58 protein-coding genes and 1 other annotated feature (1 of these 59 running past the window's edge) are annotated in these 57,671 nt (G+C 44.5%); of the genes, 12 read left to right on the top strand and 46 right to left on the bottom strand.

The window, feature by feature from the left end:
• From EWH91_RS04875 to EWH91_RS04855, 5 genes are all read right to left on the bottom strand, one after another.
• Positions 1-404, bottom strand: the start of a protein-coding gene (locus EWH91_RS04875; protein ID WP_129928907.1) for a tyrosine-type recombinase/integrase. 487 nt of this gene lie to the left of the window's left edge; 404 of the gene's 891 nt are visible here — the first part of the coding sequence; its start codon is at positions 402-404; the stop codon falls past the left edge of the window.
• 4 nt (positions 405-408) lie between these two features.
• Positions 409-663: a DUF4227 family protein gene (locus tag EWH91_RS04870; protein ID WP_165364244.1), complete on the bottom strand. Its 255-nt coding sequence runs from the start codon at positions 661-663 to the stop codon at positions 409-411.
• 418 nt (positions 664-1,081) lie between these two features.
• Positions 1,082-1,582, bottom strand: a complete 501-nt coding sequence (gene fur, locus EWH91_RS04865) for a ferric iron uptake transcriptional regulator (RefSeq protein ID WP_129928905.1) — start codon at positions 1,580-1,582, stop codon at positions 1,082-1,084.
• A gap of 193 nt (positions 1,583-1,775) precedes the next feature.
• Positions 1,776-2,420, bottom strand: a complete 645-nt coding sequence (gene spoIIM, locus EWH91_RS04860; RefSeq protein ID WP_129928904.1) for a stage II sporulation protein M — start codon at positions 2,418-2,420, stop codon at positions 1,776-1,778.
• 112 nt (positions 2,421-2,532) lie between these two features.
• Positions 2,533-3,129, bottom strand: coding sequence for an NUDIX hydrolase (locus EWH91_RS04855; protein ID WP_483315821.1), 597 nt, complete (start codon positions 3,127-3,129; stop codon positions 2,533-2,535).
• Between the two features lie 122 nt (positions 3,130-3,251).
• Here EWH91_RS04855 and EWH91_RS04850 point away from each other — a divergent pair, with 122 nt between their 5' ends.
• Positions 3,252-4,511, top strand: coding sequence for an MFS transporter (locus tag EWH91_RS04850; protein WP_129928903.1), 1,260 nt, complete (start codon positions 3,252-3,254; stop codon positions 4,509-4,511).
• Here EWH91_RS04850 and EWH91_RS04845 read toward each other — a convergent pair.
• Entirely contained in the window at positions 4,452-5,093 is a 642-nt protein-coding gene (locus EWH91_RS04845; protein ID WP_129928902.1) for a DNA-3-methyladenine glycosylase I, read from the bottom strand. The two genes, EWH91_RS04850 and EWH91_RS04845, sit on opposite strands and share 60 nt — an antisense overlap.
• 23 nt (positions 5,094-5,116) lie before the next feature.
• Positions 5,117-5,659 carry a cysteine hydrolase family protein gene (locus tag EWH91_RS04840; RefSeq protein WP_165364243.1) on the bottom strand — a complete coding sequence of 181 codons (543 nt, stop codon included), beginning with the start codon at positions 5,657-5,659 and terminating at the stop codon, positions 5,117-5,119.
• Positions 5,660-5,814: 155 nt separating this feature from the next.
• On the opposite strand from EWH91_RS04840, the gene EWH91_RS04835 reads away from it, so the two are divergent.
• Positions 5,815-6,129 carry a thioredoxin family protein gene (locus EWH91_RS04835; protein ID WP_129928900.1) on the top strand — a complete coding sequence of 105 codons (315 nt, stop codon included), beginning with the start codon at positions 5,815-5,817 and terminating at the stop codon, positions 6,127-6,129.
• A gap of 117 nt (positions 6,130-6,246) precedes the next feature.
• Here EWH91_RS04835 and EWH91_RS04830 read toward each other — a convergent pair whose 3' ends face one another.
• Positions 6,247-7,185, bottom strand: a complete 939-nt coding sequence (locus EWH91_RS04830) for a cation diffusion facilitator family transporter (RefSeq protein WP_129928899.1) — start codon at positions 7,183-7,185, stop codon at positions 6,247-6,249.
• Between the two features lie 206 nt (positions 7,186-7,391).
• Between EWH91_RS04830 and gloA2 the strand changes: the two genes are divergently transcribed.
• Both gloA2 and deoD read left to right on the top strand, forming a co-directional pair.
• On the top strand, positions 7,392-7,784 hold the full coding sequence (gene gloA2, locus EWH91_RS04825; protein WP_129928898.1) for an SMU1112c/YaeR family gloxylase I-like metalloprotein: 393 nt from the start codon (positions 7,392-7,394) through the stop codon (positions 7,782-7,784).
• Positions 7,785-7,854: 70 nt separating this feature from the next.
• Complete coding sequence (deoD, locus tag EWH91_RS04820) at positions 7,855-8,559, top strand: purine-nucleoside phosphorylase (RefSeq protein WP_129928897.1); 705 nt, start codon at positions 7,855-7,857, stop codon at positions 8,557-8,559.
• Positions 8,560-8,604: 45 nt separating this feature from the next.
• On the opposite strand, the gene EWH91_RS04815 is transcribed toward deoD, so the two are convergent.
• From EWH91_RS04815 to EWH91_RS04790, 6 genes are all read right to left on the bottom strand, one after another.
• Positions 8,605-9,057 (bottom strand): NUDIX hydrolase, encoded by a 453-nt coding sequence (locus tag EWH91_RS04815; RefSeq protein ID WP_129928896.1) that lies wholly within the window; start codon positions 9,055-9,057, stop codon positions 8,605-8,607.
• A 70-nt stretch (positions 9,058-9,127) separates the two neighbouring features.
• Complete coding sequence (locus EWH91_RS04810; RefSeq protein WP_129928895.1) at positions 9,128-10,204, bottom strand: AI-2E family transporter; 1,077 nt, start codon at positions 10,202-10,204, stop codon at positions 9,128-9,130.
• Positions 10,205-10,397: 193 nt separating this feature from the next.
• A complete protein-coding gene (locus EWH91_RS04805; RefSeq protein WP_129928894.1) occupies positions 10,398-11,639 on the bottom strand; it encodes a dihydrolipoamide acetyltransferase family protein in 1,242 nt (413 codons plus the stop codon).
• A gap of 95 nt (positions 11,640-11,734) precedes the next feature.
• Positions 11,735-12,769 (bottom strand): alpha-ketoacid dehydrogenase subunit beta, encoded by a 1,035-nt coding sequence (locus EWH91_RS04800; RefSeq protein WP_129928893.1) that lies wholly within the window; start codon positions 12,767-12,769, stop codon positions 11,735-11,737.
• Between the two features lie 29 nt (positions 12,770-12,798).
• The gene (locus EWH91_RS04795; protein WP_129928892.1) at positions 12,799-13,794 is read right to left on the bottom strand and encodes a thiamine pyrophosphate-dependent dehydrogenase E1 component subunit alpha; all 996 of its coding nucleotides are present in this window, start codon (positions 13,792-13,794) and stop codon (positions 12,799-12,801) included.
• A 122-nt stretch (positions 13,795-13,916) separates the two neighbouring features.
• Positions 13,917-14,738 (bottom strand): SDR family NAD(P)-dependent oxidoreductase, encoded by an 822-nt coding sequence (locus EWH91_RS04790; protein ID WP_206184282.1) that lies wholly within the window; start codon positions 14,736-14,738, stop codon positions 13,917-13,919.
• A 201-nt stretch (positions 14,739-14,939) separates the two neighbouring features.
• Between EWH91_RS04790 and EWH91_RS04785 the strand changes: the two genes are divergently transcribed.
• A complete protein-coding gene (locus EWH91_RS04785; RefSeq protein WP_129928891.1) occupies positions 14,940-16,172 on the top strand; it encodes an ammonium transporter in 1,233 nt (410 codons plus the stop codon).
• A gap of 146 nt (positions 16,173-16,318) precedes the next feature.
• Here the strand turns inward: EWH91_RS04785 and rnz are convergent, their stop codons facing one another.
• Genes rnz through EWH91_RS04770 form a run of 3 tightly spaced genes read right to left on the bottom strand, consistent with a single transcriptional unit; the run spans position 16,319 to position 19,651 of the window.
• Positions 16,319-17,257 (bottom strand): ribonuclease Z, encoded by a 939-nt coding sequence (gene rnz, locus EWH91_RS04780; RefSeq protein ID WP_129928890.1) that lies wholly within the window; start codon positions 17,255-17,257, stop codon positions 16,319-16,321.
• 56 nt (positions 17,258-17,313) lie between these two features.
• On the bottom strand, positions 17,314-18,516 hold the full coding sequence (locus tag EWH91_RS04775) for a DNA polymerase IV (protein ID WP_129928889.1): 1,203 nt from the start codon (positions 18,514-18,516) through the stop codon (positions 17,314-17,316).
• A 19-nt stretch (positions 18,517-18,535) separates the two neighbouring features.
• Positions 18,536-19,651 (bottom strand): M20/M25/M40 family metallo-hydrolase, encoded by a 1,116-nt coding sequence (locus tag EWH91_RS04770; RefSeq protein WP_129928888.1) that lies wholly within the window; start codon positions 19,649-19,651, stop codon positions 18,536-18,538.
• Between the two features lie 157 nt (positions 19,652-19,808).
• Here EWH91_RS04770 and prli42 point away from each other — a divergent pair, with 157 nt between their 5' ends.
• Entirely contained in the window at positions 19,809-19,913 is a 105-nt protein-coding gene (gene prli42 / locus EWH91_RS14450; RefSeq protein WP_165364242.1) for a stressosome-associated protein Prli42, read from the top strand.
• Between the two features lie 3 nt (positions 19,914-19,916).
• On the opposite strand, the gene EWH91_RS04765 is transcribed toward prli42, so the two are convergent.
• The 10 genes from EWH91_RS04765 to EWH91_RS04720 all read right to left on the bottom strand — a co-directional run bounded on the left by EWH91_RS04765 (position 19,917) and on the right by EWH91_RS04720 (position 30,059).
• On the bottom strand, positions 19,917-20,996 hold the full coding sequence (locus EWH91_RS04765) for a sensor histidine kinase (protein ID WP_129928887.1): 1,080 nt from the start codon (positions 20,994-20,996) through the stop codon (positions 19,917-19,919).
• Positions 20,996-21,670: a response regulator transcription factor gene (locus tag EWH91_RS04760; RefSeq protein WP_129928886.1), complete on the bottom strand. Its 675-nt coding sequence runs from the start codon at positions 21,668-21,670 to the stop codon at positions 20,996-20,998. Before EWH91_RS04760 ends, EWH91_RS04765 begins: the two co-directional genes overlap by 1 nt.
• Positions 21,671-21,969: 299 nt before the next feature.
• The gene (locus tag EWH91_RS04755) at positions 21,970-23,226 is read right to left on the bottom strand and encodes a dihydrolipoamide acetyltransferase family protein (RefSeq protein ID WP_129928885.1); all 1,257 of its coding nucleotides are present in this window, start codon (positions 23,224-23,226) and stop codon (positions 21,970-21,972) included.
• 17 nt (positions 23,227-23,243) lie between these two features.
• Complete coding sequence (locus EWH91_RS04750; protein ID WP_129928884.1) at positions 23,244-24,230, bottom strand: alpha-ketoacid dehydrogenase subunit beta; 987 nt, start codon at positions 24,228-24,230, stop codon at positions 23,244-23,246.
• A 12-nt stretch (positions 24,231-24,242) separates the two neighbouring features.
• A complete protein-coding gene (locus EWH91_RS04745; protein WP_129928883.1) occupies positions 24,243-25,268 on the bottom strand; it encodes a thiamine pyrophosphate-dependent dehydrogenase E1 component subunit alpha in 1,026 nt (341 codons plus the stop codon).
• Complete coding sequence (gene lpdA, locus EWH91_RS04740) at positions 25,265-26,683, bottom strand: dihydrolipoyl dehydrogenase (protein ID WP_129928882.1); 1,419 nt, start codon at positions 26,681-26,683, stop codon at positions 25,265-25,267. Before lpdA ends, EWH91_RS04745 begins: the two co-directional genes overlap by 4 nt.
• 275 nt (positions 26,684-26,958) lie before the next feature.
• Complete coding sequence (locus EWH91_RS04735; RefSeq protein WP_129928881.1) at positions 26,959-27,957, bottom strand: DUF4003 family protein; 999 nt, start codon at positions 27,955-27,957, stop codon at positions 26,959-26,961.
• Between the two features lie 62 nt (positions 27,958-28,019).
• Positions 28,020-28,691 (bottom strand): ABC-2 transporter permease, encoded by a 672-nt coding sequence (locus EWH91_RS04730; RefSeq protein ID WP_165364241.1) that lies wholly within the window; start codon positions 28,689-28,691, stop codon positions 28,020-28,022.
• A gap of 99 nt (positions 28,692-28,790) precedes the next feature.
• Entirely contained in the window at positions 28,791-29,684 is an 894-nt protein-coding gene (locus EWH91_RS04725; protein WP_129928879.1) for an ABC transporter ATP-binding protein, read from the bottom strand.
• Positions 29,685-29,690: 6 nt separating this feature from the next.
• Positions 29,691-30,059, bottom strand: a complete 369-nt coding sequence (locus tag EWH91_RS04720; protein WP_129928878.1) for a GntR family transcriptional regulator — start codon at positions 30,057-30,059, stop codon at positions 29,691-29,693.
• Between the two features lie 179 nt (positions 30,060-30,238).
• Between EWH91_RS04720 and EWH91_RS04715 the strand changes: the two genes are divergently transcribed.
• Entirely contained in the window at positions 30,239-31,366 is a 1,128-nt protein-coding gene (locus EWH91_RS04715) for a mechanosensitive ion channel family protein (protein ID WP_129928877.1), read from the top strand.
• Positions 31,367-31,503: 137 nt separating this feature from the next.
• Here EWH91_RS04715 and EWH91_RS04710 read toward each other — a convergent pair whose 3' ends face one another.
• The 4 genes from EWH91_RS04710 to EWH91_RS04695 all read right to left on the bottom strand — a co-directional run bounded on the left by EWH91_RS04710 (position 31,504) and on the right by EWH91_RS04695 (position 36,399).
• Complete coding sequence (locus EWH91_RS04710; RefSeq protein ID WP_129928876.1) at positions 31,504-31,818, bottom strand: hypothetical protein; 315 nt, start codon at positions 31,816-31,818, stop codon at positions 31,504-31,506.
• A gap of 260 nt (positions 31,819-32,078) precedes the next feature.
• Positions 32,079-33,875 carry an ABC transporter ATP-binding protein gene (locus EWH91_RS04705; RefSeq protein WP_129928875.1) on the bottom strand — a complete coding sequence of 599 codons (1,797 nt, stop codon included), beginning with the start codon at positions 33,873-33,875 and terminating at the stop codon, positions 32,079-32,081.
• A complete protein-coding gene (locus tag EWH91_RS04700) occupies positions 33,865-35,628 on the bottom strand; it encodes an ABC transporter transmembrane domain-containing protein (RefSeq protein ID WP_129928874.1) in 1,764 nt (587 codons plus the stop codon). Before EWH91_RS04700 ends, EWH91_RS04705 begins: the two co-directional genes overlap by 11 nt.
• A gap of 336 nt (positions 35,629-35,964) precedes the next feature.
• Entirely contained in the window at positions 35,965-36,399 is a 435-nt protein-coding gene (locus EWH91_RS04695; RefSeq protein ID WP_129928873.1) for an Hsp20/alpha crystallin family protein, read from the bottom strand.
• Positions 36,400-36,631: 232 nt separating this feature from the next.
• Here EWH91_RS04695 and EWH91_RS04690 point away from each other — a divergent pair, with 232 nt between their 5' ends.
• Complete coding sequence (locus EWH91_RS04690) at positions 36,632-38,734, top strand: DNA topoisomerase III (RefSeq protein ID WP_206184289.1); 2,103 nt, start codon at positions 36,632-36,634, stop codon at positions 38,732-38,734.
• Positions 38,735-38,819: 85 nt separating this feature from the next.
• On the opposite strand, the gene EWH91_RS04685 is transcribed toward EWH91_RS04690, so the two are convergent.
• From EWH91_RS04685 to EWH91_RS04675, 3 genes are all read right to left on the bottom strand, one after another.
• Positions 38,820-39,512, bottom strand: a complete 693-nt coding sequence (locus EWH91_RS04685; RefSeq protein ID WP_129928871.1) for an SGNH/GDSL hydrolase family protein — start codon at positions 39,510-39,512, stop codon at positions 38,820-38,822.
• 120 nt (positions 39,513-39,632) lie between these two features.
• Positions 39,633-40,118 (bottom strand): threonine/serine exporter family protein, encoded by a 486-nt coding sequence (locus tag EWH91_RS04680; protein WP_129929075.1) that lies wholly within the window; start codon positions 40,116-40,118, stop codon positions 39,633-39,635.
• Positions 40,118-40,918: a threonine/serine exporter family protein gene (locus EWH91_RS04675; protein WP_129928870.1), complete on the bottom strand. Its 801-nt coding sequence runs from the start codon at positions 40,916-40,918 to the stop codon at positions 40,118-40,120. Before EWH91_RS04675 ends, EWH91_RS04680 begins: the two co-directional genes overlap by 1 nt.
• Before the next feature lie 389 nt (positions 40,919-41,307).
• Between EWH91_RS04675 and gpmA the strand changes: the two genes are divergently transcribed.
• Entirely contained in the window at positions 41,308-42,051 is a 744-nt protein-coding gene (gene gpmA, locus EWH91_RS04670) for a 2,3-diphosphoglycerate-dependent phosphoglycerate mutase (RefSeq protein ID WP_129928869.1), read from the top strand.
• Positions 42,052-42,633: 582 nt separating this feature from the next.
• Here gpmA and EWH91_RS04665 read toward each other — a convergent pair.
• The 4 genes from EWH91_RS04665 to EWH91_RS04650 all read right to left on the bottom strand — a co-directional run bounded on the left by EWH91_RS04665 (position 42,634) and on the right by EWH91_RS04650 (position 46,448).
• Positions 42,634-43,872, bottom strand: coding sequence for an amidase (locus tag EWH91_RS04665; RefSeq protein WP_240697258.1), 1,239 nt, complete (start codon positions 43,870-43,872; stop codon positions 42,634-42,636).
• A 136-nt stretch (positions 43,873-44,008) separates the two neighbouring features.
• The gene (locus tag EWH91_RS04660) at positions 44,009-44,200 is read right to left on the bottom strand and encodes a FeoB-associated Cys-rich membrane protein (protein WP_165364253.1); all 192 of its coding nucleotides are present in this window, start codon (positions 44,198-44,200) and stop codon (positions 44,009-44,011) included.
• A 20-nt stretch (positions 44,201-44,220) separates the two neighbouring features.
• Complete coding sequence (gene feoB, locus EWH91_RS04655; protein ID WP_129928867.1) at positions 44,221-46,218, bottom strand: ferrous iron transport protein B; 1,998 nt, start codon at positions 46,216-46,218, stop codon at positions 44,221-44,223.
• A complete protein-coding gene (locus EWH91_RS04650; RefSeq protein WP_129928866.1) occupies positions 46,215-46,448 on the bottom strand; it encodes a FeoA family protein in 234 nt (77 codons plus the stop codon). Before EWH91_RS04650 ends, feoB begins: the two co-directional genes overlap by 4 nt.
• A gap of 245 nt (positions 46,449-46,693) precedes the next feature.
• On the opposite strand from EWH91_RS04650, the gene EWH91_RS04645 reads away from it, so the two are divergent.
• Entirely contained in the window at positions 46,694-47,767 is a 1,074-nt protein-coding gene (locus EWH91_RS04645) for an ATP-binding protein (RefSeq protein WP_129928865.1), read from the top strand.
• Positions 47,768-47,880: 113 nt separating this feature from the next.
• Here EWH91_RS04645 and EWH91_RS04640 read toward each other — a convergent pair whose 3' ends face one another.
• From EWH91_RS04640 to EWH91_RS04620, 5 genes are all read right to left on the bottom strand, one after another.
• On the bottom strand, positions 47,881-48,174 hold the full coding sequence (locus tag EWH91_RS04640; RefSeq protein ID WP_129928864.1) for a YxcD family protein: 294 nt from the start codon (positions 48,172-48,174) through the stop codon (positions 47,881-47,883).
• On the bottom strand, positions 48,162-48,605 hold the full coding sequence (locus EWH91_RS04635) for a hypothetical protein (protein ID WP_129928863.1): 444 nt from the start codon (positions 48,603-48,605) through the stop codon (positions 48,162-48,164). Before EWH91_RS04635 ends, EWH91_RS04640 begins: the two co-directional genes overlap by 13 nt.
• 162 nt (positions 48,606-48,767) lie before the next feature.
• Positions 48,768-49,955: a MalY/PatB family protein gene (locus tag EWH91_RS04630; RefSeq protein WP_129928862.1), complete on the bottom strand. Its 1,188-nt coding sequence runs from the start codon at positions 49,953-49,955 to the stop codon at positions 48,768-48,770.
• Complete coding sequence (locus EWH91_RS04625; protein ID WP_165364240.1) at positions 49,939-50,349, bottom strand: MerR family transcriptional regulator; 411 nt, start codon at positions 50,347-50,349, stop codon at positions 49,939-49,941. Before EWH91_RS04625 ends, EWH91_RS04630 begins: the two co-directional genes overlap by 17 nt.
• A 448-nt stretch (positions 50,350-50,797) precedes the next feature.
• A complete protein-coding gene (locus EWH91_RS04620; protein ID WP_129928860.1) occupies positions 50,798-51,379 on the bottom strand; it encodes a thioredoxin family protein in 582 nt (193 codons plus the stop codon).
• Between the two features lie 130 nt (positions 51,380-51,509).
• Positions 51,510-51,734, top strand: a binding site (T-box leader).
• A 43-nt stretch (positions 51,735-51,777) separates the two neighbouring features.
• Between EWH91_RS04620 and proB the strand changes: the two genes are divergently transcribed.
• Positions 51,778-52,935, top strand: coding sequence for a glutamate 5-kinase (gene proB / locus EWH91_RS04615; RefSeq protein WP_129928859.1), 1,158 nt, complete (start codon positions 51,778-51,780; stop codon positions 52,933-52,935).
• A complete protein-coding gene (locus tag EWH91_RS04610; protein ID WP_129928858.1) occupies positions 52,932-54,200 on the top strand; it encodes a glutamate-5-semialdehyde dehydrogenase in 1,269 nt (422 codons plus the stop codon). The genes proB and EWH91_RS04610 overlap by 4 nt, the downstream gene beginning before the upstream one ends.
• A gap of 150 nt (positions 54,201-54,350) precedes the next feature.
• Here EWH91_RS04610 and EWH91_RS04605 read toward each other — a convergent pair whose 3' ends face one another.
• Genes EWH91_RS04605 through EWH91_RS04595 form a run of 3 tightly spaced genes read right to left on the bottom strand, consistent with a single transcriptional unit; the run spans position 54,351 to position 57,257 of the window.
• Positions 54,351-55,049, bottom strand: coding sequence for a LutC/YkgG family protein (locus EWH91_RS04605; protein WP_129928857.1), 699 nt, complete (start codon positions 55,047-55,049; stop codon positions 54,351-54,353).
• A complete protein-coding gene (locus EWH91_RS04600; protein WP_129928856.1) occupies positions 55,046-56,521 on the bottom strand; it encodes a LutB/LldF family L-lactate oxidation iron-sulfur protein in 1,476 nt (491 codons plus the stop codon). Before EWH91_RS04600 ends, EWH91_RS04605 begins: the two co-directional genes overlap by 4 nt.
• Positions 56,487-57,257: a (Fe-S)-binding protein gene (locus EWH91_RS04595; protein ID WP_165364252.1), complete on the bottom strand. Its 771-nt coding sequence runs from the start codon at positions 57,255-57,257 to the stop codon at positions 56,487-56,489. The genes EWH91_RS04600 and EWH91_RS04595 overlap by 35 nt, the downstream gene beginning before the upstream one ends.
• Between the last annotated feature and the right edge of the window lie 414 nt (positions 57,258-57,671).

Here is a 57,671-nt window from a genome sequence, read left to right as displayed (position 1 = left end):
TGGTCTCTTTTTCCTGAGCCAGTGTCTGAATCAGGGGCTGAAAGAAGCCGATCAACTTCCTCATCAGAAAGGATTTCCGGAGGTGTCCGCTCAACACCGGGCAGGACAATCGCATAGGCCGGATCTGTATCCGCCTTTTTATACCGGTACAAATAGCGATGCAGGCCTCGTACCGCAGATGCCTTGCGTGCCACCGTCGCCGAAGCACGATGTCTGTCACGAAGCCAGTAAAAATATTTCATCACTGATACTTCTGAAACATCAGCCCATGCTGAACAATGCACTTCCCGGGTCAAAAAATCAACATATTGTTTTAAATCCCGTTGATAGGCTGAAAGGGTATTATCTGTTAACCGACGTTCCTGTCGCAGGGCTTCCAGATATTCATTGGCTTCTTTCAGCAAGGGATCATTCCCCCTCTCTCAGAAAATAGAGTATACGATTGATGGGATCATCAGCATGAAATGTCGGTAAATACGCTACACTTTCTCCCGTCCGCCCGGCCGCAACATCTACAGCACCTGATCCAGGTTCATCATAACGATGCAAATGGTTCTGATATCGATCAATCCAGCTCATACCGAAATAGAAGACTGTTGTCAGCAGAATAAAGAGCAGAAACAGGCGGGACGCATCATAAATCAGCTTTAACCTTGTTCTCAATAGGATCCACTCCTCATTACATATCATGTATTTTAGATGCCCTGTAAATGATATGCGACGGGGACATGCATTCATACGTTGTGACAACCTGGGAGATACTGTCTAACTGATATTTTACCTGTTCTTTGTCTTTCGGAAAAGCCTGTAAATTAAAGAAAGACCTGCCGTTGTTGCAGGCGGCGCCAGAGTCTTTGCTTTTCTGAACATTTTTTTCGTAGCGGTATACCACCTTCTTAAAAGGAGTCTCTGCTATGTTCTAAAGAATGATTTTGATCTTCAGACTACTCCATGAGTACACCGGGAATGATTAAAAAGGCAGTAATGACCAAAAATGAAACGAAAAAAAAACGCCATCAGGCGTCATCACCAGGGCTATCCATCCCATGCCTGGAGGCACGTGATTTGCGCCCAATCAATATTAGACTTTTTCAGTTTCTTCTTCCAATACCTGTTCCCGAAGTTTTCGTTCTTCTTCTTCATGCCTTTCCTGGCAGCGATGACAGATACCATGGAAAGTCAGACGGTGATCTTTTACTTTAAAATGCCATTTGCGTTCCACGATATTTTCTACATCACCCAGAAGGTCCTCCTGAATCTCATCAACTGCCCCGCATTCAATGCAGACAAGATGATGATGAAAATGATTAGCTCCTTCTTTTCTCAGGTCATAGCGTGAAACGCCGTCACCAAAATTAATCTTGTCAACAACTTTCAATTCCGAAAGCAATTCAAGTGTCCGATAAACGGTTGCAAGCCCAATTTCCGGTGCCTTTTCTTTGACAAGCAGGTAAACATCTTCTGCACTCAGATGATCCTGTTCATTCTCAAGTAAAACACTCACTGTTGCTTCACGTTGAGGTGTCAGTTTATATTTCTGTGCATGCAGCTGCTTTTTAATCCGGTTCATCCTGGCTTTCATTCAGACACCTCCCGCAGGATATCATTTGTCATAACAAGCTATTTCTTATTTCAATGTTCTGTTCATTGAAAATTATACCCCCGCGCAGTAATGTTGTCAATGATAAGTATAATCATTTTTACCTTGTAATTATTTTATTTTAAATTCTCGATCTTCTGTTATTTAAATGTGGATCCCCTGTATGATCTATTCGTCAGGAAACAAACAGACCAATCAGTGTTGGTGAGATATAGGCTTCATATCCACTCGCAATGACCGTAAAACAGGCGCAGATCAATAAGATCAGTGCATAAGATATGAACTGGGGGAGGAGCGGCTCCCTGCGGGTTCGCATGAGCAGTTGCCTGATCATCTTCAGGGAACAGACAACAGCAACAACGGAAAGAAATAAATCCACAGGAATCATCAGCAGATTCTGCGGAAAGACGCTGACGGCAGCAGCCATAAAGCCTTGTAAACCCATCTGACCGACCAGGAAGCCAACGGTGAACCCAAGAACCATACCCTTTATGAAAATGAGAATAAAAATAATCGGTAATCCGATAACTGATAATCCGAGCACCCAGATCAATCCTGAATACTGCAGATCATTTAGCAGGCTTTCACGGAATAACACATGCGAATCAGCAATTTGCCCCTTTGCCAGTTCACCAAAGAACTGCTCCAGATAATTAAACAAATCATTTCTCGATTCAAATGGGAGACTGTTGACGATTATGGATCCAAAAACAATACCCATAAGAAACAGTGCGATTACAAATGTATAAAGCGATAAATAATTTCTGATGTGTCCCGTTACGATGTCTCTGATTCTGATCCCCGCTATTTCCCCGAGCATCGGACCGCCCCCTGTCATCATCCTCTGAGATTAAATCTATTAATTAATCTATGAACTTCAAAGGAAGTTATGACAGAATCCGGCTTTCAATCAGATGTGTATGATAGGATATTTATTTCAATTTTCTCCCCTGCAGTGCAAGAAGACGCAGATATTGAACCGCATAGACAGACTTGGCATCCGCGATCTGATGCTCTACAACCATTCTTTCTGCTTCTTCCAGACTGACCGCACAGACCTCAAGAAATTCATCATCATCCAGATGCTGTCTCCCTGGGGTCAGAGTGTCTGTAAAATAGATATGAAGCAGCTCATCAGAAAAACCGGGGGACGAATAAAAAGACGCTACTTTCTCGAGCTGCGTGCACTGATAACCGGTCTCTTCTTCAAGTTCCCGGTGTGCTGAATGATCAGGATTTTCTCCAGGCTCGAGCTTCCCGGCCGGAATTTCATAAATGATCCCGTCAAGAGGATAGCGATACTGCCGGACCAGCAGAAGTTTCCCCTGATCATTTACAGCAATGATCGCGACTGCTCCCGGATGTTTCACGACTTCCCTTGTTGCACTTCGACCATCAGGTAGTGCCACCGTGTCCAAAAACAAGTGGACAATTTCCCCCCTGAATAGTTCTTTTGAGTCTGTCTTCTGTTCCGTCAGTCGGTCTGACATATGATCACAGCTTTCTTTTTTCTCCATTTTATCATACATCATACTTTCTCTTCCGGTCCGTTATCATAATAAAGTTCGCAATTCCGATGACGAATGGAAGAAAAACGTTTATAGTTTATTCATGTATCGTAAATTTGTCACTTTCAAAGTGGGTTGATCAAATGACAGAATCCCAAATCAATCGTACAAAAAGAAAATATCCTCAGTTTCTTGAGCCTGTTTTTGTTTCGCGGGCTTTCCGTGCGTTATGGATTGGCAATACCTTATCCGTTTTAGGCTCTTCGATAACAAGTATCGTTCTCCCTGTCCTTGTTTATTCACTCAGTCAGTCAACGGTTACCATGGGTTTAATCATGACGGCGTATATGTTGCCGAATGTGATCATCCTGCCCTTTGCCGGCCTGATTGTTGATCGTATGAATCGTGCGCGGCTCATGCAGACAGCAGACTTCATCAGATGTCTGCTTGCCTTTACAACTATGGGACTGGGGCTCGCCGGGCAGCTGACGATTCATCTTCTGACCTTCATTGCGGTGATTTTTGGATTGATGGACGGTCTTTTCCAGCCTGCTTTCTCCGCCATGCGGGCCACTGTGTTTGTACCGGAAATACGCAATTCTGCAAACGCCCTGAACCAGCTGAGCGTTCAGGGCATGCGTCTTCTGGGGCCTGCAGTTGGCGGATTCATTATCGGTATGCTTTCAGCCCCGGTTGGATTTGGAATTGATGGAATCACCTTTCTCATTTCGTTCATCTGTCTTCTTTTCTTAACCCGTGAAGGCAGAATGTATAAACACGTTCGGCCTGAAAAAAAGGTTTCATTTTTCCGCGAATGCTTTGCAGGGATTGATGTCATAAGAAAACAAACATGGCTTTGGGTAACCATTATCGCATTTAGTCTGATTAATATTTTCACAACCGGTGTGATTGCTATTCTGATCCCCTGGCTGATCAACATTCATGAAAAATATCCTCCATATGTATATGGTATCGTCATGTCAGGAGAAGCAATCGGAGCTGCCATCGCAGCATTCATTTTCGGCATGAGGAAAACATGGAGATTTCGCGGCTTCATCGCTTACGCCGGTGTTGGCCTTTCCGGATTCTGCCTGCTTCTGATGCCTGTCGCCAGCTCAGAAGTGCTGTTGATTGTTTTGATGATTGTTGAAGGCTTCGGAATGATGACTTTCGGGCTCATCTGGGAAACCAGTCTTCAAGAACAGGTTGCTCCTGAAGCATTTGGGCGGGTCGCAAGTCTGGATATGCTGGGTTCCTTCGCACTTCTTCCGGCGGGGTTCCTGTTTACCGGCTGGTTTGCAGATATAGTCGGAGGGATTGCCGCAATCATGATCCTGGGTCTTTCAGTTGTGATCGCTGTTTTTCTCATCCTGTTTGTACCGGGAATCCGTAAGTTTGACTGAGTGATTATCCAACCGATTCTGGTCCCGAATCTGAGCATAGCAAAAACACGTTGTTTCGTGATCATTAACCATGCCGACGGCCTGCATAAACGCATAACAGATCGTCTCTCCGACAAAGCTGAAGCCGCATTTTTTTAAATTTCTGCTCATCATGCGTGACTCAACGCTCGAAGAAGGTATCTCAGAGGCAGAATGATAGCAGTGTGTGATCGGCTGTCCACCAACTATGCGCCATAAGTAGGTGCTGAAAGACTGTTCCTTCTCTAATTCCAGAAAAGACCGGGCGTTTTGAATGATCGACCTGATCTTCCTGCGATTACGGATGATCCCGCTGTTCTGCATCAGCGCGCCGACCTGATCTTCAGTAAACTCTGAAATGATTTCCGGATCAAAACCGGCAAAGGCTCTTCTGTATGCTTCTCTCCGCTTTAAAATGGTAATCCAGCTCAGACCTGCCTGCATGCCTTCGAGACATAACATTTCAAATAATTTTTTTGAATCATAAACCGGTCTTCCCCATTCACGGTCGTGATAGTCGATATAGACAGGATCATCTGTATGCCAGTCACATCTATGAGGCATGGTCTCACTCCTTCAATCCGCTATTATTCAACAATCTCAGTTTTAAATATGGCCTGCATGTGTTTCAGAAAAAGTTCATGCTGACCTGTAAAAGTTGCCATCCCTTTGCTGTGTGCAACGGTTCGGTACCCGCGTGAATACGCACCGTAACACGTCAGAAAATCACATATATCCGTGCACACACCTGTCAAATGCACGGTGTCTACATGCAGCGAGCGAAGAATCTGATCCAGGTTTGTGCCGATAAATGCGTCATATTCCGGCTTCGGAACGAAAATGACGCCCGCATCCTCTTTATGAGCAGAATACCAGCGACCCAGTCCCCCGTACAGCTCAGCGCCATGTGTTCCCTTGATATTGTGCGGCGGCCACAGTTTGAAATGCGGATCGTTTTCTTCATGGGCATCCATACAGAAAATGACTGGTTTATCTTTATCATGGAATTGTTGCGCCAGTGAGACAATATAGGGAACAATCTCCTGTGCCGGCTTACCGGCTGTCAGGCCACCGTCATCTGCCACAAAATCATTACTCATATCAACAATCAGCAGGGCTTCTTTTGTCATAAACATTTCCTCCATTTCTATTTTTTATTTATATCCACTTTAACACGTGACCCGCGAAATAAGAAGTAAGGTGATGCCAGGCGGTAAAGATTGCGAAAGCGATACATCCTGTTAAAATAATAAAGAAGGAATCACAACGAGGGGATGTCTCTGTCATGAAAGCTATTGAAACGAAAGAGGAATTTAATAAAGTAATTAGCAGCCCGGATACCGTCATCATTAAATTTGAAACAACATGGTGCCCGGATTGTAAACGACTGAACACCTATGTGGATGATCTCGTGAAAGAGAACAGCTTTAAGTGGTACTCTGCAGACCGAGATAAATTTCCGGATTTAGGCGAGAAATATCAGGTCCTTGGTGTACCCAGCCTGCTTGCCTTTAAAAACGGTGAAAAAAAGGCCCATCTCCGGGCTGATGACAAATCTCCGGACGAAATCAGGGATTATCTGAAAGCCGTTCAGCCATAATCATGAAGAAGCGACCGAATGACGGCCGCTTTCTTTGTATACTTTTAAATCTATATCTATTAAAAATTTTTTGGACAAATCATTCAGCGTGTGACCGGCCGGTTGGCAGGTTTTACTTCATGCGTTCTTCTTCTGATGAGCGCAATCGGAAAAGCACGTTTCAAATGTTGTTCCTTCAATCTGCACCGTTGAATGCATCAGATGGTAGTCACTGAGTATGTGCTGTACATCGTTCAGGATGCGGTCTCGATCTGTCCGGTCTGCAACAATCAGGTGGCAGCTGAGAGATAAAAAGCCTGAAGTAATCGTCCAGATATGCATGTCGTGCAGACTGATCACCCCTTCAACTCCGCAAATCCTGTTTCTGATTTCTTCAAGATCAAGATTGTCCGGCTTACCTTCCATCAGAATATTAATCGAATCTCTCAGGACCTGCCACCCGCTTCTGATAATGACGGCTGAGACAATAAGACTCGCTAACGGATCGGCAAACTCCCACCCGAACAGGTAAATAAGAACAGCAGCAACAATGGCACCGGCTGAACCGAGCAGGTCGCCAAGAACATGAACGAACGCACTGCGCACGTTCAGATTTTCTTTATTCTCTCCTCCTGACAGTATCCAGGCAACGAAAATGTTGACGATTAACCCGATGAAGGCGATGACCAGCATGCTTCCGCTATGAATCGGTGCCGGATGGGAAAACCGCTGGAAGGCTTCATAAATGATCCATACAGAAAGGACGAGTAACAGGACACCATTAAAAAGAGCAGCCAGAATTTCAAATCGTCTATATCCAAAAGTTTTTGTCTGATTGGCAGGAATCTTTGAACCTACCATCAGTGCAGTAAAACTCAGTCCCAGTGATATTGAATCACTCAGCATATGGCCTGCGTCCGATAATAAAGCCAGACTGTTACTGAGCAGACCGCCGACAGCTTCAACAATCATAAATCCGGTGATCAGTAGAAAACCGGCCAGTAATGCAGTCTGATTTGATGTTTGATGATGATGATGTGGACCTTGCGTACCCCTCTGTTCCGGTCTGTTATCCATAATCCATTCCACCTTTAACTTGAAACCCTGTATACCCTTTCTTCCTATAATATGGTTCGCAAGTGTTTAAAAGTCAAGGGGGGGGACTGGCCTGAAATTCAGCTTTTTTCCGATATATCTTAAATGGAAACCCCAATTGACGGCTCACTCTCACTTGACTCATAATCAAATGGAAGATCATTTCTATTATTCAGGAGGCCATAGCCATGTCCCTTTTGCGATTTCATCACTGCGCGATCATCTGTTCCAATTACCGGAAGTCTAAACATTTCTATACAAAAGTTCTGGGCTTCCGCGTACTTCAGGAAACATATCGCAAAGAAAGGAAATCCTATAAACTGGATCTGCAATTGGAAAACAATGAAAGCAGCCGGATTGAACTCTTCTCCTTTCCTGATCCACCTGCCAGGCTGACCCGGCCTGAGGCGTGTGGTTTACGTCATCTGGCCTTTGCCGTGAACAGTGTCCGGAAAACGGTTCAGGAGCTGAACATGAAGGGGGTGGTTTGTGAACCTGTCCGAATAGATGAACTGACCGGTAAACCGTTTACTTTTTTCAGAGATCCTGATGACCTTCCTCTTGAATTGTATGAATGCTGATAACGATCATCACACAGGTCGCCGGTCGTGCTAAAATAAAAAAGGTTACATAAACACAAGGGGGATAACTATGAGTATTCATATCGAGGCAAAGCCAGGTGAAATCGCCGACAGTATTTTGCTGCCCGGTGATCCGCTCCGTGCGAAATATATCGCCGACACATATCTTGAAAATCCCGTTCAGTATAATCAGGTCAGAGGTATGCTGGGGTTTACGGGGACCTACAAAGGGAAGCGTATTTCTGTTCAGGGAACAGGGATGGGTATTCCCTCAATATCTATTTATGTGAACGAACTGATTCGGGATTATGGCGTCAGGAACCTGATTCGTGTCGGGACATGCGGCGGGATACAGAAGGATATTCATGTTCGGGATGTAATTTTAGCTATGTCTGCAACAACGGATTCAGCAATCAATCATACCGTGTTCCCGAATATGGATTTTGCTCCTACAGCCAACTTTGAACTGCTAAACACGGCTTATCACTTGGGAAAAGAAATGGGAGTTAATCTCCGAGCCGGTAATATTCTTTCTGCAGATGTGTTCTATCGTGACACGATGGATATCATGAAAAAACTGGCTGATTATGGCGTTCTTGCCGTAGAAATGGAAACCACAGCACTTTACACTTTAGCTGCAAAATATGGTGCACGGGCCTTAACGATTCTGACGGTCAGTGATCACATATTCACTGGTGAAGATACAACTGCCGCAGAAAGGCAGACAACCTTCAATGATATGATCAGAATTGCTCTTGAAACAGCCATAAAATAATTGACGTGGAGATTAAAAAGAGGGTCGGAAAAACCGGTCCTTTTTTTAATCTCCTGTTAAGATTTCATTCAGAATTTTTCTGTGGTTCTTTAACATTTTCTCTGGTAAATCATCCGGATTCATAAAAGCAAATGAAACAGATTCTGCCGGATCCATGATGAGTTCACCCTTGTAATCATTTGTCTGATAAGCGATGGTTACAGGATAAAACTGATCACCGTTCTCTGCAATGGCATACATATTTGCACCAGAAAAGACACCAGCAAGCTTCAGCCGATCAATTGTCAGACCAGTCTCTTCCCTGACTTCACGCATCGCCGTTTCTTCTGAAGATTCACCAGGCTCCATTAAGCCACCGGGCAGTCCCCACGTATTTTCCGGATAGCGGCGTTTCTGCAGCAGAATGTGTCCCTTTGAATTACTGATCACGGCAACTGCTCCGACAAGAATCAGTGGCCGGTGACCGACCATCGAGCGTATTTCTTCTATATATCCCATTTTCTTCTACACCCACCTGTTTCAGACCCTTTGGATGATACCGGAACATAAGAGATTTCCATTCACTGTTTCATCTTTTTCTCAACTGTATTAATTTATAGACTCTGGTGACGATCACTTTGCATACAGCATAGAACGGTATCGCAAGAATCATACCAATGATCCCGGCGAGGTTACCTGCGACAAGCAGCAGACAAATAATGGTCAGCGGATGTACATCAAGTTTCCTTCCCATCACCATAGGTGAAATGACATTTCCTTCAATCTGCTGGACGACGATAACTCCGGCAATGACATAGATAGCAAGAACCGGCTCCTGAATGAATGCAACGATGGCAGCGGGAACCGTTGCAATAAACGATCCGATAAATGGAATCAGATTTGTAAAAAGAATGATAAGTGCAAGAACCAGAGAATAGTTCAGGCCGATGATCAGATACCAGATGTAAATTAAAATAAAATCAAACATCAGGACGATCATCTGTCCTTGAATGTATCCGCTCAGTGCTTCATCCATATCCCTGAGGATTTCCTTTGCTTTACCCCTGTGTTCTTTGGGAATGAGCGTTAAGACGCTGGCGGACAGCCTGTCGCCGTCTTTAAGCAGATAAAATAAGATAAAGGGGACAGTAGCAATAATCAGTATCGTACCGGTTACCGACTGAATAATATTCAGGATATTATTTCCAATTGAACTGGCTATTGAAGTCAGCGAATTTGAAAATCTGTTCGTGATATCGACATACGAAATTTCGTTCAAATTGAGTCGGTCAAACAATTCACTGTACTGAAATTTATTCATTTGATTGCCAAGCTGCTGAACGAGACCAGGCATGCCCGTGATCAGGGAAAGAAACTGATTATAAAGAATAGGGCCGACCCAGATGATTAGCATGGTAATCAGACTGAGCACGATCAGATAGATGATAAGTATGGCGATCATTTTCGGGATCTTCAGACGAACGAGCCCCTTTACCAGTGGCCTTAACAGATAGTAAAGAAGACCTGAAATAATAAGCGGAGCTGCAAGAGACGTAAACAAAACGCCTATGGGTTGTAAAATAAACGTCAGCTTCGATCCGACCATTAAGATGACCAGAATCAGCAACAGCCAGACAAAGAATCTGAAATATCTCGAATTCGGCATACATGTTCCCCTTATCGTTATGATTGATTTCGAATGTCATAACCTAATCTCTAAGATTATTTAGCAAGTCCTGCCAATATTGTAACCTATTTTCCGGTCTTTTATCCATCAATCCGTGCACATACATGTAAAAAAAACAGCTTCCCATGTAACGGAAGCTGGCCTGAGGCTGATATTTTTTTACTTTACAGAATCATAGAACCAGTTTAAGAGGTGCCTCGAGATTTTTCTTCACAGCAGACAGGAATTCAGCGGCCTGTGCGCCGTCTATAGCCCGATGATCAAAAGTAAGGCTTAGAGGTAATACGCTTCGTCTCTGCAATGCGTCTCCAATATATACGGGCTGATCACTGATCGTTCCGACACCTAATATCCCGATTTCAGGAGGATTGAGAACCGGCGTAAAGAATCCGATACCATACGTTCCGAGTGAAGTCACCGTAAAGGTGGATCCGCTAAGCTGGAGACGATCCATCTCGCCCCCACGTGCAGCTTTACTTGCTCTTCTTATTTCTCTTGAAATGACACTGATTGATTTCTTATCTGCATCTTTTATGACAGGAACAACAAGTCCCTCATCTAAGGCTACAGCAACACCAAGATTAACGCTGTCATAAGTTGTGATGGTATTTCCTTCATAAAGACTGTTCATCTTTTTATAATCCAGTAAAGCCTGAATAGCCGCTTTTGCAATGAAGTCAGTAATGGTCAATCGTACCTCATCATTAATCTGGTAAGCTTCCCTTGCTTCTTTCTGGAATGCAATTAAATCAGTTACATCGGCAGTAGATTGAAGGGTCAGCTGGGCTGTCTTCTGCAAGCTGTCATACATACGCTGTGCAATCACTTTTCTCATGCCGGTTACTTTTCGTGAGGTGCCTGCAGCTTCCGACTTTACTGCTGGTTTTACTTCACTTGCAGGCGCTGCACTTGCAGGTTTATTGACCTTGTTTTTAATCGCTCCGGCCACATCAGCTTTAGTGATTCTTCCCATCGGACCGGTGCCTGTTACGGTATTCAGATCAATGTTTTCCGTTTTTGCCAGTTTCCGTGCAGCCGGTGAAACCCTCAGTCTGGGCTGCTCAGGGACGGCAACCGGTTTTTCAGATGCCGCAGCAGGAGAGACTCCAGAAACCGGAGAAGCGGGTTCCGTTTCCGCAATAACGGCACTCTGCTCCTGTGTCGCAACCGTTTCTCCATTCTGGCCAATATAACCAAGGGGCTGACCTATAGGGACGACGGCATCTTCTCCTGCTTCAATATCAATGAGAAAGCCGTCAGCCGGTGCCTCTATATCCTTCTCTATTTTATCTGAACTGATTGAAACAACGGATTCTCCCTTTTTTACAGGATCGCCCTTATGCTTCAGCCATTCTACAACTGTTCCTTCATCCATTCCCATTCCCATTTTTGGCATAATTATCTCAGTAGCCATTGATGCCACTCCTTTCCAGTATAAGGAAAAGGCGGGCTGGTCGGCCACCAACAAAGTCAGCCGGCGCCCGTCCTTCAAAGAAAGCTGTCACCTTTTCACGCAGTTGTGAATACTTTGTCCCCAACCATCTCTCTGAATGCTTTGATAATTTTTTCAGGCGAAGGCAAATATAGCTTTTCAAGTGGTGGAGAGAAGGGCACAGGGCTGTGTGGTGCGGTCACGCGCTTGATCGGAGCATCAAGATAGTCAAATGCTTTGTCTCCCACAATTGCTGCAATATCTGTCGCTGCGCTGCATCGCGGATATGCCTCATCCACAATAATCAGGCGCCCGGTTTTCATGACAGATTGAAGGATCGTCTCCTCATCAAGCGGGGACAGGGTCCTTGGATCGATGACTTCAGTTTCAAACCCTTCCTTTGCGAGCTGGTCAGCTGCATCCAAAGCAGTATAGACCTGTTTCCCTATAGCAACGATTGTAAGATCCTTACCTGGGCGTTTAATTTCTGCCTTCCCAAGAGGAATGGTGAAGAACCCTTCTTCAACCTGCCCCTTCTTTGCGTACAGGGTTTTATCTTCAAAAACGATCACCGGATCATCATCGAAAATGGCACTCAGAAGCAGCCCTTTTACATCATTTGGACTGCTTGGTACGGCGACTTTCAGTCCGGGAATGTGTGTAAAAAGCGCGTACAGGCTCTGGGAATGTTGCGCTGCAGCATTGAACCCCGCACCATCTATCGTACGAATTGTAAGTGGTACCCTGGCTTTTCCGCCAAACATATAATGGAATTTTGCAGCCTGATTCATAACTTCATCCAGACAGCTTCCAATGAAATCGTTGAACATTAATTCCGAGATCGGGCGAAGTCCTGTGACAGCAGCTGAAACAGCTGCGCCCATATATCCAGCCTCAGCAATAGGTGTGTCGAGGACTCTGTTACGGCCGAATTCTTCAACAATTCCTTTTGATACACCGAAAACGCCACCCCAGGCACCTTCATCCTGTAAATGATCAACCTCTGCACCGCCGGCAACGTCTTCACCCATCAAGACAACGTTTTCATCTTTTCGCATGGCAAGACGTATGGCATCATTGATCGCATCTGAATAACTCATTTTAACAGTCACAATGCTCACCTCCATATATTTTCCGAAAATCAATAGGAAACGTATACATCCGTCGTTAATTGCGAGGCGTCCGGGAATGGACTACTCTCAGCGAATTTAACGGCATGGTCGATTTCTGCTTTAACTTCCGCACCGATGTCCTTAATTTCTTTTTCACTCAGCAGCTTCGATGATTTGGCATGCTCTTCAAATATACGGATCGGATCATCCTCATTTAGTGCACGTTCCTGTACTTCTTTGTTCTTATACGTCTGAGTATCTCCTTCGAAATGTCCGTAGTCGCGATAAGTCAGGCATTCAAGAATCGTTGGCCCCTTACCGCTTCTGGCACGTTCGACCGCTTTTCCGGCAGCTTTATAGACGGCCTGTACATCACGGCCGTCAACTGTTTCTCCGGCAATTTTATATACTTTGGCGAAATCGGAAACACGATCACAGGCAGAGGCATAATCAAAGGTTGATGCCTCACCAAAACCGTTGTTTTCATTGACAAAAATGACCGGGAGTTTCCAGATAGCCGCTATATTGATTGCTTCATGGAACGTACCATGATTGCTCGCACCGTCTCCGAAGAAGCAGACAGCGACATTGTCCGTTTTTTTCACTTTTGCAGTAAGTCCGGCACCAATTGAAAGCGGCAACCCGGCACCGACTATACCATTCGCACCAAGCATGCCTTTTGACACATCTGCAATATGCATCGACCCGCCTTTGCCTTTACAAAGCCCCGTTGACCTGCCGAATATTTCAGCCATCATGCCATCAAGATCACAGCCTTTTGCGATACAGTGTCCGTGCCCGCGGTGGGTACTTGTGATACTGTCACTGTCTGTCAAATGAGCGCAAACACCGACAGCTACAGCTTCCTCACCTGCATAAAGATGCACAAATCCCGGAATTTCGCCCTTTTCAAAAATACCATGTACGGTATTTTCAAACTGACGGATTTCCTGCATTTTTTTGTAAACCCATTTCGCTTTTTCAACGGTCATGTCTTTTGCGGATGCCTTTGTACCTGCTTGCATTCTGACTCCTCCCGTCATATTGTTGCTTATTGCTTCATATCAGGCATAGTTGCCCGAGATGTAAGCGTTTTCTTACATATTTATAATAGCCTATTTCAACATGATTTGCAAAAAAATTTCCATCATTTCATCTTCATCCACCGACCGCCCAGGCGTTCAGAAATACGCGGGAACCACTGATAAAATTTCGCCCCCAGACCCATATACCACGGAATATTAATTTCCCGTTTCCGTTCTTCTATTGCTTGAATAATTTTTTCAGCAACAAATTCCGCATCCAGCATAAACCGATCGATTTTTGTCGAATAACTTCCTTCAGGATCCGCCCTCTGAAAAAAATGAGTCCGGATCGGTCCAGGATTAATGACTGATACATTGACGCCATAATCGGCAGTTTCAAGTCTCAATGCATTTGAAAATCCGATTATCGCATGTTTTGTTGCGGAGTAGACCGACGATTTTGCTGTCGCCAGTTTCCCGGCAATTGAAGCAACATTGACGATATGACCCGATCGACGGGCCAGCATTTGTGGGAGAACAGCGTGTGTGCATGACATCGTCCCAATGACATTAACAGAAAACATGCGCTCTGCATCTTTTATTGTCGATGAAACAAAGGGTTCAAACCGGCCAAATCCGGCGCAGTTTATGAGGATATCCACTCTTCCGTATTTATCCATAATCCTGTTAAATATGACCTTGACTTCTTCCGGATGACCGACATCCAATGTATAATAATCCGCCTGTCCTTTCTGAAGACTGATTTTTTTACACACCTTCATTAATTTCTCTTCATTTCTGCTGATTAAAATTGTTTTCGCCCCCGCCGCCGAACAGCGAAAGGCTGTTTCCTTCCCTACCCCGCTCGACGCACCTGTAATGACAACGATTTTTTCTTTCATCATCGACCTGAACACCTCTTTCCTGGTGGCTGTTTTTTTCATGATATAATGTGCCATCCTTAATGGAAAACGAATCATCATTTTCCGAATCCGTACATTTAAAATAATAAACTAATATTGAACAAAATGTTTCTATTGTAAAGGCTTACATAAATAAATGAATATTTTTAAAATTTAGCTGTAACATTTACTGACACGTTATGTTATAATTATTCCATATTAAATGAGGGGAGCCTTAACTAAATGAAGGAATTAACTTTGAGCACTGATTCTTTATGGATTTTGCTTTCGGCAATTCTGGTCATTCTTATGCAGGCAGGTTTCGCTTTTCTTGAAGCTGGATCTCTGCGAAGCAAAAATGCCGGTCATATCACCGGCAAACAGATTATTACCCTGGCGATAGCGTCGCTTGTCTTCTGGGCAGTCGGATATGGAATTGCATTTGGAGACGGCAACAGTTTCATCGGTCTGTCTGATTTCTTTCTCAGCGGTGTCCCAAGCGGCTATGATTCTATCTTTTTCTTATTCCAGATGGCTTTCGCAGCCGTATCGCTTGCTATTGCCTGGGGCGGATTTGCAGAACGTGCTAAATTGTCCGTTTACTTCATTTTCGGTACCGTATTTATTGCCATCATTTATCCTGTTGTCGGCCACTGGGTATGGGGCGGCGGCTGGTTGAGCACGCTCGGCATGCAGGACTTTGCCGGTTCTACGGTTGTTCACCTTCAAGGTGCGACTGCCGCACTGATCGGTACATTGCTTCTCGGACCAAGAATTGGCAAATTCACAGGGAAAAAGCCAAATACACTGCCGGCACACAGCATCCCGTTCGTTTATCTAGGCACCTTTATTCTTTGGATCGGCTGGTTCGGATTTAACGCCGGCAGTACGGTCAGTGTAGGCAATGGTCAGTTCTTCGGTTATGTCGCTCTGACGACAAACCTCGCAGCTGCATCCGGAGCATTAGGTGCACTTGCCGCAGCCAAAGCGCTGTCAAAGAAGGCAGATATTGGGGCTATGTGCAATGGCGTTCTTGCCGCACTGGTTGCAATTACCGCATCCTGTGCATTTGTTGAACCCTGGGCTGCTGTCGTCATTGGTGCTTTTGCCGGTGCATTTACTTACTGGACATCCATCGCTCTCGAAAAGAAAGGCCTGGATGATCCGATCTATGCTTTCTCCGTACATGGTATCTCAGGTGTTATAGGTACACTTTCAACCGGCTTATTTGCCGCACCGGAACTCGTTAAAACCGCCGGCGTCGGCAGACCAGGTCTGTTCTATGGCGGCGGCCTGACCCAGCTTGGCGTGCAGGCACTTGGTGTTGTTGCAGCATTCGCATTCGTTGCTGTAGCTTCCCTGATCGTGCTTAGCATTATCAAAGCAACGGTTGGCCTGCGTGTTTCTGCAGAAGCAGAAAAAGCCGGGCTTGATATCAGTGAACATGGTACTTACGGCTACGGTGAAAAAGAATAACGATACCTGCTTAAACTCTTAAATGATTCATTAAAAAAGGGATCTCCTTACTGGAGATCCCTTTTTTATACCTGCTCTTCCTGCAGAAGCTTTGCATCTTTCAATATCAGGCAAACTGCGCCTGCGGCCGCGTCAATGATTTGCTGTTAGCCTGAACGATGGTTAGCGCTGGTTTGATAAACCCATAAATCATGAGCCAGCATCGTGCCAGGAAAAATCTGTCTTGCCTCGTTAAGCAATTTCTGCTGCTCCAATTTTTGATATCTTGAACTGATATGGGTCAGAATGAGTAAGGCGGCACCCGCTTTTCTGGCAATTGAAGCGGCCTGGACAGAAGTCGAATGATGATAGTTATGTGCAAGTCTGGAAGATTCATGACGAAATGTCGCTTCATGAACAACAATTTCGGCATCCTGTGCCAGTTTTACTGCTGCACGGCAGGGACGCGTATCACCTATAATGGCAAACCTGCGACCCTTTTTTGTTTCCCCAAGAAAGTCAGAACTGTTCAATGTTCTCCCGTCCGGAAGAGTGACTTGCGGCGAAATTTTAAACTGTTTGTAAATGGGACCTGGCTGGATACCCATCTGCTTCAGTTTATTAACGAGCAATTCCCCCGGCTGATCTTTTTCTATAATCCTGTACCCATAACTGATGATCCCATGATCCAATTGATCTGCTTCAACAAAAAAATGCTGATTTTCAAAAATACATCCTGAATTTTCAATTTCACGGATATTGAGAGGATAATGTAAATGCGTCCCTGATACCCCCACCGTCGTCTCGATAAAGGTTTTAATACCCTTGGGTCCGATGATCATTAAAGGCGATTCCGCCCCCTGAAATGACCTGCTGCCAAGGATGCCCGGCAAGCCGAATATATGATCTCCATGCAGATGTGTGATAAAGATAACAGACAGTCGCGTCAGCTTTACAGACGAGTAGAGAATCTGTCGCTGCGTTCCTTCGCCACAATCAAAAAGCCAGAGATCTCCGTCATATTCAGGAAAACCCACGGCCAGTGAAGTGACATTTCGCTCTTTGGCAGGCATGCCCGCTCCTGTCCCCAGAAATGTAAAATCCATGACATCCACCCTTTTATTTATGCAACATTTTCAAGCTCAATTTGATTTTCTGATATTCATTTTTTCTTTTGACTTATCAGGCTGGCAGCCGTCTGCAGTGCCTTACTGCCAAATTTAGCATTCACAGCATTGATCAGTTTGATTAATGGCTCCCGGGCCGCATCCTCCTGATATGTAAAAAGATCAAGTTGTTTATTTGCCTTTCCTGTCGGCTGAAATGAAGAAACAGTGACGCCAAGAAGTCTTACCGCTTTACCGTTCCAATGCGCCTTAAACAGACTAAGTGCATTGCTCAGGATATCTTCCTTATACGCAATGGGCTGTACTGTTGTGACGTGCCGCGTCACAGTCTTCCAGTCATGATACCGGATCATAACTTCCAAACCATAGCCGACGATGTGCTTCTCTTTCATTTTTTTCGCAATCTTATCTGATAAACGATCAAGAGTTACCTGAATAAGCTGTAGAGAGCGGGTATCACGTGGGAGAGTGACGGAATGGCCAATACTTTTAAAACGTTCCCATGCGTCAGGATCCACTGGTCGATGATCTATGCCCCGTGCATGTTCCCATAACCTTCTCCCTGTGATGCCCAATCTGCCGGATAGCATCCGCTGGTCAGTCGCAGCCAGATCACCAATTTTCATAATCCCCATTGCCTGCAGACGCTTTTCCGTGCTGGGTCCGACGCCATGCATCTTTCCTATTGGAAGCGGCCACATATTTTGCTCAAGATCCCTTTTTCGCAGAACAGTAATACCCATTGGCTTTTTCATATTAGAAGCCATCTTAGCAAGAAATTTATTTGGAGCAATACCAATACTGCATGGAAGACCTAGTTCAGAAAAAATACGGTGCTGTAAATTCCCGGCAAGTCGAAGTGGATGACCGTCAGCGATCAGATCCGTCACATCCATATAGCCTTCATCGATAGAAGCCTTCTCAACTTCCGGTGTACAGCTTTTTAACAGATGAAAAAGTGTATCAGAAACAGCACGATAAAGATGAAAGTCTGGATGCTTAACAATCAGATCCGGACACACTTTTCGTGCTTCCTGAACTGTCATTGTTGTCCGAACGCCTCGTCTTCTGGCCTCGTAACTGCTCGTTACGATAATCCCATGCCTCTCTTCAGGTTTTCCTGCAATAGCCAGCGGCTTTCCACGCCATTCCGGATGATTGACTAATTCAACGGAGGCATAGAAACTGTTCATATCAATGTGAAAGATGACTTTCCTGTTTATATGAGCCGTTTCCATGTGATATCCTCCTTCTGTTTTAATGGACAGCTTCTTTAATCAGCGCGAGCACTAACCGGCTTGTATTCTCCAATTCACTGACCGACATTCTTTCTCTGGTTGTATGTATATGCTCATAGCCGACAGCAAGATTAACTGTTTGAATGCCCTTACCGTTAAGCACATTCGCATCACTACCGCCTCCACTTTTCTTCAGGCGAGGTTTCTTATCGATTGATATGATCGCACGTTGTGCAAGTCGGACCAGATCATCTTCAGCATCGAAATGATATCCCGGATACATAAAATTCGACTGAACATCGGCCCGTCCTCCCATGTATTCAGCCGTTTTTTGAAAGGCTTCACCCATTTTCTTTACCTGTTCATCAAGTTTTACTTTAACAAGCGATCTGGCTTCAGCAAGTATCTGCACATAATCGCAGACTATATTCGTTGAAGTCCCGCCTTCAAATCGGCCAATATTCGCCGTTGTATCCGGATCAATCCGTCCAAGCGGCATTTTTGAGATCGCTTTTGCGGCCATGGTAATGGCCGATAGACCCTTTTCCGGAGCAACACCTGCATGGGCCTGCTTTCCAAAGAGCCCGACTTGAAATTTGGTTTGGAAAGGTGCCGCAACAATGATGTCACCGACAGGTCCACTGCTGTCTAATTCAAAACCATATTCAGATCTTATCAGCCGGGTATCCAGTGCTTTTGCCCCCAGAAGTCCTGATTCCTCGCCTGCTGTAACAATAACCTGTAACTGAGCATGTGGTATATCCTTCTCCCGGATAACATAAAGGGCTTCGATTAATGCAGCCAGTCCGGCTTTATCATCCGCTCCCAGAATCGTTGTTCCATCAGACACAACATAACCGTCTTTTATCGTCGGATGAATCTTTTTCCCGGGAACGACAGTGTCCATATGACAACCGAAGAAAATGGATGTACCTTCGGCTGTACCAGGAAGTGTACAGATCAGATTCCCTGACTGATGCCCTGTTATTTTTCCTGCCTGATCTTCCTCAACACGTAAACCTAAGTCAGAAAATTTATGTTTCAGCAGATTGGAAATTTTCTTCTCTTGACCCGTTTCTGAATCCGTTTTAATCAGTTCCAGGAATACTTTCATTAAACGTTCCCTTTTGATCAATCGTATCACCTTTCCAAAAGCGATATTTTTTTATCTTCTTCTTTTCATTTTATCATATCAAAGTCTGAGATTCAGTTCGTGACAACATTGAAAAAACCGGCGCATACAGGTTATAATAATTTGAGTTGAGATCATTGATAAGGAAAGAGAATCAATTATGCAGAAAAAACTATTTAAAATGGTCATCTATGTGATGATCGGTGCTCTGTTACTGTCAACAGTAGCAGGAGTCATTGTTGCACTGGCCGGATCTTTCGGATAAGTATCAGGGCAAACCTGCCTCATCCGTCCCCATTTTAAAAAATCTGACCGTAACCGTCGTCCCTTTTCCAAATGTACTTTTTACATCTATCTTCCCGTGGTGTACATCCACGATCTTTTTTACTATGGAAAGCCCCAGGCCGTTCCCTCCTGCTTCCCGGTTACGTGACCGGTCGGCTTTATAGAACCTTTCAAACAGGTGCAGCCTTTCTTCCTCACGGATTCCGATACCATCATCCGAAATGCAAAAGACAGTCATATTCTTTTTTTGAAATAAGTGAATGGATATGTGCCCGTCAACGTGTGTAAATTTCAAGCTGTTCTGGATCAGATTTGTCCAGACCTGTCCCAACAGGTCACCATCAGCTGTAATGGTGACAGGATGAAGCTGAATATTCATGTGTATCTTTTTCTCCGTCCATTGCGGCTCAAACGGGAGCAGGGCGGATCTGATCTGTCGATCAACCCTGTATGGCTTCATCGTAACCGGATGCCTGCCACTTTCAAGAGACGTCAGTTTCAGCAGATTATCACTCAGTTTTGACAGTCGGTCACTTTCCGTTAAAATAATATTCAAATAATGATGGCTTTTCTCTGCAGTTAAATTATTGTTCTCAAGCGCTCTTGCAAATCCTTTTATAGAGGTTAATGGTGACTGAACCTCATGGGAGATGTTTGAAATAAATTCCTGCCGAAGACGTTCCAGCTGCCCCAGTTCTCTTGCCATATAATGCATATTGTCGGCCAGCTGAATAAACGGATTATTTTTTGAAGGAGGACCCGGAATAAAATCCGGCAAATCCAGATGAATTTCGAAATTACCTTTAGCCATTTGCTGCATGGCCTGAATCATCGCCTGAAAATAATTTAATTTTCTGGGCCTGAGAATATATCCGATCAGGATACAGAGGGCAGAAAACAGGGAGATGCCCAGTATTGAGCTCACGATATGATGAAATAAAGGATGAAGCGATACGTCATAAGTTACGGCGATCCATCCGATGAAAAAATAAAATCCGCCCCAAAATATACTGAGTATCGTTAAAAGGGTACAAATGAATATGAAGATTCTTATATATTTCATCAGCACTCTTCCAGTCTGTAACCGAGACCGCGTACGGTTTTTATCTGAAAACCGGTATTCGGTCCGGAAAATCGTTTACGCAATCTCTTAATGTGAACATCAACCGTTCGTTCGTCCCCCTCGTAATCATAACCCCAGATCTTTTCAATCAGATCATCTCTGGTATAGGTGCGCCCCGGTGTGCCCGCCAGCATAAAAAGTAATTCAAATTCCTTTAGAGGCAGTGTCAGGATTCGGTTACTCAACCTGACTTCATAGGACTTCCGATCCAGTGTGATGTTCCCAATATGAACGGACTGTGAAACTGAAACCTGGTAGCGTCTGAGCAGCGCCTTAACACGCATTACCATTTCTATCGGTTCAAAAGGTTTAACGAGATAATCGTCCGCCCCCAGGCGAAATCCTCTGACTTTCTGCATCGTCTCACCCCTGGCAGTAAGAATCAGAACAGGGATCTGATCACCGGATCCTCTCACCTTTTTACATAGCGTCCAGCCGTCCATGTGTGGCATCATGATATCGATGATCATCAGACCGATGGCACCAGCCTTAAGAATGTGAAGGGCCTCTTCTCCATTACTCGCTTCGATACACGCTATCCCTTCATTCTGCAGAAAAACCGTAACGAGCTCTCTAATATTCGGATCATCATCAACAACCAGAATTCGATTCAATCAGGACACTTCCCTTTTTTATTTACATGTCTATGTATCATCATGTCAGACTAATATGAACATCATGTTACATGCCTGATGATTATTTCTTCTAATTCAATAGCGTACAATTTTTCAATGGTCCGATCAAATGCTAAGTCATCAGTTCAGCGATCATGATCAGCAAATATAGGAAATATATGAAGAAAAACTTGCGCAGCCAGGCTGCTGGCGCCGGATGAGCCCTGGCAGCCTTTATAATCCATTAAAAAACCACATTCTGCTCCATCTGGCAGAATGTGGTTCATGTAGGTTATGGACTAATATATAGGTGTATTTTCAGGTGAAATATTTTCCAGACGTTCCTTGATCCTGGCCAGAAATTGACCAGTAATCAGTCCGTCAAGAACCCGATGATCAATCGATATACACAGATTTACCATATCGCGGATGGCAATCATGTTATTCACAACAACTGGTCGTTTGACAATTGACTCAATTGAAAGAATGGCTGCCTGCGGATAGTTGATGATAGGCTGGGATTGGATGGAGCCAAAAGATCCGGTATTATTTACGGTGAATGTCCCGCCCTGCATATCATCCGGTGTCAGTCTGTTTTCACGCGTACGCCTCGCAAGGTCGTCAACAGCAAATGCCAGTCCTTTAATACTCAGTTCATCGGCATGCTGAATCACTGGAACATAAAGCGCATCGTCCGAGGCAACAGCAAGCGAAATATTAACGGACTGCTTTTCAATGATTTTGTCGCCTGCCCAGGTACTGTTCATGCGCGGATACTCTTTTAAGGCAGCAACAATCGTTTTGATAAAGAATGGAAGAAACGTCAGCTTTGCGCCTTCCTTTTTATGAAAAATATTCTTGACCTGATTTCTGTAGTTAACCAGGTTGGTGACATCCACCTCGATCATGGTCCATGCATGTGGAATTTCATGCTTGCTGCGAACCATGTTATGCGCTATCGTTTTCCGGACCGCAGTCAGGGGCACATCGATATCTCCGGGATCACTTCGTACCGGCGAAGCAGACACAACCTTCTGTCCCTGGGACGGAGCAGTTGAAAAACTTTGCGCCATTTTTTTCTCAGGCAATGGGCCTCTTTTTTCATCCGTTTTTGAAGTGATATATTTTTCGACGTCTTTACGGGTAATTCTCCCGCCTCTTCCACTTCCGGTCAGTTGTTCCAGTGCCACATCGTTATCCTGTGCCAGTTTGAGTACGGCTGGAGAATAGCGTTTTTTCATCGTGCCATCTTCTGGTTTTCCATCAGTTCCCGCGGATGAAGATCCCTCTTTCAGCTGTTGTCCGGCAGCTGTACCTTCGACCTCTATCGTGCAGATTGGCTGTCCAACCGGAAGCGTATCTCCCTCATCAACGAGCAGGGCTGAAATGGTTCCGGAGAAACTCGAAGGGATTTCAGCATTTACTTTATCTGTTGTCACCTCAGCAATGGGGTCATACTTACTGACTTGATCCCCTGCGGAGACGAGCCACTGATTGATTGTTCCTTCTGTAACGCTCTCTCCGAGCTGAGGCATTTCCATTTGTCTGGTATTCATCTTATCTCTCCTTTCCCTCAAAATTCCGCCAGATCGCGGATCCTCTTTTCCACTTGCTCAGGATTCAATAAAAACCGTTTTTCCAGCGGCGAAGCATATGGCATAGCCGGAACATCAGGGGCAGCAAGGCGCTGCACCGGTGCGTCCAGATCAAACAAACAGTGTTCGGCTATAATCGCTGCAACTTCACTGATTACACTGCCTTCTTTATTATCTTCTGTAATAAGGAGAACCTTCCCCGTCTTTTTCGCTGCATCGATGATTGCTGCCTTGTCCAGTGGATAGACCGTACGAAGATCGAGAATGTGGGTGGATATGCCTTCTGTTTCCGCAAGTTTTTCTGCTGCCTGAAGGGCAAAATGAACTGCCAGACCATAGGTAATAACGGTCACGTCATGCCCCTCCCGTTTCACATCCGCCTTACCGATAGGCAGCACATAATCCTTATCCGGCACTTCGCCTTTGATTAAACGATAGGCGCGTTTATGTTCAAAAAAGATCACTGGATCATTATCGCGGATGGCAGCCTTCAACAATCCTTTTACATCGTATGGGGTTGAGGGCATGACGATTTGCAGCCCGGGTACGTTGGCAAAAATGGCTTCCATTGACTGTGAATGATAGAGTCCGCCATGTACACCCCCACCATAAGGCGCACGGATCGTCATCGGTGCCGACCAGTCATTATTGGACCGGTAACGCAATTTCGCCGCTTCCGATATAATCTGATTAGTCGCCGGTAACATAAAATCGGAAAACTGCATTTCGGCGACAGGGCGCAGTCCGTACATCGCTGCCCCAATACCCACACCAACAATTGCCGATTCAGCAAGTGGTGTATCAATGACCCGTTTTTCCCCGAATTCATCATATAATCCTTTTGTCGCCTGGAAGACGCCGCCTCGTTTGCCGACATCTTCACCCATGACGATAACATTCTCATCCCGTTCCATTTCTTCCTTAAGTGCCTGTGTCACTGCTTCTATATATGAAATGACTGCCATTGTTGTCCCCCCTCAGTCCTTTTCTTCATATACGTCATGCATCAGGGTATCCGGCGCAGCAAACGGAGCCCTTTCCGCATAGTCTGTCGCATCATCAATCTCTTTATGGATCCTTTCTTCCATCTCTTTTTCTACATCTTCAGTCAGTATATTGAGCTTGCGAAGATAGGAAGCAAATGTCAGTACACCATCATATTTTTTATGCTTTTCCACCTCATCTTTTGTTCGGTAAGTCATATCATTATCATCGCTTGTATGCGGCGTCAGTCTGTAGCAGTCAGCTTCCAGTAGTGATGGTCCCTCTCCACGATGGGCGCGATCCGCCGCTTCTTTAACAGCCGCATAAGCAGCCAGGGGATCATTACCGTCAAATGTTTTGCCGAACATGCCGTATCCGGCAGCCCGGTCGGAGACATGTTCACAGGCCAGCTGATGCTTCAGGCCAACGGAAATCGCATAGTGATTATTTTCACACATAAAAATGACCGGGAGTTTATGTACACCGGCAAAATTACAGGCTTCATGAAAATCTCCCTGATTGGAGGACCCCTCACCGAATGTCACAAAGCTGACAACGTCATCCCCTTTAATTTTTGCAGCAAGGGCAATACCGACTGCATGAGGATTTTGCGTTGTTACCGGTGAAGAATGGCTCAGCATCCGTAATTTTCTATAACTGAAATGCCCGGGCATCTGTCTGCCGGCCGAATTCGGATCCTCTGCTTTTGCAAAATTATTCAACATCATTTCCTTAACTGTCATACCCCATGCAAGCACAAAACCATAGTCCCTGTAGTAAGGAGCGACATAGTCTTTCTCACGATTCAGGGCTAAAGCCGCACCAACCTGCGCCGCTTCCTGTCCCTGACAGGAGACGACAAAAGGGATCTTTCCGGCACGATTAAGCAGCCAGAGCCGTTCATCTATACGCCGGGCAGTCAGCATAATTTCGTACATTTTTAAAACATCCTGATCGGAAAAACCAAGCTTATGATGACGATTTTCCATAACTCGTTCCTCCCTGTTTACTTGAATCATATATGAATCGCCTTCCCATCTGCGGCAAGAGCCGCTTCTCCGATAATCTCCGACAAAGTCGGGTGCGGGTGAATGGTTTCTGAGAGTTCCCATGGTGTTGCGTCCAATAGTCGGGCAAGAGAAGCTTCGGAGATTAGATCCGTTGCGTGCGGCCCAAAGATATGGACGCCAAGAATGTCGTTGTTCTCTTTATCTGCGATAATTTTGGCGAACCCTTCCGACTCACCATAAACCAGGGCTTTGCCAATTGCCCCGAATGGAACTTTGCCCGTTTTAATGACATGTCCTTCTTTTGCCTCCGCTTCTGTCATGCCGATTGAGGCCGCTTCAGGACGGGTATAAATGCACTTTGGAACAAGCAGTGGATCAAGCAGAGTCGGCTGACGGCCCGAAAGGTGTTCCACGGCAATCATTCCTTCACGCGCTGCGACATGCGCCAGCTGAAGCCCGCCGATGACATCGCCGATCGCATAAATATGGGACTCTTTAGTCTGACCGCAGCTGTTCGTTTGAATATACCCTTTATCCGTCTCAATGGAAGTATTTTCCAGTCCTATATCTTCTGTATTTGGGATCCGGCCAACAGAAACAAGCATCTTTTCCGCATGGAATGCTTCCTGCCTGCCATCCACTTCAGCTTTTACAGATAGATCATTTGTTATCTTTAATGTTTCCGGCAAAAGCTTTGCGCCAGTCACAACATGAATCCCCCGCCTTTTGAAATTTCTCTCCAGAGCCCGTGAAACATCATCATCTTCAGTTGGGACGAGATGGTCAGTATATTCAATCACGGTCACCTCTGCACCAAAATCGGCGAGCATCGATGCCCACTCTGCTCCGATAGCCCCACCGCCGATGATCATGATGGATTCAGGACAGGATTTAAGTTCAAGCGCATCATCAGAAGTCAGAATCCTTTCACCATCCATGTCAAGTCCTTTCAGTGGGCGTGGACGTGACCCAGTTGCAATAATGACGTTCTTTGAGGTCAGAATTTCATTTTCCCGGTCATCGTTGTATGCAACAGAAATCGATCCCGAAAGCGGGGAAAAAATAGACGGTCCCAGCATACGCCCGTAGCCGGTGAATACATCTATTTTTCCCTTTTTCATCAGTTGCTGAACCCCTTTGTGAAGTTTCTCAATGATCTGATGTTTTCGCTCCTGAATCCGGGAAAAGCAAAGGATAGATTCTGGTACGTCCACACCGTATGAACCTGCGTTTTTAATCGTTGCATAAACCTCCGCGCTCCGCAGCAGAGCTTTTGCAGGGATGCAGCCTTTGTGCAGGCAGGTGCCGCCGAGTGCGTCTTTTTCGACAATCGCTGTTTTTAATCCGAGCTGGCTGGCACGGATAGCAGCGACATAACCGCCGGTGCCACCTCCTAATAGTACCAGGTCATAATTTTTAGCCATAAAAAAAGTCACTCCCTCTTACTTCTTTATCATACGTATAGAGTGCCGGCAAAGTTTCAAACGCTTAGTTTATCTTCTGTTACTTTTATATAGTTTACTCTTCTTCAGATTGAGAAACAATCTTCTTTCATCCCGCATGAACGGGCAGCATCTCCCTCAGGGATCATAAGGGTAAACGAACATGCCCGAGCGGGGGATAACCGCCCTGTATGCCCGATGGGTTTAACGAACAATCAGTGAGAGACGAAGCCCCCCCTTACTCTTGACGTTTCACTTTATTGAGTTCCTCCGTTCGAAGAAGCAGCGATAACACCGGCAGAGGCCGAAAGGGAAGCGGCCGTCACCGCTTCCTGAACACGGATCAGATGGTCAGCCAAAACAATCAGTCCGGTATCTGCTTTTTGGTTTGTGCCCTTTTCATTCATGAGCGCACAGATGTAAAGATACGACGCTGTCATGAAGTATAAATTTTTATCAATAAACATGCTGAGTTTTTCTTTTTTCAGTTTTTCAGTCAGGTTCAGGACCTCAATTACCGTATGATGTGTCTCTTCACACAGTGCAAGCAGTCCGTATATCGGATAACAGTCTGAGCGAAGCCGGATATGATGGTCTGAGATCAGATCTTTTATAGATGCGCATTTTTCAACGACCTGCCGATTATAGTGATCGAATAAAGATGCAAACATACAGGCAAGACTTTGAAGAGCATTATTTTTTCTGAAACCAAGCTGCTGAAGGGCAGAAAAATAGTGTTCTTCACGTTCGACAAGGATCGATGCGTTTTCATTAAGTTGAGCAAGAAGAACGACAAGCGTCACATCGCTCTTCTGCGTCAGGACAAAATGTCTTTTTTTTAGCAGCTGGTATATCTGGTCCGCCCTCCCCGGAACATCCTGAAGCTGACTGTCTGATGAACAGGTAAGACATGCGGCTGCGAGATAGGTCTGCTGCGATCTTGAAAAACCGGAATGAATCAGCTTCCGATACATCTCGAAGAAAGACTTTGTTTCTGTTTCTCCATTGTTTTGAAGGATTAACATCGCGCTGATGCAATATCGTATATCCCTGGTCAGAACGCTGAACCAGCCGGATTCCTTTTTTAATTTACTATCTCTCGTTGTAAATTCATCTTTTTCAAAGAGACGACCTGCCGCAGTATATTGAGAGGCTATGTTCAGTAACAGGTTTGCCTGTACCATTCTCAGCGCATGTGAAACACGTTTCATATTCTTTACAAGCAATCCTGTCTCGTTATCCAGATTAACCGGCATAATCACTTCTCCTCCCGAGCTCCATCCTGTGTCTGTCCACCCTTATTTTACCATAAGTGTGCTCAGAACTCTTTTTTTTCGAAAATATGAGTGGACAAGAAGTACGAAATAAGAGACACGAGAAGGGTCAGAATGATCAAGGGTATCACTGGGTGATCGAAAGAAAAGCGAATCACTTCCGGAACAGACTTCTGCAAGTTCATTTTCTGCCAGGAAATAAATGTCCCTGTTGCAATCATTATCGCAAAGAAAAGGCCGATTCCGACCATGGACGCCACCCTGTATCCAAACCTGAAGAAAATCGGATAAAAAATCGATGAAAGGAAAATGCTCAAACAGAGCGACATAATCCCCGTTTCAATGCTCAGAGGGGTTAGAAGATGAAAATTCAAAATAGAGTTGAGAAACAGAATAAGCACCGTACTGCTGATATAAGCGAACACCCACCAGATCAAAATCATCAAATATTTGGAGAGAATCATTGATCGCCGGGTGACAGGCAGACTGATCAGCAGTCGATTATTCCACTTATCCCCTTCATTCGTATTAAAGTTAGAGGCTATGATCATATAGTAGGCGATAAAACCAATCCCTGTGCCGCATAACACGATACCCATAAATTCCGATCCGGTTACGTCATTTCCTGCAGTAATAAAATAGAGCAAAAGCAGGAGCGGAGCCAGATAAGCTGACACTCTTTGTGTGTATATATCTTTTACCATCAGATGAAACATCCTGTACGCCTCCATAACAATAATTTATAGCCGTAATGATAACTGATCAGACAAGCCGTACGACACATCCCTAACCGTTTCATCACGAAGGGAAACACACTAATTTACCTCACCCATCCATAAAGAAGGTTTATTCTTCTCTTTTTTCACCAGATAGTACATGATTTCTTCAAGGTTTGGCCGCTCAAGGTGAATATTTGATTTTGAGACCAGTGATTGAGCTGTCGCCGTTTTCATAAAGGCTTCAAAACCAAGTGGCGTTTTATTGAAAGCAATCGGTTTACAGGAGAGAACATCGGAAGCAGCGTTTTTCGGTCCTTTAACAAGTAAATAGGATTCAAGCAGTTCATCGGTCTCCATACTGGCTGCAATCTTCCCATCAAGGATAAAGGTGATATAATCAGCGACCTTCTCCAAATCAGTCGTGATATGCGTCGAAAAGAAAATGGCTTTATTTTCATCCTGAATCACCTCCATCAGGACATCAAGCAGTTCCCTTCTGAACACCGGATCCAGACCGGACGTCGGCTCATCCATAATAATCAGTTCCGCATGATGGGACAATGCGATCGCCAGGGCGAACTTCATCTTTGTTCCTTTTGAAAAATCTTTCATCTTTTTGTCCAGCGGGACATCGAACTTGTCAATATAATGATAAAAAAGCTGATCATCCCATTGCGTGTAAAAAGGTGCGATCACTTTTTTATTTTTATCTGCTGTCAGATGTTCAAAAAACACATCCTGATCATACACAAAACCGATTCTGTCTTTTATCCCCTTCATATTACGGTCCATGGGTTCTCCGAACAGACGGATTTCGCCGCTGTCGATATGCATCAGATCCATGATGCAGCGAATAGTCGTACTCTTGCCAGCTCCATTCGGTCCAATGAAGCCCATGATGAATCCCTTTTTCAGAGAAAAGCTGACATCACGAAGTGCAAAATCTTTGAATGATTTGTTCACCTGGCTTAGTTCTAAAATATTCTCCATTTTCATTCACCTCTTCATTTCTCTGATCATCCTGACGAGCTGTTCCTTATCAATGTTGAAGGATTCGCAGTCTCGCACGATTTCACTCAGCCGTGCTCTGACCTCACTCAGCTTTTTTTTACGCAATTGATCCTTATCCTGCCGGCTGATGAATGAGCCTTTACCCGGTATGGTAAAGATATATCCCTCCTTTTCCAGTTCTTCATAGGCTCTTTTCGTCGTGATGACACTGACTTTCAATGTCTTTGCGAGGGTCCGGATTGAGGGAAGCGGCTGATGATCAGGCATCTGTCCATTCAGAATCTGAGCTGTGATCTGCTCTTTAATCTGCCGATAAATCGGCTGATCTGTTGTATGGCTGAGAATAATATCCATAGGCAACACCCATCGTATATACTGTATATGTTCAATATATACAGTTAGGCTGATGATGTCAATATCATTTTTACAGCTGGTCTTTACTTACAGCAGAATACCCGGCCATAAATTATTATGAATCTGATACCTGATCGTGCTAAGATATTCTTATTGAGAAGACTGATGAGGTGAACCACATGGAAAGTCTGGAGTGGATGGGGAAAATTACGTTAATGGACGGCATCATTTCCTGCTCCATTATTCTTGTATTTTTTATCATGGTATTTATACTGCAAAAATACATCCCAAATTTATTAACAAAGCTGAGTCGTGGTAAAATCGATGATAAGCTGATTTCAGCTTTACGGAAACCCGTTGTTCTTATTTTAATCACTACAGGATTCTTTCTTGCCCTCTCCTTCCTTCCTGTACCACGAAACTGGCGAACGCTTTTCTCTCTTTTTTACAAATCGATCGCCACTTTTTCTATTGGATGGGGTTTCTATATCCTTTCCGGATCGATCGGAATTTTTTTCAATCACATGGGAACGCGATACGATCTTCAGTTCAATGATATTGTCATCCCGTTCCTGTCCAGAATCGCCAAATTTCTTGTTGTTGTTATGACCCTGTTCATGATTCTTGATCAGTGGAATTATCATGTGACCGGTCTGATTACCGGCCTCGGCATAGGGGGGCTGGCTGTTGCGATGGCTGCCAAGGACACGCTCAGTAACCTGTTCGGCGGTTTCGTCATTATTACCGACGCCCCATTTACCATAGGTGACCTGATCCATTCGGGTAATATCGAGGGATTTGTTGAAGATATTAATTTCAGGTCAACCCGGATCAGAACACTGGATCAGGCACTTGTCACGGTGCCTAATTCCACGCTGGCCAATCAGCCGATCACGAACCTGTCGAAGATCGGAAAACGTCGGGTATATCTGACCATTCCTCTTGATCTTGAAACGCAGGAAAAGAAGGTCGATCTTTGTATTCGCCGTATACGAAAGATGCTCATTCAGGATACGTTAGTAGATCCTGAAGATGTTATGGTTTATCTGGACCAGATTACTTCTTCCGGTATTAAACTGATGGTACACTTTTATGTAAAAACTCCGGACTTTAAAGTATGGATGGAGTCAAAAGAAAGGTATAATATATCCATTTTGAATATACTGAATGAGGAAGGCATTGATCTGGCTACAGACCGCTCACGGATAGTATTTGATGCGGTTTCAGAAAAACAGTTTACGGATCGTGAAAAGCAGGAGTCAAATGATTCAGGGGATCGCAGGCGCTCACGTGATCATCATATTTGAAGAAAAAAGGACCGACCGGGAGTATCCGAGTCCTTGTTTTCTGATGACATTCCTGGAAAAAATTCATACTTTTTTAAAAATATAAGCAAAGGAAAGCGGGACAATGCGTTCATCCCCGCTTTCCTTTCTGTTTCATGTCATTTTTCCTGTCGGTACAGTCCCGGATTTTCTCTTGCATTTTCTTCAGATATTTTAATGGAACCCTTGATCTTCTGATATAAAAGATCGGCATTTTCTCCTTCAATGACGAGAAGAATTTCTTTACTTTTAATCATCGATAAATCACGAATAGTTTTGGGTAAATCATTTATAGAAATAGTTTTATCTCCTGATGAAAAATACGCGGTACATTCACTTTTCCTGATAATCTCATACAGGCGAAGTGCATGCCTCAGGGTGAGAGCACTCATGGATTTCATGGGAACTTTGATCGAAACAATCTGTTTTGTCATCGTTAACAATCACTCCTTGCTCATTTTCTCTGCGCACTATTTCCTTTTTATTATAGGTCATTCCTGATGTTGAGAGAAGGTAAAAAATGCCGGTATGTTGAAGAAAAGCCTGCAAAAGCCGGACCTCTGTTGGCTGATCCTCAGTTGCACGTACACCATCGTCCATAGAATGTTACAGGTTTTATCGCATAAAAAGAGGCTTTCCTGTTTGTTTGGGAAAGCCTCTTTCTGGTGAACAACCCTGATGCGCAGAATTTGAATCATTGCATCAGCGAAGTCCCCTTTGCCATCCGACCGTGCTGTAACTGATACATCTTATAATAGAGCCCTTTCTCCTTCAATAAAGACTGGTGAGTCCCCCGCTCCACAATTTCACCCTGGTGAAGGACAAGAATCTGATCCGCGTCCTGAATAGTGGAAAGGCGGTGTGCAATCGCAATTGTTGTTCTCCCTCTGCGCATTTTTTCCAGAGCAGATTGAATCGCTTCTTCCGTTTCTGTATCCACACTCGCAGTTGCTTCGTCAAGCACCAGGATCTTCGGATTGAGGGCCATTGTCCGGGCAAAGGAGAGCAGCTGTCGTTGTCCGCTTGAGAATGTCGCTCCTCTTTCTCCGATTACTTCATGATATTTGTCCGGGAGTTTTTCAATAAACTGATCCGCCTGAACGAATTCTGCTGCCTTTTTCACTGCATCATCAGAAACCTGATGACTGAGCCTGATGTTGTCGGCAACATCACCCACGAACATGAACGAATCCTGAAGAACCAGACCAATCCTGTTGCGCAGTTCATTGTCCGAAAAAGTGGGTAATGGCTTTCCATCGATATATATATCACCATGTATGACAGGATAAAAGCGCATCAACAGATTGATGATGGAGCTTTTCCCGCTCCCGGTATGTCCGACCAGCGCAACCGTTTCACCAGGATTCGCTGTAAAAGTAATATTTTTCAATATGTCCGTTGTACCATCATAAGAGAACGTGACATGTCGAAATTCTACTTTACCCTCTCTGATCGAAGGAGATTCGGTTCCTATTTGTACCGGAGCCATTCGGTCATCATCAAGCAGCCCAAAAACACGTTCAGCCGAAACAAGTGCCTGCTGGAAAATGTTTAACTGCTGCATGATCGTATTGACGGGATCAAAGAATCGATCAAGATAATTTATAAAGGCATATAAAACGCCAATTTGAACAACATGGTCAAATGACTGAATGCCAAAGAAACTGAGGATCATCATCAGTCCGATCAGATAAACGGAATACACGGCGGAGCGAAGCATCAAAGCATTCAGGCGAACACTTTTCAGCATGGCTGATTTATGGTCGGCGTTAATCTTTCCAAATTCCCGGCGCAGTCTTCTCTCCTGACGCATCGCCTGAATCATGGTCATACCCTGGAGGGATTCATTAAGTTTTGCATTCAGTTGGCTGAGCTTGACGCGAGTCGTTCGATAGACTTTCGAACTCAGTTTCCCATATATCCATGTGAGTCCTGTCAGGAACGGCATTAAGATCAGGCAGATGAGTGCCAGCCGTACATCGAGGATAAACATCCCGACAAAAATACCGATGATCATGATCCCGCTGCTGATGAATGCGGAGAGCACACTGACATAAAGCTCCTTGATCGCTTCCGTATCATTAGTGATTCGTGAGACAAGACTTCCGCCTGGAGTCTGATCAAAGAAGGTCAGCCCTAGATACTGAACTTTACTGAAAACGTCTACTCGCATTTTTTGAATTACATTCAGTGCAATCTTCTGAAAAGAGAGAAGCTGAAAATAGTTAAACAGGGCGGAAATGGCATATAATCCAATAAATCCTGCCGCGAGAAGCGTGAGTGGTCCCCAGGGAAAGTGGCGCGGCGTCAAATAATCATCAATAAATATTTTCATGATAATCGGGCCAAAAACATCGGCTGCAGTAGCGATGAGCAGCATCCCGAATGCTAGTGCCAGACTTTTTTTAAAATCCATAAGATACGCAATCAGGCGCCTCATCACATGTTTATCTGCCCGATGCTTCTGTTGCCGGACGAGCTCAGCTCTCATCTGATTTCCCCCCTTCTGTTACCTGTGATTCAAGCTGCTGGTGAGCATACATTTCTGCATACCAGCCGCCCTGTTCTAACAATTCCTCATGATTACCGTGTTCAGTGATAGACCCCTCACTTAAGACAATAATCAGATCCGCATGTTCCACTGCACTGAGCCGGTGAGCAGATATCAATGTGGTCTTGTTTTTACGTTCTTTTTTCAGTGCCTGTAGAATAGCTACTTCCGTTCGTGCATCGACAGCGGATAATGAATCATCAAAAATCAGAATTTCCGGATCTGCGAGGAGTGCACGGGCAATGGAGACGCGTTGTTTCTGCCCCCCGGACAGAGTGACGCCACGTTCACCGACCACCGTTTTATAGCCATCGGGAAAATTCAGAATATCATCATGAATATTGGCTAATTTTGCCGCATGTTCGACTTCGGCTTGTGTTGCCTCCGGCCTGGCAAAAGCGATGTTCTCAGCAATAGTCGCTGAAAACAGGATATGATCCTGAGGGACATAACCGATTGCACTTCTTAATGCATTAAGTGTCACATTTCGGATGGGTACGCCGCCAATTTCAATACTGCCATTCTGCAGATCGAATTCCCGCAGCAGTAAACGGAGCATCGTTGTTTTCCCTGCACCGGTTTTACCCACGATGCCCAGCGTCTCCCCCTGCTTCAGGGAGAACTTTATCCGGTTTAATGCGGGACGATCGTTTCCGGGATATCGGAACGACTGAATGTCATATCGGATATCACCGGTTGGGACAACGGCTGAAGCCCCTTCAATATCCGTTATTTCCGGTTTGACCGCAAGCAGGCGCCTGATCCGGTCGTAAGATGCACTTCCACGCTCGACAACATTAAAGAGAAACCCAAAAGCAAGCATGGGCCAGACCATCCGACCAAGATAGAGTGTAAAACTGGTTAACAGACCTATGGTCAGTGTACCGTTAATCACGAACCCGGATCCAAATGCCAGCGCGAGAAAAAAGCACAGTGCCACAATGAATGTAATTGTCGGATCAAACAGCGAGTCAATTCTGGCAACAGCCAGATTTTTATTCACCACATCTTTGGATGCTTTACGAAACATTTTGATTTGTGCTTTTTCTTCACCGAATGCTTTGATTACGCGAACTCCCGATACATTTTCCTGCACTTTGTCATTCAGGCCTGAGAAAGCCTCCTGTGCAGACCCGAACCGTTTATGTAGCTGTGAACCATAATACATGGTCAGGACAACCATGACCGGCATGGGCAATAAAGCGATGATCGTCAGTTTCCAGCTGATCAGTACGGACATGGTAACAATCACCATGGCTCCCATAGTCAGTGAATCGACAAGGGTCAGAATTCCTTCTCCTGCGGCACCCTGCACGGCATTAATATCATTTGTCGCGTGTGCCATCAGGTCACCAATTCTCCTTTTCTGATAAAAGTTTGGAGATAATCTGGTGAAATGTTTATACAGATCATTACGCAGCTGGTTAGCCAGAATGATGGATGAACCAAAGATCAGCTGCCTCCAGATATAGCCTGTGAAATAATAAACAACCCCGACAAGGACCAGAAAAAGGATCCACTTTACAAGTATGATCGGAGTCAGACTTCCGTTTTTCATATCGTCAACAACGATTCCGACGACATATGGCGGGATCAGGGACAGGAAACTGGAAGCCATGAGGAACAGGATTCCAAACAGATATTTATATTTTTCCTGTTTAAAAAACCACCATAAATCAATAAATATTCGCAATGCAACACCCCTCCTGAAACGCCCTTTAAACATTTACACACAAAAAAACCGCAGGAGAAGAACTAACCCTCTTCTTCTGCGGGAAATAAACAGTATCTGACAAATACAGCTACAGTTACGTTTATCTGTTATCCGGGCAGTGGAAAAGAGATGAGTGTCAGCTTATCACCAAATATCTTCATTCTATGGGCACCTGTACCCACGTTTATCTGAATTTTCATGACACTCATCACTCCTCCAACAAATCAATGCTCTCATTATATAATCTAATTTCATTTTAGTAAATAAAAAAAGGGAAAAATCCAAATGGATTTTTCCCTTTTTTTAAATTTAAGCTTAATCAATGGAGATCTGTTTATTTTTCCTGCCAGATACTTCCCTTTTAGGAAGTATGACAGTGAGAACCCCATCCTTAAAAGAGGCTTTAATTTTTTCATCGTCAACATTATCCAGAGCGAATTTCCGGGCATATGAGCCGGAAGAACGTTCCTGACGGATAAAGCTTCCATCCTCTGCTTTTTCGTTCGATTCACGGGTACGCGACGCCTCAATGGTCAGTACACCCTGATCGAAATCAAGATGAATATTGTCTTTACTGAACCCCGGCAGATCGACTTTTACACTGTATTCATCCTTCTTCTCCGCAACATCGGCCGCAAAAGACTGAATACCCGGTGTTCTCATAAAATTACGTCCCCATTCGTCAAACCAGGAAGGCAGGAAATCAAAGAACCCATCATGATTTCTTTTTGTTGGATACAGATTTGCCATCATACATTCCTCCTTGAATGTCGATAGGTCATATGATTCATTTTTCATAGCCCTATCTTTTAACCTCTTTATCATCCATCTCTTTACATTCTTATTATAGCCCATTGGTCAAATAAGGTCAATGTTATATTTGATCTTTTTTGACCTTTAGATTTCTCCCGGCTGAAACTTTCTCACCAGTCCGATATAATGGAGAGGATCTCCTACGAAACAGAAAGGACTGTAAAATATGTTGAAAACACTCATCCTGGCTGAAAAACCGAGTGTCGCGCGTGATATGGCCCGCGTGCTCAAATGTCAGCGTGTCAATAAGCATTTCATTGAAGGTGACCGTTACCTCGTGACCTGGGCACTCGGCCACCTGATTGAGCTGAAAATGCCGGAGGAGTACGATATAAGATATAAAACATGGCGTCTGGAAGACCTGCCTGTTATACCGAAAAAAATGGAAACAAAGCCCATCAGGCAAACGAGTGCCCAGTTCCATGCTATAAAAAAGCTTTCAGGAAGAGCCGATCTGAAGGATCTGGTGATTGCGACCGATGCAGGGCGTGAAGGCGAACTTGTTGCCCGATGGATCATTGAAAAAATCCACTGGCGTAAGCCTGTCAGACGACTGTGGATTTCGTCACAGACGGATAAAGCCATTCATGAAGGGTTTCGTAATCTGAAACCGGCAGAGGCATACAATAACCTTTATAAGTCGGCCGTTTGCCGTTCGGAAGCAGACTGGCTGATCGGACTGAATATTTCTCGTGCTCTGACGACGAAATACAATGATTCACTGTCTGCCGGTCGGGTTCAGACTCCCACTCTTTCCATGATTATTCATCAGGAGAAGAAAATTAAAGCCTTCCATCCACAGCCCTTCTGGACCATAAGTGCAGCAGTCGGAAGCTTTACCGCGACATGGCAGAACGGCAGTCAGACGAGGATCCTGAATCAGGATCGGGCAAATAAAATCATTCAGAAACTGAGCGGAAAGAAAGCCACTGTTCGGCATGTCATGACAAAGAAGAAAACAGAACGCCAGCCTCTTCTCTACGATTTAACCGAATTACAGCGCGATGCAAACAGAAAATTTGGTTATTCGGCCCGAAAAACACTGAATATCCTTCAGGTTCTTTATGAACGATATAAAATTGTGACCTATCCGCGGACAGATTCCCGTTATCTGACTAAAGACATTGAGCCTACAATGCGCGAGCGGCTAAAAGCTATTTTGTCTGCCTATAGTGGCGAAGTCAGACCGATTCTTCATAAAAAAAACACGCACGTTCGGGCTTCTTTTGTCTTTAATGATCGTAAAGTTGGCGATCACCATGCGCTGATTCCAACTGAAGAACCGGTTTTCATTCAGGATTTATCTGAAGATGAAGTGCATGTGTATGATCTGATCATCAGACGTTTTCTATCCATTTTTTATCCTGAACGGACATACATGCAGATGCGGGCAGAACTCAGCTCTTCCGGAGAAACACTCGTCATCAATCAGACTCTGGAAACAGATCCTGGTTTTACCGTGCTTTCCCATAATCACAGAAATGAAGTCAATCAGCCTGCGGATACGTTAAAGCAGGGGGACGAACTGCCTGTCCTCGACCTCCGGATTCATCATAAAATGACCGAGCCACCGGCAAGGCTTTCAGAAGCAGACCTCCTGACAAAGATGGAAAAATTCGGGCTTGGGACGCCGGCAACACGTGCAGATATCATTGAAAAACTGATTCAGTCTGAATCGATCAGAAGAGAGTCGGGTGGCCGTCTGGCTCCGACATCAAAAGGACAGCAACTGATCCAACTGGTAAACCCGGATCTTAAATCCCCGGATCTGACTGCCAGATGGGAACGTGAACTGGAGAACATTGCCAGAGGCTCAGGAAATCCTGATCACTTCATGAAAGAGATCAGAAATCAGACAAAACAGTTCGTACAGGAAGTCCGAACGAGCGACAATACGTATAAAATACAGAATCTGACTGAAAAAAAATGTCCGCAATGCGGATCACCGATGAAAGAATCCCGAGCAAGGGACGGCGGCCGCATCCTGATCTGCATCAACAGGGCATGCCATTATCGAAAGAGAATGGATCCAAAGCTATCCAATCACCGTTGTCCACACTGCCACAAGAAGATGGAAATCCACAAAGGCAAAGCAGGTGCATACTTCCAGTGCCGGACATGCGGTATTGTAGAAAAAGCAGAAAACATCGGAAAAAAAATAAATAAACGTGAAACACGGCGACTGATGAATAAAATAAATAACAAAAATGGATCATTTAGTAACAGTCTGGAAGATGCATTAAAAGCCGCAATGAAAAAAGAGCAGGAATAGTTTTTCTGAGCCCTTTCCCTGTAAAAATTTTGTACTTTCTTATCGTATAAAAAAAGAGAAGCCCGGGCTTCTCTTTTTTTTATGCTCATGCATGAACCTGCACCGCACGTTTCAAATGTGGCATATTACTGAAAATAATCTCTGCAAGCGCATGATAACCTTTAGAGGTTGGATGCAGTCCATCCTCGTTTATCAGATCGGAAAAATTTCCTTTTAATTTGAATGCTGAACGGATATCCACACAAGGAACATTGATCTTCTTTACCAGATCCTTAAGTGCACGGTTATACATGCCGTGCCAGTGTTCAATCCCTCCGCACCATCCAATCCAGTGACCGATGGCGTGACTGTAATGCTTCATCAGTGAGCGATAATAGCGTACCGGATCAAGTGGCAGCAGACTGAGGATAACAGGAACTGCCCCAGCTGAGGCAATTCTTTCTACTATCACTCGGATATTCGATAAATAGTGATCAAGGGGTACGATGGGAATGTGCTCTTCATCAGGCAACTGAGCAACCTGATCCCATCTGAAGTTGCAGTCGTTTCCCCCAATATTAATCAGCACCAGATCCGGATGCAGCTGCAGGACATCTTTATCCAGTCTTTTCACCAGAAGATCGGAGTTATCATTAAACACACCTTTGTTGATCACTTCATCATCCTCACCGAGGAAACGCTGCAGCAGTGCCGGATAATTATCTTTGATAATCCTGAATCTTCCGCGGGCACAGGTGATCCCACGCGTCACGCTATCACCAAAACAGACAATCCTCAATATATATTCATCTCCTGGACCTCTACGCATTCCTTAAGTAACCGGGCAAGCGATAAAGGAACTATTTATTATATAGTAACAAAACAGCAACCCTTTTTACAGAAATTACGGGATTTGGTTCTATTTTCTTACAGTCATACTTCTGTCTGACCTGGCTTGGACTTTTCGATAGTTCCTTTTGAAAATCTGATAGACCACCTCGGCAAAGATCAGGCCCATAGCAATAGCTCCTGACAGGATCAATGCTTTCCCGGCGAGATGAAGCGCAAGATTATACTGATCCCCGACCGCCTGCTTCATCACTGTATAAGTCAGCCCTCCGGGAACGAGAGGAATGATTCCTGAAACACTGTAGACGATGACAGGATTTTTAAACAGCCGTGCAAATACCTGACTGAGTAAGGCAATAACAAAGGAAGCAGCAAAGGTTGCAGCAAAGTCATTGCCATTCCACTGATACCCAAAAAAATAAATGAGCCAGGCAATCATACCGATCAATCCACCGTGAATCAAGGGTTTCCGGGGAATATTATAAATGATCCCAAAACCGCACGTTGCAAGAAAACTGGTTACCGACTGAACGACAAATGTCACGGTTGCAGACATCATAGTGAAGCGCCCCCGTTCAGGGCCAGACAGAAAGCAACACCAATGCCTATGGCAAAGGCAGTGAGGCCGGCCTCTGCCGTCTTTGACATTCCGGACATCAGATCTCCTGCCATGATATCCCGAACCGCATTTGTAATGGGAACGCCCGGTACCAGGGGCATGACTGCTCCAATAATGATCTTGTTCAGTTCCACGCCTATCCCCAGTCTGATACTGAGCACCGCAATCAAACCCACAATAATTGAAGACATAAATTCAGAGAAAAATTTAATTCTTGTCAGACTGTGAAAATAGATCATACCTGCCTGACCTGCGCCACCGGCAATGAATGCAGGAATGACATCTTCCCACCTGCCAAGAAACATCAGGAGAAAGCTGCTGCTGGCCACTGCTGCTGCCAGTATCTGCATCCAGATCGGATAAGCTCGATCAGAATGGTCAATTTTCCTGAGCCGGCTATGTAGTTCAGATAAACCAAGATATCCTTTATCAACTTCCCGCGACAGGCTGTTCACCTGTGTCACCTTTCGAAGATTTGTTCCCCGGTGTCTGATCCGAATCATTTTCGTGACATCCTGAGCTTCAATAGAAAAAATGATCCCGGTTGGTGTGACAAAGCTCTGTGCTTCTTTTTCCAGAAAATTTCCTGCTATTCTGTTCATTGTATCTTCAACCCGGTATGTCTCCGCCCCGCTCTGAAGCAATATCTTTCCCGCCAGGATACAAACAGAAGCTACTTCATGAATCATGCCGCTGTTTTCCCCTTCGACCCTTTTGGATTTCAGGAAACCATTCATTCTCTCGATCTTCTTTCTCTGTAATAATGACGCAACAACATGCCTGTAAAAAGAGATAATTGCCAAATTTTGCGACAGCCGGCAATTCATAGCATTCTAATAAGTAAAATCATTATAATATGGTTCGCAGAAGGATAACAAGACCTTCACAGAGTTTTTACAGATGAAAATGTGAAACAGAAAAAAAAGCATGATATAATGAACGGGTGTAGAGATTCATCGGGTCTGTCATACCATGCCGCTTGACGTCGATGAACGTGTAAAACAAAAGAATATCGCCAATACTTTGAATGAATGTCTGGTAAAACAGGAAGGCGAAGATATCGTCGAAATACACCGTGACTTTCCGGCGATCCTTTTTGAAAAAATGAGAGGAGTGATTTTACCTGATGGTTAAACTTGTATTAATCCGTCATGGACAAAGTGAATGGAACCTGGAAAACAGGTTCACCGGATGGACTGATGTTGACTTAACGGAAAAAGGTGAACAGGAAGCGACAGAAGCCGGTGAAATTCTGAAAAAAAACGGTTATACCTTTGACTTTGCCTTTACATCAGTACTCACAAGAGCTAATCACACGCTCTGGAATGTGCTTCATGCATTGGACCTCACCTGGATTCCTGTAAAACATACCTGGCGTCTGAATGAACGCCATTACGGTGCTTTACAGGGCCTGAACAAAGCAAAAACAGCAGAAAAGTACGGTAAGGAACAGGTACATATCTGGAGGCGTTCTGCTGATGTACGGCCACCTGCTCTTGAAAAAACAGACGAGCGCTATCAGGCACAGCTTCACGATCCAAGATATGCTGAACTGTCTGAAGCTGAACAGCCACTCACCGAAGACCTTCTGGATACGGTTGACCGCGTTCTGGTTTACTGGAATAAAGAAATCGCTCCAAGAATTAAAGAAGGTAAGAAAGTGGTTATTGCAGCACACGGTAACTCGCTGCGCGCACTGGTTAAACATCTTGATCAGGTTCCAGCCGATCGTATTATCGGACTGAATATTCCTACCGGCACACCGCTCGTTTATGAGCTGGATGAGAATCTACAGCCGCTTAACAGATATTATCTTGGTGCAGACGGACCACTTGATAAAGAAGTACTTCCATCTGCCGAAACAAAATAATATCATCTTCTCAGGCACTTCCGTGTTAATGGAAGTGCTCTTTTCTTTATATAGTCAACAATTCTATGGATGATCGTGCAGAGAAAGCGCTGGCTCAACCGGCAAGTTTTTCTTCATAAAGACATCCGGAAAACCTGCTGATCGATAACCAGATCCCTGTTTTCGGAGAATTAAAACAGTTTTAAAAAAAGAAACAGTCTCCAAATAAAATGGAGACTGACACGTTCGCCATACCCGTCCGGCCATCATCCCCGGTACGGATGCTACATTCATTTCCGGTAAGGGCAGACCGGAAATATTGTAGTCGGAACGCTCTGATTATAGCTGGGTAAAAAATCCTGAGTGCAAATTGATGGGCAAATCAAAATCATCTACAATCCAAATTGTAACCCTTTTCAGTACATATGTAAAGGCTCTCATATTGATTTATTTATCTTTTCCTGCAAGAGTCGTCATATTGACCATGGATTCAGCCCATTTTGCAAACTGGAAAAGACATCTGTCCTGAAGATGGCCGGCGATACATTGCATGCCGACCGGCAGACCTGCTCTTGTCCGGCCTATTGGCAAAGAACAGGCAGGTTATCCAGTAAGGTTGACAGGACTTGTCATCATCCAGTCGGATTCGGGATTAATCGGTTGCCCATTAACCGAGGACGGCCCTTCCTCATTATAGGGGTAAGCCACAGCAGCAAGTGTCGGAGAAATGAGCACGTCGAAGGATTGAAACTGTTTCTGAAACATACGCCACAGATAAGTCCTGTACGCGTTCATTCCCAGATATTCTTCAACCGTGGCATCCTCTCCTCTGTGAATCATTGAAATCAGGGATGCCGATAATTGGTCTTTGCAGTCACGCATCATTTTTTTTGATTGAACGGCCAGTCCAATCATCCAGAGGCGATTGAAATACCGGACGTAATCGCTCAGATTCTTTTTCATTTGAATATCGGCGGGCTCGACAATTGCCCCTTCTTTTTCCAGTTTATTCAATGTCGTGTGAAAAATCTGTCGTATCTCTTCATCAACAGAATACATGCCAAAATCCAGGGTATAACCGACACGAAACGGCCGTTTTCTTTCAGTCAGCGTACTCGTGACAGAAGGCGTCAGCGGGTCCAGTGAAAAGGGATCCCATATTGACGGTCCCTGTATCACATCAAACATTAACGATGCGTCGTACACTGAACGGGCGATCGGTCCATAGCTGATAAACGGAACTGTGTTGGAAAAAACACTTTCCGGATGATTATCACAGGGAACTCGCCCAAAACTCGGTTTAAAGCCGAACACGCCACATAAGCTGGATGGAATCCGAATTGATCCTCCTCCATCACTGCCTTCAGCTATGGGGCAGAATCCGGCAGCAACTGCCGCCGCAGAGCCCCCACTGGAGCCGCCCGTACCGTTTTCTAAATTCCATGGATTTCTTGCGGGCGGGAAAATACGACTGTTTGTCGTTCCTTTATGCCCAAATTCAGGTGTGTTCGATTTCCCCAGAATGATTGCCCCGGCTTGCCGTAATCGGGAAACAATCGTCGCATCTCTCTCAGGTACATGATTCTTATAAACCAGACTGCCATATGTCGTTCGAATCCCCCGTGTATTCGTCAGGTCTTTAATGACTACAGGCAGGCCTTCAAGCGCACGCGCTGACCCGGAAGCATAGAGTCGTTCGGAAACAGCAGCGGCCTTCAGGGCCTGTTCTTTATTCAGTGTCACTAAAGCATTTAATTGCGGATTCAGCCGATCCACTCGTTTAAACGCACTTTCTATCGTCTCAACCGGAGACAGTTCGTTCTTTCGATAAAGTTCCAGCATGTCCGACGCCTTCAGACAACATATTTCCACCTGACCACCCTCTCTTCTATTTTTGTTAACTTAATTATTGCATAAGTTTACAATTAACAGTATAGAATAAACCGGCCAGCTGGAACAAGCCTGACCGGGCGATGAATTATCGGTTTGAAAGATCTTTTTCCCGAACAGGGACGGCAGTCTGACTCATGCATTGGCAATGCGCCTGTTCACAGGATTTTTTTAATGCACACGCTGCGCATTTCCCCTTCCGGCTCGTCTGTACAAATCTGACGAGCATCCATCCTGCATAGCCGAAAATCAACATACCGAGAATGATGCTTAATGCCATGCCCATGGTAAATCGCCTCCTTAATCAAATCCCAGTAATAAGCCCGTTCGATAAACGATAAATGTAACGAGGTAGGCCAAGACAATACAATACCCGACCGCAAACCATGTCATTCTGCCGGTTCCGGTTTCCTGTCTGATTGCCGGAACTGTCGACAGGCAGGGCACATACAGCAGAGTGAAAACCATGAAACTATAGGCCTCCAGGGGTGTAAAAGCCTGTTTTATTGACTCTGAAAGGGATATACCTCCTGCCGTATGATAAACAATACCAAGAGTTGAAACGACTGATTCTTTCGCAAGAAATCCGGTTATCAGTGCAGAAGCAGCTTGCCAGCTTCCAAAACCGAGCGGGGCAACGATTGGTGCAATCGCCGTACAAATGATGGCCAGGAAACTCTGCTCAATCGGCACGTGCATTCCGTCAGGTCCCAGATAGGATAGCAGCCATACAAGGACCGTCCCGCCAAGAATAAACGTCGTCGCCTTTTTAATGAATCCCTTAGCCTTATCCCACGTGCTTCTTACAAGCGTTCTCAGATTAGGCACTCTGTATGGAGGCAGATCGACGACAAATACCGATTGAGACGTTTTCATAAATAATGAAAAGAGCTTTGCCATGAGCAATGCGATAACGATGCTCATAGCGTAAAGTGAGAGAACAACCAGTGCCTGATAACGGGCAAAAAACACCCCTGCGAACAGACTATAGACGGTCAGCCTTGCCGAGCACGACATAAGCGGTGTGATCAGAACAGTGAGCAATCGCTCTTTAGGCTGTTCAATCGTTCGGGCAGCCATAATCCCCGGAATATTACATCCGAATCCAATCACAAGTGGAATAAAAGCTTTTCCGTTTAACCCAACCATTTGCATCACCCGATCCATAACGAGTGCAACTCTGGCCATATATCCGGAATCCTCTATCCAGGAGATAAAAAAGAAAAGGACGATGATCTGTGGAACAAAGACAAGAACACCACCTATCCCGGAAATAATCCCGTTCAGGATAACATCTCTTATCAGAGGAACAACACCCAGATTTAGAAGTAAATCGTGAGTCCATTGAGTAAGCGGACCGGCAAAAAAGCCATCAAGTATATCTGATACAGGATTACCAATCCAGTTAAACGTGGCATGAAAAATAAAATACATGATTCCGAGAAATATTGGAATTCCGAGAAATTTATTGGTGACAACCGCGTCAATTCGGTCAGTAGCAGTGTGTGACCTGGTTTCCTGCTTTTGCACAACCTCGGGCAGAATCGTTTTAATAAACTTATTTCTCTGACTGCGCATCCAGCCGGAAACCGTTGTCCCGTGTTCGGTCTGAACAGTTGTCTGAAGTTTCTCCCTGATCGATCGTATCTTCTCATACTGAGGAAAACGTCTTGCATAGGCTTCAACCGCCTGATTACCGTCAAGGAACTGAACAGCAAACCAGCGTCTGCTGTCAGCCGGCAGATCAATTGCAGACGATATATCTGAAATAGCTTCTTCTGTATTTAAACCGTAATCAATCCGAAATCCGTTGTGGTGATTTTTCACGCCTCCGGTCAGCATGTCCTGAATGACATGGCAGCCTCTTCCCGTGCGAGCAACAATCGGAACAACCGGAACGGACAGCTTTTCAGCCAGTCGCTGCGGATCGACATGGATTCCCCGATGCCTGGCAACATCCATCATATTCAATGCAATGATCACCGGATGTCCAAATTCAAGCAGGTCAATCGTCAGATTGAGATTTCTCATCAGTTGTGAGGCATCGATAATGTTTAAAGCTACTGTAAACGATTCATCCAGCAGAAAAGAAGCAACAACAGATTCGTCTTTTGATACAGGTGACATGGAGTAAATGCCGGGTAAATCAATAAGCGAACCTGCGTGGTCTTTCAATCGACCTACTTTTTTTTCAACCGTTACGCCACTCCAGTTTCCGACAAATTCATAAGATCCGCAGAGAACATTGAATAAAGAGGTTTTCCCTGTATTCGGGTTTCCAAAAAGTGCAGCCCTCAACTCTGTTCACACTCCACGAAGATGGATCTGGCTTCATTGAGCCGGATACCTACACACTGGCCACATGTTTCAAACATGCATGGGCCTCCGAATGGTAATAGTGCTTTGCAACAAACGACTTCACCTTCACTGACACCAAGATCCATGAGACGTCTGCGAGCCACTTGATTTATTTTCGACAAATCAATAATTTTTGCTTCCATTCCCGGTTTCAAATCAGCCAAAAACATGACCATGCCCCCCGGTCTTACTTCATTTTTTTTGATAATGATAATTGTTATCAGTTAAATTTTAAATCAAATCCCCCACCGTGACAATGGATAAAACTGAAATATTTATTTTTACTTCTTGTGATTTTTGATAAAATACTGACTTTCATGACATGATTGTTTAAAAGATAAAATGTTTTCCTAAATTTTGCATATAAATTTACAAATACCGCATTTAATTTATACTTTTATTGGGAGGATTGGATATGAATGACAGAGGCGGATTGACAGACACAGCATGTGCATACAGGGAGATCCTGGATCATACAAATGATGCAATCATTATTCTTCAGGGAGAACATACGGTTTGGGCGAACAAACCGGCAAGAAAATATTTTGCTGCTACTGAATGGACTGAGGCCAAAGAGATTTTTCTCCCTCATTTTTTAAAAAAACAGGATTTGATGAAACTGCAGAATATCATTCATCATGTCATTTCTTACGGTCAAAAGGAATCGGTTGCCACGATTCGTCTTCCTGTCATTATACCAGACGGAACGGTTATTCAGTCAGAAATTCATATTCATCCATTCACATTTCATCACACACCCCTGGTCCAATTGACAATCAGAGACATCGGAGATATAAAAAATGCTGAACTAAACCTGATGCAATCTGAAAAATTATCGGTAATTGGTGAACTTTCTGCCGGAATCCTGCATGAAATCAGAAACCCTCTGACATCCATTAAGGGTTTTCTGCAATTAATGCAGAAAGATCCTGTACCTGATAAAAATTATATTGAGATTATCCTTAATGAAGTCAACCATATAGAAAATATTGCCACCGGACTGCTTAATTTCACAAAACCTCAGCCGGAGCATTTTGTTAAACTGGAACTTGGCAGCATATTAAAAAATACCCTGTTCTTATTTGAAACCCACGCAGTCAGGAAACATATTTCCTTTGACGTGATCGGTGACGGTGACGCACATCTTATTTTAGGTGATAAAACCCAGATGAAACAGGTTTTTATAAATCTAATCAAAAATGCAATCGATGCTATTGATGATGACGGAAAGATATCCATTTCACTGATATCTGCTGATTCCCGCGAAATCATAAAAATCAGTGACTCCGGAAAGGGAATGCCTTCAACCATCATCACAAAGCTGGGTAAATCCTTTTTTACCACAAAAGTCAGCGGTACCGGACTCGGACTGATGGTCACGTTCAAAATAATTAACAACCATAACGGTAAAGTGTTTATTGAAAGTAAAGAAAACAGGGGAACGACATTCACGTTGACGTTCCCCTGTTACTCCGTTGCACGCCCTTAATTTAAGGGCGTGTCCTTATATTCTTCTATGTATATGTAAATAAAAAAAGCCTCTCAGAGGCTTTAGTGTAAAAGCTTGCCAGTCGGCAAGTTTTACTTCTCTTATTGATGATTTTAAGCACGATAATGGACAATGATCCCCAGCTGTTCGTCAAGTTCCAGTTTTAAAGAGGCTGCGAATGGGTCTGTATGCATCTGGGTATCCAGCCAGAAGCGTACGGCTTCAATAATATTTGAAGCGACAAGGACCTGCCTGCGCCCATTAAACCAGGTTTCTGCCGAGAAACCATAGTCATCATCATACATGAGTTCCACCTTGAATGCTTCAGGTGACGCTGACTTCTTATCGGCCAGAAACAGGCATATAGCGTTCACAATATCCTGTTCCTGAATGATTACCTCCTCCATGGATTACTGTCCTCAGCTCTTCTCTTTTTTGTTCGATTGGTAAAACTGCTTATGATGTAACGAATTAATGCGATAATCGCAACGATCGCAAGAATGTTAATAAGCAATCCGGCCATCATGCCGAACCCGCCGAGGTGAGATAACAGGCTGCCAAAAAGCAGACCCGACAGACCTCCAAAAATCATCCCCTTCATAAACGAACCGCCTGAGAAATTTCTTTGTGAGGTTGCCGTGCGATTCACATTGGAACGCTGCTGCTGCTTATTGCCAAATAACGAATTGGTGTTCGTTTTATTTGAGTTAAACGACTTAACTCCCGAACGGTACCCCTTTGCACTGGCCTGATTGTCATCCTGTTGAAAAACAAAATTACCGGCCGGTGTAAAAATCAGTGCAAGAGCGAGAAACGATGCCAGTATTTTTTTTAACATTTCATTTTGTCCCCCCATTTATTTATAAGCATAGATATCTCCACTTATGATTTACGAAACCGTATCGACGAGGTTTCATCGTTTTTCGTGGAAACGTGTTAATTCCCAGTATTATAATTATTCGAACGATCAACGAATATTTGACGGAACTATGAACAATTTTTATCGTTTTAATGTATCGACTGCCCTTTTCAGTTGCTTCATGGCTTTTTCGACATAGGCATGCGGACATGCCAGATTGATCCGGACAAATCCTGCACCTTCCTCTCCGAATGTGTATCCCGGATTGAGCGCCAGACCGGCTTTTTGGACCATGAAATTTTGCAGTTCCCGCTTCCCCAGACGGAGCCTGTGACAATCAATCCATCCCAGGTAAGTGCCTTCCAGTGGAGACATCGACAGCATGGGTAAATGTTCTCGAAAAAAGGTGGATACATAATCTGCATTCCTTTTTATGTAATCAAGACATTGATCAAGCCAGGAAGATCCCGACCGGTATGCTGCTTCAGCAGCAATCATACCTGCTGTATTCGGTTCACTGAGATTGAAGCGTCGAATCTGATTCATGTATTTTTTTCTCAATTGATCATTTGGAATGATGATATTAGAAACCTGCAGGCCGGCAAGATTGAACGTCTTGCTGGGCGCTGTGCAGATAATGGCATGTTGTTGTGCTTCTTCAGACAGACTGGCGAAGGGAATGTGATGGAATCCCTTAAAAATGAGATCACTGTGAATTTCATCTGAAACAACCAGAACATGTGAAGCAGCAGCAAGTTCTGCAACACGCAGTAATTCATCGCGGGACCAGACGCGGCCGACAGGGTTATGAGGGGAACATAAGAGCATTAATCTGACGGATGGATCAGCCATTTTTCTTTCCAGATCGGTAAAATTCATATGATATCGTCCACGTTCGCAGACCAGCGGGTTTTCAATAAGTCCTCTCCCCTGGTTAATCGCAGCCTTTATGAAAGGAGGATATACCGGCGGCTGGATCAGGATCTTGTCCCCCGGTTTTGTGAACCCGTCGAGAATCAGATTCAATGCTGTAACAACTCCCGGGCTGTGACAAATCCAGCGCTTTTCTATCTGCCATTCATGACGCCTTTTCATCCATTCTCTGACGGATTCAAGATAACTGTCTGTTCTTTCCATGTAACCATAAAGTCCATGCTCCACTCTGCTTTTCAGTGCTGAAGTAACCTCGTCAGGAACACGGAAATCCATATCAGCGACCCACATGGGGAGCAAATCTTTACCGCCAAAAATTCGATCAGCCCCATCCCACTTTATCGAAGCCGAACCCCTCCGATTAATCTGTTCATCAAAGTCATAGCGTTTTGCCATAATCTTGCTCCTTTGCAGCATCTTTTCCCATTTCCTCAGGATGCAGATTCTTCAATTCAACAATTAGCTGATCAATATATGTTATTTTATCACGAATATGGGCTTCTTCTACAGCCAGAGCTGATCTTTGACTCATCAACTGTTCCAGAATATTTTGGATCAAGTGAGAAGATCCGCATCCATATGTTCTTTTCAGTGAAAAAATTTTCTGGATGGTTTTTAAAGACAATCCCATTCGTTGCATGTCTTTTATTGCCTGAAAATCTTCGACTTCCGCCTTTCCAAAGTCTTTAAAGGCACCATTCATTGCCGGCTGAATTAACCCTAATGCCTCATAATAACGGACTGTGTCTTTCGTTGTCCGGCACAGCGTGACAAACTGACCTGTTTTCAAGTCATTCACTCTCCTTGTTGACATGGGGTCAACCCCGCGGTGTTTAATCAGATTATTCATTTTCCTGGGGAGGAATAATCATGTTCAGTGGTTCGATATTAATGATTTACGCCCTTATCTGTCTTATTTCATGCTGGATCTTCTGGCAAAAATCACTTTTAAAGTGGCCGCTTCTCTTATTCTTTTTTGCGCACCTGACTGGCTTTTTTACTGGTTTTCTGCTCGTCAGCCATGAAATCCCGTTGATTATAATCATTTTAGTCATATTAATACTTTTAGCAAGCAGATTTTGTATCGGGTATCTGATTTTTCATCAGGTGCATCCATGGCATCATATCTTCATTGGTCTGATTTTGCTTCTTCCCGTACTGGTCGACCGGCTTTAATCACTTTTACATGAAAAAAGGTGTCCCTCCATGAGGAAGACACCTTTTTATTTCGGTTCGGGTCAGACCAGATCACAGGCTTCGCCCGGCATCCAGTGTGGATCCTTCCCCTCCCATTTGATATTACAGCCAATCGGGTTGGTCAACGGTGTAGATACCGGATGACCTTTCGTGATTTCGGACAGGGCCTGGTCAAGATTATTAACTGTGGCCTTTTCCGGCTGTCTCGGATTATCCAGTTCACGACCGGTATACACCAAATGACGGTTTTCATCAAAAACGAAGAAATGTGGTGTTCGTAACGCGCCATAACTGAGCGCGATTTTCTGCGAATTGTCTCGCAAGTAAAGCCATGGATAATGCTTGTCATTCATTTGTTCGACCATATGTTCAAAAGAATCGGCCGGGTGTGTCTGCTCACTGTTTGAATTAATGGCAACAAACTGAACACCCTGATCTTTGTATTTTTCAGCCGTTCTCTTTGTTACCGGGTTTGATCCGAGCACAAAAGGACAATGATTGCATGTAAAGAAGATCACCAGCGTTTTTGCCTTTGAAAAATTCGAAAGTGTATAGTTTTTCCCATCTGTTGCCGGAAGTGAAAATGAAGGCGCTTTTTCACCAATCTGCAGTGTAAATGCCACTAAAAAACCCTCCCCATAACCGTATCTCTTTTTATCGTACCATCGTTTTTATAGAAATGAAAAAATTTTGCATCATCAGCAAAGTCGTCATTGACTTTTGTACATTAATTGAATATAATAAATCTACTTATATAAAGCGTTGACAGGGATTAGTAAACAGTGAATTGCGTCAGAGAGTGACACTCATCGGCTGAAAGGCGTCACCGCACCCTTCCTGTTGAACCTGCCTCTTGAGCTGTCCGGCCAATTAACCGGACCGTGTCTTCTCGTTACGAAGTTGAAAGAGAGCATGAGAAGGGAACTTCTCATGCTAACGAAGGTGGTACCGCGGGCAAAGTCTCTTCCCGTCCTTTATTTGGACAGGAGAGGCTTTTTTTAATGGAAAGGAATGTCCCTCTATGGTATTAAAACGGATTGTTGTAAAAATCGGCAGTAGCTCTCTGACTGACACGCACGGCAATATTGATATGCATAAACTGACAGATCATACAAGCGCTATTGCCCAACTGAAAAAAAGCGGTCATGAAGTGATTCTCGTTACATCCGGTGCCGTAGCAGCAGGCTACAGTGAACTTGGTTATCCGTCAAAACCGGTAACTCTTGCGGGAAAACAGGCGGCGGCGGCAGTAGGCCAGGTGAAGCTGCTAAACAACTATGCCTCGGCGTTTCGAAAGTACGGGATGACAGTCGCTCAGCTGCTTCTCGCCCGTCAGGATTTCAAGAAACGGGAACAGACGAGTCATGCCTGCTCTACACTGAATGAGCTCCTGAAGCGTTCCGTCATTCCAATCATTAATGAGAACGATTCAGTCTCGCTAGAGGAGCTTACTTTTGGTGACAATGATATGCTGTCAGCACTTGTCAGCGGGCTGGTCCACGCCGATTTTCTTGTCATCCTGACCGATGTTAACGGCCTGTACGACAAGAATCCGAACCAGTTTAAAGACGCCACACGTTATCACTTTTTAAATACTCTTCCTGAGCCATTGATTAAATCCGTAAGCAGTACATCCGGTTCAAAGGTTGGAACCGGTGGGATGAAATCCAAGCTGCGTGCAACGGAAACCGCCCTGTCACTGGGCGTCCGGATCTTTATAGGGAAAGGGACAGGGCCCGACAAACTGCTAAAAATTATTAATGGGGACGGAAACGGCACGTACATTGGCCCAACCGATTTGAAACCATCGCTCCGGGTGTCTGAGCAATGGATTGCGCTTCACTCTCCGGTCTCAGGAAAAGTGGAAATTGATGATGGTGCGGCGCATGCTCTGATGGAAAAAGGAAAGAGCCTCCTTCCTGCGGGAGTCAAACGTATTTATGGACGATTTTACGCCGGTGAAGTCATTCAGATTATGGACCGGTATCATCATATTCTTGGTAAGGGACAGGTGAACTATTCCGCCGATCAGCTAAACAAAATAAAGAGTATGCCAAGCGATCTGGCCATGCGCCTGGTAAAGAGCGATCATCCTGAGGTCGTTCATCGTGATAATTGGGTTCCGTGGACAGCAACGATTTCTCCAGAAGCAACCGAAGGAAAGGAAGAGATAAAATGAGCCATCAGATCATTGCATCAGATGAATTACTCGAGAAAGCCGCAAGGGCGAAAAGGGTCTCCTCCCGGCTCGCCATATTGAACGCCGATCAGAAGAACAAGGCCCTTTCAGAGATCGCTTCAGCTCTTCAGTCAAGCCATGTGTCCATTATTGAGGCGAATAAACGGGACCTGGATAACGCCCAAAGTAACGGGATGAGTGATGCATTACTGGATCGTTTATTGCTGAACAAGGAGCGGATTGATGCTATGGCCCAGTCATTGCAGGATGTTGTTTGCCTTCATGACCCGATTGGTGACTGTCTGGAAAAATGGGATCGGCCGAATGGTCTGCATATCCAAAAGATGAGAGTCCCCCTGGGTGTTGTGGGTATGGTTTATGAAGCCCGGCCAAACGTCACTGTTGATGCGACCAGTTTATGCCTGAAGACAGGTAATGCTGTCTTTCTTCGCGGAAGTCGTTCAGCATTGCAGACAAACCATGCACTTGTTGAGATCATCCACAAGGCGTTATCAAAAACAGAGGTATCTCCCGACAGCGTACAGTTACTTGAGGATACCCGTCACGAAACGGTTAACCGTTTCTTCAGACTGAACGGGCTGATCGATGTGCTGATTCCCCGTGGCAGTAAAAAGCTGATTCAAACCGCTGTTCAACAATCAACGATTCCGGTTCTTGAAACCGGCGCGGGAAATTGTCATCTTTTTATCGATAAAACGGCTGATCCTGACATGGCTGTTAACATTACATTGAATGCAAAAACGCAGCGTCCTTCAGTGTGCAATTCCATTGAAACGGTCATCATTCAGAAGGACTGGTTTACACAGTACGGCAATCAACTGATCAGAGCACTGAAAACCGCCGGCGTTGAATGCAGGATTGATGAGCAGGTATCCGATGTATTTCCGGATCTTCGGATGGCTACTGAAGAGGACTGGGAAACAGAGTACCTGGACAAAGTGATAGCGGTCAGGATTGTCAGAAATGTTGATGAAGCGATAAATCACATCAATCGTTATGGAACAAGGCATTCAGAGTCGATCATTTCCGAAACCCCCGAAAATGTTCATCGCTTTTTTCAATTGACAGATGCTTCAACACTTTATCATAATGCTTCAACCCGTTTTACCGATGGTGAAGCTTTCGGATTTGGTGCAGAAATTGGTATCAGCACTCAGAAACTGCATGCCCGGGGACCAATGGGTCTCAATGCCCTGACCAGTATCAAATATATTGTTGAAGGTGATGGTCAGATTCGTGAATAATTCATCCATCTACTAAAAAAGGCAGTCCCTGATTATGGGAACTGCCTTTTTCATACTTTGAAAATCATTTTCAGGAAAGGGTATCAGAAAAACGAAATCTCCGGCAGCTTTTGCAAGCCGACAGTTGGCAAGTTTTTCTTCATTATGCAGTCAAACATCCTGAACCAAAATGTAAGCCACTTTGACCGGTCCATGTACACCGACTACCAGCCTCATTTCAATGTCTGCACTGTTACTGGGACCTGAAATAAAATTGATATACGGTGAGATCTTTTCCCCCGTTGCTACTTTATCTTCAACCATTTTCATTGCCTGAGTTAATCTGGGAACAATCGCACTTTCAGGAACAATGACTATTGACGTGACAGGAAGCAGGCTGACACTTCTCGCTTTATCCTTATCATGAAAAAAACCGGCAGTAGCCGACTCAGCAAGCATCACATCGCAGACTGATAATCCAATATTAGCCTCGTCAGCCCGGTCAATATTCTCATGGCCTTTCTCTGTATTCCAGACGTATACATTATTTTGTTTTAACACTTCAGTAAGGCCAAATTCAGCGAAACGGCCGTCATTTGTTGCAACGATCCGGCCTCCACCATAAGTGTGAATCGTCTGATTCAAAATTTGAGGTAAATGATCTGTATCTGTCTCAATAACCTTTGTATGGATGGATTGGCTTACCCGTTTGATCAATTCAACAAGCTGATTCTTTGATTCATTCTGATGAACTGCCCACTGCGGCTGATAGCTCCAAACCGGTTCTTTAATCGTTTCTTCAGGTTGACGATTCATTTTTTTTGCAATCTTATTCAGAAAAGCATCCCTGTTCTCAATCGTTCCTCTCAAAATGATTCACCTGCCCCTTCGTGATGGTCTGTTTGATGGCCTTCTGTTTTTGATTTTGATTTGTGTTTTTTGAACCATTCACGGAAATTTTCTTTATCTGGTGCAGGAAAGTCTCGTCCATGTGTCCATGATTTTATCGGACCCGGCCCTTTTTCAATAGCCCCATTATGAACGAGTGGTTTTAAAAGTATCGGAGCCGTTTTCATACCCGCTTTAAATAAAAACGGTGAACGGGCTCCCACTCCAAATCCCTTCATTGCCATTCTTTCTCCGAGGGGGGGATGGCCTCCACCTTCAACATATTTTCTTCGATGTTTAATGAGCAGCTGGTGCAACGGTATCCTGACCGGGCAGGCTTCGGTACATGCCGCGCAGAGGCTTGAGGCATATGGCAATTTTCCATATTCTTTATATCCCCCAAGGATCGGTGAAAGGACCGCACCAATCGGACCCGGATAGATCGAACCGTAAGCATGACCACCAATATGGCGGTAAACAGGACAAACATTTAAACAGGCGGCACACCGTATACAGTGCAGAGCAGACTGGAACTCTGTACCAAGGGCGTTTGAACGTCCGGCATCTACGATGACCAGATGAAAATCCTTTGGACTGTCCACTGTTTCTGACTGATCATCAGGCGTAATATCTGTCACATAAGTGGTCAGTTTTTGACCGACAGAACTGCGGCAAAGCAAAGTCACCAGAGTATCCAGTTCTTTCCACGATGGAACCAGTCGCTCCATACCCATGACCGTGATCTGTGTTTCCGGGAAAGTCGTTACCATATTAGCATTACCTTCGTTGGTGACGAGGCAGATACTTCCTGTATCAGCAACAGCAAAATTGCATCCGGTAATTCCGACATCAGCGTGCAGGAATTTTTCCCTTAATGTTTTTCTGGCAAATCCGGCCAGTTCTTTTGGATCATCTGTTCCTGTATATCCCAGTTTTTTAAACGAATCGCGAATCTGCTGTCTGTTTTTATGTACAGATGGCACGACAATATGCGAGGGTTTATCATGATCCACCTGCAAAATAAATTCAGCGAGATCCGTTTCCAGAACATCGCAACCTGCTTCCTCTAATGCTTCATTCAAGCTGATTTCTTCTGTCACCATGGATTTAGATTTTACAACGTTCTTCGCTTTTTTCTTTTGAACGACCCGCTTGACGTATTCTCTGGCTTCTTCTGCAGTCTGTGCGAAAAACACATGTCCGCCGCGTGCAGCAAATTGATCGCTTAATTCTTTCAGATAATAATCGAGATGATTCAGTGTAAAAGCACGAATTTCTTCACCGGCGTGGCGCCAATCTTCCCAATTTCCAAGCGATTTGTCTCCTGAAGTTGCATTTAATTTCTTATTTCGTAATCCGTCCTGAGCGGACGACACAGCCTGTGTCATAAATGAATTATGAATGGCATCGTCGACTCTCTTAAAGAACGGTTGATTTCCCACTTTCATTGGCATGATCAACATCCTCCCTTCCTGGTAGACTGTTCAGGATTTGTGCAATATGCACGACTTTAATATTTTTTCCGAGTCTTCGCATCCGTCCACCGATATGCATCAGGCAACTGGCATCTGCTCCTACAAGAACATCTGCCTTCGTTTCTTCAATATGACGTATTTTCTCATCCGCCATTTGTTCGGCAATGGGGAACATCTTGACTGAAAAGGTTCCTCCGAATCCGCAGCAATCATAATTATTAGGCAGTTTAACCAGTTCAAGTCCTTTTACATGGCTAAGTAACTTGTAATGCGATTCATGCTCCCCAAGAAGGCGCGACATGTGACAGGAGGTATGAAGAGTGACTCGTGCATGAAATTCAGCACCTACATCTTCAACATGAAGGACGTTTACGATAAACTGTGTGAATTCATAAGTCTTCTTAGCAACTTTTTGTGCGCGTTCATGCCAGTCTGGATCATTGGCAAAAAAATCAGGATACTCATGAAACATCGCAGCACAGGATCCTGACGGACAGACAATATAATCCGAATGTTCGAAAGTGCGAATCATCTGTTTCGCAGGGCCTGCCGTATCCTTTGCATATCCACTATTGAAGGCAGGCTGTCCACAGCAAGTTTGCCCTTCAGGGACATCAACTTCACATCCCAGTCTTTCCAGTACCTCTGTGACATCTTTGAGAACGTTTACATAAAATAACTCACCGAGACATGTTGTAAAAAGTGAAACTTTCATCATTTACCATCCTCTTTTCTTCGGTGCCTGATAACCAAATTCAAATAAGTATGGATTCCGTTTCATATTCCCCTGTTATTCATATTTTTGTCACATATCTATCACTCATCAATCACATTTTATCTGTTATAAAACACAGGTCAACCCTTTTTACTTAAATAAAGAATTACTTTATTGTTATACTCATTATGCATTAAATCACTTGACCAGATCTATCTTGTTCATTGAGATATTTCATTGATTCTTCAGATAACTTCGTAGCCGCTTATTAGATTTGAATCTTGTAAAAATCGAGTAGGAGGCAGTTCACACTGCCGACCTCTCACACCACCGTACGTACGGATCCGTATACGGCGGTTCAATAACTTAGGCACTTTGAATATACTGGAGCCTCTTGGAAAGGTTAATCAATCC

It is taken from the genome of Sporolactobacillus sp. THM19-2 (genome assembly GCF_004153195.1).
Classification (GTDB): Bacteria; Bacillota; Bacilli; order Bacillales; family Sporolactobacillaceae; genus Sporolactobacillus.
Note: the sequence above shows the minus strand (reverse complement) of the source record. Positions and strands in the feature narration are given on the sequence as shown.

Bases quoted from the DNA above. Each gene is read 5' to 3' on its own strand.
- fur (WP_129928905.1), bottom strand. From the start codon at position 1,582: ATGAAAGCCAGGATGAACCGGATTAAAAAGCAGCTGCATGCACAGAAA.
- spoIIM (WP_129928904.1), bottom strand. From the start codon at position 2,420: ATGCTCGGGGAAATAGCGGGGATCAGAATCAGAGACATCGTAACGGGA.
- EWH91_RS04855 (WP_483315821.1), bottom strand. From the start codon at position 3,129: ATGTATGATAAAATGGAGAAAAAAGAAAGCTGTGATCATATGTCAGAC.
- EWH91_RS04850 (WP_129928903.1), top strand. From the start codon at position 3,252: ATGACAGAATCCCAAATCAATCGTACAAAAAGAAAATATCCTCAGTTT.
- EWH91_RS04845 (WP_129928902.1), bottom strand. From the start codon at position 5,093: ATGCCTCATAGATGTGACTGGCATACAGATGATCCTGTCTATATCGAC.
- EWH91_RS04840 (WP_165364243.1), bottom strand. From the start codon at position 5,659: ATGACAAAAGAAGCCCTGCTGATTGTTGATATGAGTAATGATTTTGTG.
- EWH91_RS04835 (WP_129928900.1), top strand. From the start codon at position 5,815: ATGAAAGCTATTGAAACGAAAGAGGAATTTAATAAAGTAATTAGCAGC.
- EWH91_RS04830 (WP_129928899.1), bottom strand. From the start codon at position 7,185: ATGGATAACAGACCGGAACAGAGGGGTACGCAAGGTCCACATCATCAT.
- gloA2 (WP_129928898.1), top strand. From the start codon at position 7,392: ATGTCCCTTTTGCGATTTCATCACTGCGCGATCATCTGTTCCAATTAC.
- deoD (WP_129928897.1), top strand. From the start codon at position 7,855: ATGAGTATTCATATCGAGGCAAAGCCAGGTGAAATCGCCGACAGTATT.
- EWH91_RS04815 (WP_129928896.1), bottom strand. From the start codon at position 9,057: ATGGGATATATAGAAGAAATACGCTCGATGGTCGGTCACCGGCCACTG.
- EWH91_RS04810 (WP_129928895.1), bottom strand. From the start codon at position 10,204: ATGCCGAATTCGAGATATTTCAGATTCTTTGTCTGGCTGTTGCTGATT.
- EWH91_RS04805 (WP_129928894.1), bottom strand. From the start codon at position 11,639: ATGGCTACTGAGATAATTATGCCAAAAATGGGAATGGGAATGGATGAA.
- EWH91_RS04795 (WP_129928892.1), bottom strand. From the start codon at position 13,794: ATGCAAGCAGGTACAAAGGCATCCGCAAAAGACATGACCGTTGAAAAA.
- EWH91_RS04790 (WP_206184282.1), bottom strand. From the start codon at position 14,738: ATGAAAAAAACAGCCACCAGGAAAGAGGTGTTCAGGTCGATGATGAAA.
- EWH91_RS04785 (WP_129928891.1), top strand. From the start codon at position 14,940: ATGAAGGAATTAACTTTGAGCACTGATTCTTTATGGATTTTGCTTTCG.
- rnz (WP_129928890.1), bottom strand. From the start codon at position 17,257: ATGGATTTTACATTTCTGGGGACAGGAGCGGGCATGCCTGCCAAAGAG.
- EWH91_RS04775 (WP_129928889.1), bottom strand. From the start codon at position 18,516: ATGGAAACGGCTCATATAAACAGGAAAGTCATCTTTCACATTGATATG.
- prli42 (WP_165364242.1), top strand. From the start codon at position 19,809: ATGCAGAAAAAACTATTTAAAATGGTCATCTATGTGATGATCGGTGCT.
- EWH91_RS04765 (WP_129928887.1), bottom strand. From the start codon at position 20,996: ATGAAATATATAAGAATCTTCATATTCATTTGTACCCTTTTAACGATA.
- EWH91_RS04755 (WP_129928885.1), bottom strand. From the start codon at position 23,226: ATGAATACCAGACAAATGGAAATGCCTCAGCTCGGAGAGAGCGTTACA.
- EWH91_RS04750 (WP_129928884.1), bottom strand. From the start codon at position 24,230: ATGGCAGTCATTTCATATATAGAAGCAGTGACACAGGCACTTAAGGAA.
- EWH91_RS04745 (WP_129928883.1), bottom strand. From the start codon at position 25,268: ATGATTCAAGTAAACAGGGAGGAACGAGTTATGGAAAATCGTCATCAT.
- lpdA (WP_129928882.1), bottom strand. From the start codon at position 26,683: ATGGCTAAAAATTATGACCTGGTACTATTAGGAGGTGGCACCGGCGGT.
- EWH91_RS04735 (WP_129928881.1), bottom strand. From the start codon at position 27,957: ATGCCGGTTAATCTGGATAACGAGACAGGATTGCTTGTAAAGAATATG.
- EWH91_RS04730 (WP_165364241.1), bottom strand. From the start codon at position 28,691: ATGTTTCATCTGATGGTAAAAGATATATACACACAAAGAGTGTCAGCT.
- EWH91_RS04725 (WP_129928879.1), bottom strand. From the start codon at position 29,684: ATGGAGAATATTTTAGAACTAAGCCAGGTGAACAAATCATTCAAAGAT.
- EWH91_RS04720 (WP_129928878.1), bottom strand. From the start codon at position 30,059: ATGGATATTATTCTCAGCCATACAACAGATCAGCCGATTTATCGGCAG.
- EWH91_RS04715 (WP_129928877.1), top strand. From the start codon at position 30,239: ATGGAAAGTCTGGAGTGGATGGGGAAAATTACGTTAATGGACGGCATC.
- EWH91_RS04710 (WP_129928876.1), bottom strand. From the start codon at position 31,818: ATGACAAAACAGATTGTTTCGATCAAAGTTCCCATGAAATCCATGAGT.
- EWH91_RS04705 (WP_129928875.1), bottom strand. From the start codon at position 33,875: ATGAGAGCTGAGCTCGTCCGGCAACAGAAGCATCGGGCAGATAAACAT.
- EWH91_RS04695 (WP_129928873.1), bottom strand. From the start codon at position 36,399: ATGGCAAATCTGTATCCAACAAAAAGAAATCATGATGGGTTCTTTGAT.
- EWH91_RS04680 (WP_129929075.1), bottom strand. From the start codon at position 40,118: ATGTCTGCAACCGTGACATTTGTCGTTCAGTCGGTAACCAGTTTTCTT.
- EWH91_RS04675 (WP_129928870.1), bottom strand. From the start codon at position 40,918: ATGAATGGTTTCCTGAAATCCAAAAGGGTCGAAGGGGAAAACAGCGGC.
- gpmA (WP_129928869.1), top strand. From the start codon at position 41,308: ATGGTTAAACTTGTATTAATCCGTCATGGACAAAGTGAATGGAACCTG.
- EWH91_RS04665 (WP_240697258.1), bottom strand. From the start codon at position 43,872: ATGCTGGAACTTTATCGAAAGAACGAACTGTCTCCGGTTGAGACGATA.
- EWH91_RS04660 (WP_165364253.1), bottom strand. From the start codon at position 44,200: ATGGCATTAAGCATCATTCTCGGTATGTTGATTTTCGGCTATGCAGGA.
- EWH91_RS04650 (WP_129928866.1), bottom strand. From the start codon at position 46,448: ATGTTTTTGGCTGATTTGAAACCGGGAATGGAAGCAAAAATTATTGAT.
- EWH91_RS04645 (WP_129928865.1), top strand. From the start codon at position 46,694: ATGAATGACAGAGGCGGATTGACAGACACAGCATGTGCATACAGGGAG.
- EWH91_RS04640 (WP_129928864.1), bottom strand. From the start codon at position 48,174: ATGGAGGAGGTAATCATTCAGGAACAGGATATTGTGAACGCTATATGC.
- EWH91_RS04635 (WP_129928863.1), bottom strand. From the start codon at position 48,605: ATGTTAAAAAAAATACTGGCATCGTTTCTCGCTCTTGCACTGATTTTT.
- EWH91_RS04630 (WP_129928862.1), bottom strand. From the start codon at position 49,955: ATGGCAAAACGCTATGACTTTGATGAACAGATTAATCGGAGGGGTTCG.
- proB (WP_129928859.1), top strand. From the start codon at position 51,778: ATGGTATTAAAACGGATTGTTGTAAAAATCGGCAGTAGCTCTCTGACT.
- EWH91_RS04610 (WP_129928858.1), top strand. From the start codon at position 52,932: ATGAGCCATCAGATCATTGCATCAGATGAATTACTCGAGAAAGCCGCA.
- EWH91_RS04600 (WP_129928856.1), bottom strand. From the start codon at position 56,521: ATGCCAATGAAAGTGGGAAATCAACCGTTCTTTAAGAGAGTCGACGAT.
- EWH91_RS04595 (WP_165364252.1), bottom strand. From the start codon at position 57,257: ATGAAAGTTTCACTTTTTACAACATGTCTCGGTGAGTTATTTTATGTA.